Source organism: Nocardia sp. NPDC050412, from assembly GCF_044458825.1.
GTDB lineage: Bacteria > Actinomycetota > Actinomycetes > Mycobacteriales > Mycobacteriaceae > Nocardia.
In genome coordinates, this window is sequence record NZ_JBITIJ010000025.1 from 1 (window position 1) to 56608 (window position 56608).

Consider the following 56608-nt stretch of genomic DNA (forward strand, 5'->3'; position numbering starts at 1 on the left):
GCGACTTCGTTGTATGTGCTTCGGTGGCTCGGTCGCGAGAGGGGCCGCGAACGGGTCGCTCGTAAGGCTCGCTTCGTGGTGGTTGGTGATGGTGGGGCGTTCGGCAGCTGGTGCGCGTGTGCTGGATGGTCGAGTCTCGCGACTTCGTTGTATGTGCTTCGGTGGCTCGGTCGCGAGAGGGGCCGCGAACGGGTCGCTCGTAAGGCTCGCTTCGTGGTGGTTGGTGATGGTGGGGCGTTCGGCACCTGAGGCACGCGTGCTGGAAGGGCGAGTCCCGCGACTTCGTTGCATGTGCTTCGACGGCTCGGATGCCAGACGGCCGCGAATGTCGTTCGTAAGATTCGCTTTGTGGTGGCTGGGAAGGCGTGGATGTCCTAGCTATCTAGCACTTCTGCCGACTGCCCCAGGTTCGCTCGAGCACCTCGCGATGCGTTGGGAGCGCGGCCTCGTAGACCTCGCGGCCCTTTTCGGTCAGGCAGACGAAGATCGCGCGCCGATCCTCGGCACACATACTGCGCGAAACCAGTCCGTCGCGCTCCAGTCGCGCTACCGCGCGCGAGAGGGCGCTCTGGCTCAAGTAGATGTCGTTGGCCAGATCGCTCATCCGATAGTCGCCACATGCCGCGTCGACCAGCCGGTCCAGCGTCTCGAATTCGCTGAGGCCGATATCGTGCTTGCCCTGCAGCTCCTTCTCGAGTGCACAGCTCACGGCGGCGTGCCGGTCGAGCAGCTCACGCCACTCGGCGACCAACCCGGTGGGCGCCACATCGCGCCCGAGTAATTGTGTTGTCGACGGCTTCGACATGGCCTTATCCTAGTGCCCCGGACCGCCCGATGCAAGCGCATTAAATGTGTTGGCATTTAATGTCGACGCATGTAATGTTCCGCCCATGACTTCTGCAGCAACCCTTTCGGCCGCGACGGCGACCGATCCGATCAGATGGTCCACCCGTCTCTGGGGCATGCTGATCACCCTCTGCATTGTGTTGTTCCTCGATGGTCTCGACGTCTCGATGATCGGTGTGGCGCTGCCGTCCATCGGCGCCGAGCTGGATCTGTCAACTTCCACCCTGCAGTGGCTGGTCAGCGGCTACGTGCTCGGCTACGGCGGCCTGCTGCTGCTGGGCGGTCGCACCGCCGACCTGCTCGGTCGGCGCAAGGTCTTCCTGATCGCACTGGCCGTCTTCGCGCTGGCTTCGCTGGCGGGCGGTCTGGTCGCCTCCGGCCCGCTGCTGATCCTGACCCGCTTCATCAAGGGCCTGGCCGCGGCGTTCACCGCCCCGACTGGTCTGTCCATCATCACCACCAACTTCGCCGAGGGTCCGGCCCGCAATAAGGCGCTGTCCATCTACACCGTGTTCGGCGCGGGCGGTTACTCCATGGGTCTGCTGTTCGGCGGCCTGATGACCGGCATCGGCTGGCGCTGGACCTTCCTGCTCCCGGTGCCGATCGCGCTTGTCGCACTGGCCGCGGCCTGGGTGCTGGTCCCCAAGGACGAGGCCGCCGAGGAGGGCGGGCACGACATCCTGGGTGCGCTGCTGTCCACCGCGGGCATGCTGCTGCTGGTCTACACCGTGGTCTCCGCGCCCGAGGCGGGCTGGGGTTCGGCGCGCACCATCGGTTCGTTCGTCGGCGCCGCGGCGCTGTTCGCCGGATTCGTCGCGGTGGAGAAGAAGGTCAAGTACCCGTTGGTGCGCCTCGGCATCCTGCGCAAGGTGACGCTGGTCCGGGCCAGCCTCGCGATCATCGCGGTGGCGGGTTCGTATTTCAGCTGGCAGTTCATCGTGACGCTGTACATGCAGGATTCACTTGGCTGGTCGCCGCTGAAGCTGGCCATGGCGCTGCTTCCGGTCGGTCTGCTGGTGGTCGCCTCGGCGTTCTTCTCCGATAAGCTCGTCGACCGCTTCGGCACCGGGCCGATCATCGCGATCACCATGGTCGTGATGGCCATCGGCTACCTGCTGTTCCTGCGGCTGGATACCGCTCCGTCGTACCTGACGATGATCCTGCCCGCGGTATTGCTGATCGGCATCGGCTGGGTCGGCTTCCCCGCCATCAATATTCAGGCCACCAACGGCATCGAGGACGAAGAGCAGGGCCTGGCGGCCGGTGTGCTGCAGACCTCGATGCAGGTCGGTGCGGCCATCGTGCTCGCGGTGAATACCGCGATCATCTCCTCGGGCGACCACGGCGCGAGCACTGCGTCCGCGATGCTCGACAACTTCCGCCCGGGACTGCAATTCGCCGCGGGTGTCGCCATCGTGGGCGCGCTGATCGCGCTGACGGCCTACTTGCCCAAGCGTGCCAAGGTGCGGGCGCAGGAGCCGGAGTTGGAGCTCGTCGGCTGAATCCCCTCCGCCGACGGTAAGTCGAACGTCACCGCTCCCTCCTCATCGGGGGCGGTGACGTTCGGCGATTACGAGAAGGGCGCAGCGGCAGCGTCTTTCGGTGAACGGATGTACGTCAGCGGCTGACCGTCCAGACCGACCTGGGGCCATTCGATACCGAGCCGCGGATCGAAGGCATCTATATCCCTGTCGAATTCGGGCGTGTATTCGATCGAACACAGATAGGTGACGGTCGAGTGGTCCGCCAGCGACAGGATCGCATGGCCGAGTCCTTCGGACAGGAACATCGAGCGCCGATCGACATCGTCGAGCACCACGCTGTCCCACCGCCCGTAGGTGGGCGACCCGGGCCGCAGATCGACGACGACATCGAGGAACGCACCGCGCACGCAGGTCACATACTTGGCCTGCCCCGGCGGATCTTCGGTGTAGTGGATGCCGCGCAGCACCCCGGCCGCCGAGACCGAACAGTTGACCTGGCGCAGATCGAACGCCCGACCGGTCACCTTCTCGAATTCCGAGGCCTTGAACGATTCGCAGAACATGCCGCGCTCGTCGCCGAATTGGCGCGGGGTGATCACCCACGCCCCCGGCACGGCGAGTTCACGGAACTCCATCGCTCACCAATCCCGTCCGCGCTCGAGCAGATCGAGCAGGTAATTTCCGTAGCCGGAGCGAACCAGTGGTTCGGCCAGCGCGCGCAGCTGTTCGTCGTCGATGTAGCCCTGCCGCCACGCCACCTCTTCCGGCACGCCGATTTTCAGGCCCTGCCGCTGCTCGATGGTGCGCACGTAGTTGGCGGCGTCCAGCAGCGAATCGAAGGTGCCGGTATCCAACCAGGCGGTACCGCGGGCGAGTACATCGACGCGCAGCCGATCCTGTTCCAGATAGGCGCGATTGATATCGGTGATCTCGTATTCGCCGCGCGCCGACGGTCGCAGCCCGCGCGCGATCTCCACGACATCGTTGTCATAGAAATACAGCCCGGGGATGGCGTAGTTGGACCGCGGCACCTTGGGCTTCTCTTCGATCGAGACCGCGCGGCCCGCGGTGAATTCGACGACGCCGTAGGCGGTCGGATCCGAGACCCAGTACGCGAAGACCGCGCCGCCGTCGATCGCGGCGAAGCGCTCGAGGCTGGTGCCGAGGCCGGGGCCATGGAAGATATTGTCGCCGAGCACCAATGCGGCCCTCTCGCCGCCGATATGGTCGGCGCCGAGGACGAATGCCTTGGCGAGTCCGTCCGGTTCCGGCTGCACCACATAGCTGATCGAGACGCCGAACTGCGAGCCGTCGCCGAGTAGCCGGGCGAACGCGTCGGCGTCCTCCGGGGTGGTGATCACCAGGATGTCCCTGATGCCCGCCAGCATGAGCGTGCACAGCGGGTAGTAGACCATCGGTTTGTCGTAGACCGGGACCAGCTGTTTGCTCACCCCGCGCGTGATCGGGTGCAAGCGGGATCCGGTGCCGCCGGCCAAGATGATTCCGCGCATGGTCCCCGAGTCTGCCAGGCGTATCGCGCTCGGCTTCGGCGAGGTTCCGACTGGCCTACAAATTGATCACGAACGTTTAGTGCTTCGGCGCGGCGGGCGATATATGTTACGTAGATCACGCTATGGTGTTCTGAAGCATCAGCGTGTGAGATGTCAGCGTCGACTCTCGCCTGGAGAACCGTTCGGTCGGGTTCGGCGCGCCAGTGTGAGGTAGGTGCGCGATGGTGGCGATCAGCGGGAGTGAATCCGACGCAGGTGATCCGGGTCTGTTGATGAACCCGGACGGTCCGAGCGCATCAGCCCGATTGTTGCTGGCGACCTGCCTCGGTACGGTGCGGCCGGTGCTGCGCATGTTTCCGGTCAGCCGCACGACCATCCCGATCGGTGCTCTCGCGATCGACGGACTGGCGCGCCTGCGGCCGCAGCCGCGCGGTGTCGATCGGGAACAGGTGACGCTGAACGGATTTCGGATGGAGATCCTGCGTCCGTCGGGCGGCTCGCGCGCCCTGCGGCACGGCGCGGTGCTGTATATGCACGGTGGCGGCTTCGCCATCTGCGGTCTCGGCACCCATCGCCCGATCGCGGCCAGTCTGGCCCGGCGCACCGGACTGCCGGTGGTCAATGTCGACTACCGCCAACTGCCGGGGAACAATGTCACCGCCGCGATCGAGGACTGCCTGACCGCCTACCGCTGGCTGCTGCGGCACGGCGCGGACCCGGCCAGGATCATGTTCGCGGGCGATTCGGCGGGCGGCTTCCTCGCCTTCGCCACCGCACTGCGCGCGATCGAGTCCGGGATGCCGTCGCCGGGTGGACTGATCGGGCTGAGCCCACTGCTCGATCTGGACTACGCCGCCAAGCGCGACTATATGAATGTCGCGCGCGATCCCTATCTGCCGCTGGCCGCGCTGGAGGCGGTGGTGCGGATCGGCGCCGAGGTGGATGGAGTGCTGGATCCGCTGGTTTCGCCGGTCAACGGCGCCTTGGCGAGTCTGCCGCCGGTACTGCTGATCACCGCCGAAGACGAGATGCTGCGCTATGACTGCGAGCTCATGGCGCGCAGGCTGACCGTGGCCGGTGTCCCGAACGCGCTGGAGATCTGGCGCGGTCAGGTGCATGCCTTCATGGCAATAGCTCCGAACCTGCCCGAGAGCAGGATGGCACTGGCCCGGGTCTCCCGGTTCGTGCGTGCCCGCCTCGAGCAGCCCCAACAGGCTCGGACGGCTTGACCTGGATCGGCCGGACGAGTCGCGAACCCCGCACCCGGACCTCGCCTTCAGGCGGCGGTCCGGGGCGGGGTTTCTTTGGTTGGGAACCTTGCCGTGAATTCCCCTCGGTTATCCGGAGAATTCTCGCGGGGGGCGCACGAGCGCCATTTCGTTCAACTTGATTTACTTTTTGTTCACCCGGGCGACGGTTGGAATTACTCCGGCGTCGCGCCTATCACGGTCCTATCAAATCCGCAAACGCGCGGCCATTTCGGACACGAGCCGCGATCAACAGCGGAAACCCCGCCTGGTCGATGACCGGGCGGGGTTTCCTGGGCTCTTTTTCAGATGTGCAGAGCGTCGCTCGACTTACTTCGGCGCGTTGAACGGGGCGCTGGTGGTGGCGAAGTACTGGATCGCCGCACCGATCGCGACCGGAGCCGTGATGAAGATCTGACCGGCCAGGGTGCCCAGCGCACCGATGGCGAGGATGCCGGCCACGCAGCCGACGGCAGCGGCGGGGATGAAGGGGCCGAACAGGCCGACGATGGTCGCCGAGGCGATCGTCGCACCGGCGATACCACCGAGGACGCAGCCGAGGGCGCCGCCGCCGAGACCGCCGACCAGGGTGCCGATGGTGGCGCCCATAGCGATGGTGTCCTTCAAGCGGTTGAAGGCGGCCACCTCACGGTCGTACGGGGTCTTGAAGGGAGCCTGGTCCTCGAAGGGCAGCGCGACCGGCTTGTAGGTGGCCTTCGCCATGTCGAGCTGTGGGGTGAGCGTGGCGGTGTGATCGGAGATGTCCGCGGCGATTGGGAACTCGAACTCATCGACGCGGAAGGTGAGCGGGGTGCCCGCAACGGTGGTGCCGTTGGCGGCCTTGATCTTGAGCGCGTTGTCCTCGACAACCAGCGAGCCGGAGTCGATCGAGATGATCGACTGGGTGTCGGTGGCGTTCGCGGTGAAGTTGACCGGGGCATCGGCGGATTCCGCCGGTGCCGCGTTGACAGTGCCCGCGGTGACGCCCATGGCGGCGATCAGCAGTGCCGAAGTCGCGGCGAATTTCCTCATCAGCATTTTGTTTTGGACCTCGATGTGAAGCGTTCGGAGGGGACTAGACGATCGAAATCTAGACCAGCTAACGCGTGGTGAACCGGTTGTGACCGTTAATTCAAATTTTGTTCACCATCGCGACTCGAGGCTTGGTGGGTTCTTGGAAATGTGCGCGCTGACCATGGTTTTTCAGAATTTACTGAACCACGCTTATTTCCTTTCGGATGTCCAGCGTGACGAACATCACAGATTCGAAACCTGGTTGCGCAGGGTGCATACGGCGGAGCGGATCCGGCGCCGGCGGGCCGGGCGGGCGACGTAAGGTCATGGGTGTGCGACTGCTCGTAACCGGCGGAGCCGGATTCATCGGTGCGAATTTCGTCCAACAGACCGTGGCCGAGCGTCCCGACGCCACCGTAACCGTCCTCGACGCTTTGACCTATGCGGGAAACCGGGCCTCGCTCGCGCCGGTGGCCGACCGCATCGACTTCGTGCACGGTGATATCGCCGATCTGGATCTGGTCGACGAACTCGTCTCCGGTGTCGACGTCGTGGTCCATTTCGCCGCCGAATCGCATAACGACAACTCCCTCGCCGAACCCTGGCCGTTCGTGCAGACCAATATCGTCGGCACCTACTCCCTGCTGCAAGCGGTCCGCCGCCACGACGTGCGCTACCACCATGTCTCCACCGACGAGGTCTACGGCGACCTCACACCGGACGGGCCCGCATTCGACGAGAACACCCCCTACAACCCGTCCAGCCCCTACTCGGCCACCAAGGCCTCGAGCGATCTGCTGGTGCGCGCCTGGACCCGCTCGTTCGGCGTCCGCGCGACAATCTCCAACTGCAGCAACAACTATGGGCCATATCAGCATGTGGAGAAGTTCATCCCGCGCCAGATCACCAACCTCATCGACGGGGTGCGGCCGCGGCTCTACGGCGCCGGACATCAGGTGCGCGACTGGATCCACGTCGAGGATCACAACCGCGCGGTGTGGGACATCCTGGAGCGCGGGCGAATCGGGCAGACCTATCTGATCGGCGCGGACGGTGAACTCGACAACAAGTCCGTGGTACGGATGATCCTGCAGGCCTTCGACCGCGATCCGGACGACTTCGATCACGTCACCGACCGGGCAGGCCACGATCAGCGCTACGCTATCGATGCGACGCTGCTGCGCACCGAACTCGGTTGGACGCCACGCTATCGCGACTTCGCCGCCGGACTCGCCGCCACCATCCAGTGGTACCGCGACAACGAATCCTGGTGGCGTCCGGCCAAAGCCGGCACCGAGCGCGCTTACGTCGAGGCCGGCGAAACGACCATCACCGCCTGAGTCAGCCCCAGACGATCGAGTAGTACTTCCACAGCGCCGCGATCAGCGCTACCAGTGTGGCAGCGATGACGGCGACGGCCGGACCCCTGGTCGGGGTCTGGCCACGAACATCGGTGAGTCGCAACGGCATCCAACGCAGCAGCACCACCAGCGCGATGATCGCCAGCGGCACGAAGTACCGGCCCTGGACGCCGTCGATGATGTAGTAGCCGACCGGCGTGAACGACATGTACAGCGTCACGTAGATCATCGCGACGCTCGCGAGCACCGTCAGCGCGACGATCAGCGTGCGCCGGAAGGTGGCGGTCGCGGTATTCATCCGATCCGCGATACCGATGCTGACCGCGAAGGCGAGCAGGCAGGCCAGCACCGACAGCGCGGGGACATCGATGTAGGCGAAGCCGAGTTCACCGAAGAACTGGGTGAACCACCGCTGGTCGCGCAGTGCGATGCTCTCGCCGAAGGTGTTCACGAAATTCACCGGGTCGGTGAGGATTCCGTGCAGCTGATCGCCCGGACGCACCGAATTCCATTGGTGCTGCGGGCGCATCAGGCCCATCCCGTCGCCGGTCGGCGCGGCGATCTTCATCCAGACCGCGAACGTCAGCGCGCCCGATGCCGCGAAACCCCATGGGATGAAACGCTTCCAGCGGGACGCACCGCCGAGGACGAACCGGTTCGTCGGCACCAGCACCACGAGCATGGCGAGCAGCACATAGGTCGGTTTGCTGACCGGCAGCAGCACGGTCGCGGCCAGTAGCGCGGCCGTCTCGGTGCGACCGAGACCGTCGCCGAGGAACAGCGCCTTGACCAGCAGGGCCGAGACCATAATGGCCAGTGCGTTGGTCAAGGTGTCGGCGGTGACGGTGCCCGCTTGGAAGACGGCGATCGGCAGCACGGCGATGGTGAACGCCAGCCACTGCACCCGGTGTGCGCGCAGGGCCCACAGGCCGAATCCGACCAGCGCGAGGTAGGTGGCCAGGCCCGCGAGGCGGGTCAGCAGCATCATCGCGCCGACATTCAGTCCGAACAGCTCGGCGACCCGAATGCCAATGGCCGCAGGGATATACGGCACCGGCGAGTAGGCGGCGGTATTGGTGAACCAGACCGGCTCCTGCGCCTTCGAAACCGCGGCGTCCTCCATCCGGGCGTAGCTGCCGGGATCGGCCACCATCGGATCCGGCTCTTCCGGATTGGTGGTGTAGTCGTGCAGCGCATAGCCCATCAGCTCGGTGATGCTGATCGGCACATCGCCGCCGTAGGAGATGCCACGCTCGTCGTGGATCCGCTGGGGTCCGAAGCCGCCGTGCGCGACCTGATAGGCGCGACCGAACTGGGTGATTTCGTCGTGACCCCAGAACGGCGGGGTGATCCAGGCGAACAGTGCGCCGAAGACCGCGACGACAATAGTGAAGGCGACCGTGGCCGCGCCGAAGCGTTCTACGATCCTGTGTCGGAAAGCGCGTGCCGGACTCGGTCTGCTCGAATCAGGTTCGGCGGCAGCGGATTCGGGTGCCGCGACATCGTTGTCCGTGGTCTGCGATTCCGTATTCGCGGTGGTTGCGGTTCGATCCGCCGAGGTGGTCAACGCTGGGCCCCTCCGGCGTGTGCGTCACCACCACGCGCGTCATCCGCGCCGACGGCCGAGTAGCGCAGGTAGACCAGCCGGGCGGCCTCGTGCCGGGAGCGCCGGATGCCGTCCAGGATCAGACCCGCGGTCCAGGCCAGGCTGCCGAGCAGCAGCAAGGTGAATCCGAGGAACAGTGTCGGGAACCGGGGCACCTCATGGGTGTTGTAGAACTCGACCACTATCGGAATGGTCAGGATGATCGAAACCAGCCAGCTCAGCGTGCCGAACAGCCCGTAGAACGCAACGGGCCGCTCATGTCTGGCCAGGCCGATGATCAGCGCCAGGATCTTGAATCCGTCGTGGTAGGTGCGCAGCTTGCTCTCACTGCCCGCCGGCCTATCGCGGAAGCCGACCGGAACCGCCGTCCGCGGCACCCGCAGATGCAGGGAATGCACGGTCAGCTCGGTTTCGATCTCGAATTCGCGAGAGACGGCCGGGAAGCTCTTCACGAACCGCCGCGAGAACACCCGGAAGCCGCTGAGCATGTCTTCGACGTTCTCGCCGAATACCTTTCCGACCACGCCGTTGAGCACCTTGTTGCCGGCCTCGTGGCCGGAGCGGTACGCCGAGGCGCCCTCGTCCTGTTTGCGGACGCCGAGCACATGGTCGTACGGACCGTCGAGCAGCGTCTTGATCATCAGCGGCGCGGCCGACGCCTCGTAGGTGTCGTCGCCGTCGATCATCAGATAGATATCGGCCTCGATATCGGCGAAGGCGCGGCGCACCACATTGCCCTTGCCCTTGGTGTGTTCGTGGCGCACGATCGCGCCGGCCGCGCGGGCCCGCTCGGCGGTCGCGTCGGTACTGAGGTTGTCATAGACGTAGACGACGATTCCCGGCACGGCGGCCTGCAGGTCGGCGACGACCTTGGCGACCGAAGCCTCCTCGTTGTGGCATGGCACCACTGCGGCAATTCGGAGCTCGGTGGAGTCCACCCGGTCAATCCTCGATGTCGGCGGTGAATGGGGAACACCGGGAGGGTACAGGGCTGTACCTATTGGTGCTCACTCGGTTCACCGAGCCTACTGGGGTACCGTCGCCGAGTGTCTTACCCAGAGCAGCCCGTGTCATTCTCCGAACGGTCCGGCTCACCGCAATCCGCGCCGGTCGCCGAGCCGCTGACCGTGAAGGTGATCGCCGCGCTGCGGCGCGGCGGTGCCTTCTTGGTGGTCGGCGCGATCGGCTTCCTCGTCGACGCGGGCACCTACAACCTGCTGGTGTTCTGGGGTGGTGAGGGCGTGCTCTACCACGCGCCGCTGCCCGCCAAGATCATCGCGATCGCGGTGGCCACGGTGGTGACCTACTTCGGCAACAAGTGGTGGACCTTCGGGCACAAGAAATCCGACAATCCGGCGCGCGAGTACCTGTTGTATGCCATATTCAATGTGGTCGCTATCGGCCTGCAACTGGGTTGTCTCGGGTTCTCTCGCTATGTGCTCGACCTGTCGTCGCCGCTGTCGGACAACATATCCGGCACGCTCATCGGTCAGATCGTTGCGGTGGTATTCCGCTATTGGGCCTACGACAAATTCGTATTCGTCGGTTCAGCGGATAGCCCGGCTAATGACAAGCAACCATAAATAGCGGGACCGTCCCGGTTCCTGGACAGGCAGTCGCCGAGCCCAATTGATATCCTCGGCCCCGCCGCGAAGGCATCCAGGGGCGTGTCTGTCCCGTCGGCACCAAAGGATTTCGAGGACTTCATGGATCAGTCGGCTACCCAGGCCGTTACCGAGACAAATGACCGACCTTCGGCCGCGCCCGCCTCACTGCGCGTCGATCATCAGGCGCCCGATCGGCTGGTGCTGCAGCGTGGCATCTTCACCGGCCCGTCGGCGAAGGTGAGCGATGAGCTGTATGCCGTCGCCAAGGGCCGCGCCCATCGGGAACGCCTGGAGCTGAGACTGGACAAGGGCGCGTCCGCACATACCAACACCTACTTCGGGCGCTTCGCGGCCAGCTACTGGCAGCGCTGGACCACGGTCACCGAGGTGTGGGCGACCATGGTGCTCGATGTGACCAAGCGGGCCCAGGTCCGGCTGGTCGCCTCCGATATCGCCGGGCACCGCCGGATCATCGAGACCGCCGAGATCACCGCGAGCGGCCCCGTGACCCTGACCGCACCGCTGGATCAGTACGTCGACGGTGGCGCGCTGTGGCTCGAATTCGATGCCATCGGCGGCGAACTCGGCATTTCCGCGCAGACCTGGACCGCCATCGCACCCGAACGTGTGCGCCCCGTCGCCATCGCGATCTGCACCTTCAACCGGGCCACCGATTGCGCCGAGACCGTGGCCGCGCTGGCCTCCGACGCCCCGATTCTCGAGGCCATCGACGCGGTCTATGTGGTCGATCAGGGCACCGATCTGGTGGAGAACCAGGCGCGCTTCCAGGACACGCTGCCGATCTTCGGTGACAAGTTGCGGTACATCCGGCAGCCGAATCTGGGTGGTGCGGGCGGCTTCACCCGTGGCCTGTACGAGGTGTCGGCGGTCAACGAGCACGCCGACGTCATCCTGATGGACGACGACATCCTCTGCGAACCGGAAACGGTACTGCGGCTCAATGCCTTCGCCAATCTGACCGTGGAACCGACGCTGGTCGGCGCGCAGATGTTGTTCCTGCTCAACCCGGATTACCTGAATGTCGGCGCCGAGGAAGTGCATCTGCACGAGCTGAAGCACGGCCAGAAGGTGCCGAAGGCATTGCGCAACACCAGCATGCTGAAGAAGAACCAGGAGCGCCGCGTCGACGCCGGCTACAACGCCTGGTGGACCTGCCTGATCCCGGCCGAGGTGGTCGCCAAGATCGGGCTGCCGGTGCCGATCTTCTTCCAGTGGGACGATGTCGAATACGGCATCCGGGCCCGCGAGCACGGGTTCGTCACGGTGACGCTGCCGAATGCCGCGGTGTGGCACGCGGACTTCTACTGGAAGGACTACGACGACTGGGCGCGCTACTTCAGCACGCGCAACTCGTTGATCGTCGGTTCACTGCACACCGATCTCGACGGCAAAGCCATTACCCGCCAACTGTTCCGGAGTCTGGCCGAACATCTGGTCGCCATGCAGTACGGCCTCGTGCACACCACTTTGCAGGGCATCGAGGACTTCCTGCAGGGGCCGAAGGTCTTGCGCGACGGCGGAATCGCCGCACTGGCCGCCGCCCGCACCAGTCGCGCCGATTACCCCGAGACCATCAAGCATCCCGCCGCGACGCCGTCGGTGCGCTCGGCCGATATCCACTTGCGCCGGGCCGGTGGCGAACCGAGTCGGGTCACGGCGGTGCTGATCAAGCGGGCCATCACCCAGTGGACCGGACGCACCCAGCGCGGTCTGATCGGCGTCACCCGCGAGGACGCGCATTGGTGGCATGTCTCGCTGTTCGACCACGTCGTGGTTACCGACGCATCGCAGTCCGGTGTCCGGGTCCGGCAGCGCGATAAGGCGCGAGCTCGCGCCTTGCTCATCCGCACCATCCGCGTGCTGCGTCAGCTGCGCCGTGAACTACCCAAACTCACCCAGCAATACCGCGCCGCAATGCCCGAGCTCACCAGCCGAGAAAACTGGGAGCGCCTCTACGGCATCAAGCCGAACTGAGCCAGCGCCGCGCACGCTTTTGCCCGCCACGCGCGAAATGACCGGGCAAATCCATGCGCGGCGCGCCAAAAGTGCGCGTGACGACCGCGCTCAGCGCAGTGCGGCTTCGAATGCGGCGTGCGCGCGCTCGTCGAAGACGACGAAGTGGGCTTCTTGTACGGATGTTTTCGTGTGGCGCACCGTTTCGGTAGCGATGCGCGCGCCGTCATCCATCGGCCAGCCGTAGATGCCGGTCGAGATGGCAGGAAAGGCGATTGTTCGCGCACCCAATTCGTCTGCGATCCGGAGAGATTCGCGATAGCAGGAGGCGAGGAGGGCGCCGCGGTCGTCGGTCGCGGACCATACGGGGCCGACGGTGTGGATTACCCATCGGGCCCACAGGTCGCCCCCGGTGGTGGCGACCGCCTGACCGGTTGGCAGTCCTTTGCCGTAGCGCGATGCGCGCAGATTGCGGCAGGCGTCGAGAATCGCGGGTCCACCGGCGCGGTGGATCGCGCCATCGACGCCGCCACCGCCGAGCAGGGAAGAGTTGGCCGCATTGACGATCGCGTCGACCCGCTGCTCAGTGATGTCGCCTCGGCGAAGGATGATGGTGGCGGTACCGGGCGCGCCCGAGATCAGCTGCCTGGCGCGCCCCTCCAGTAGCGGCATCAACGCCTGCCGCCAGGCATCGAGGCTGACCATCCCGCTCGACATGCCGCCGTGCGCGAACTCCGGTCGGTGCACGCTGTCGGGTGCGTTTTTCGCGCCGAGACGCGATCCGAGCACCTGCTCGAAGGTGTCGTGCAGCAGTGCGATCAGCTCGGTCGAAGTCGATGGCGGGTCGAGATTTTCGAGCCGCCTCCGCATTTCCTGCCAGACGTAGGGATCACCGCGCGGCCCCCATCCTTCGGGCTCTGGTTCGAAGATCGCGGCCAAGGTGGTTTTACCGGTCACGATAGCGACGGTAGCGGGCTGACGGCCCGAAAGTGGCCGGGCGGGCCACCTCCGGGGGCGGCGTCAGAGGAACAGGTCGGTGGTCAGTTCGGCGTCGCCGGGGACGACGCGGTATTTGTCCAGGTCGGTGATGCCATGTGCGGCGAGGACTTCGTCATCGAGGAAGAAGTTGCCGCTGGTCTCCTTCGATGGCGAGGTGAGGACCAGGTAGGCGGCGTCGGCATAGATGTCGGGGGTGCGGGAGGTGGCGATCATTTCCTCGCCGCCGAGCAGATTCTTCACCGCCGCGGTGGCAATGGTGGTGCGCGGCCACAGTGAGTTGACGGCGATACCGTCGCCCTTGAGCTCCTCGGCCAAACCCAGTGTGGTGAGCGACATTCCGTACTTGGCGATGGTGTAGCCCAGCGCCATGCCCGCCCATTTCGGATCCAGGTTGAGCGGTGGGGACAGGGTCAGGATGTGCGGGTTGCGGCCGGCCGCGGCCGATTCGCGCAGCGCGGGAATGCTGAGCTTGGACAGCAGGAAGCTGCCGCGGCAGTTGATGTCCTGCATCAGGTCGTACTTCTTCATGGAGATGGCGTCGGTGGGGGATAGGTCGATCGCCGAGGCATTGTTGACGACGATATCGATGCCGCCGAACCGCTCGACGGTCTGGCGCACGGCCTCGGCGACCGACTCATCGATGCGCACATCGCCGACGAAAGGCAGTACCGAGCCGCCCGCCGCCTCGAGTTCCGCCGCAGCGGTGTGGATGGTGCCGGGCAGCTTCGGATGCGGCTGGTCGGTCTTCGCGATCAGAGTGATATTCGCGCCATCGGCGGCTGCTCGCTTGGCGATCTCCAGACCGATGCCTCGGCTGCCGCCCGACATGATCATCGTCGCGCCCGCGAGCGGTTTCGATCCCGGTTCCGTCATGACCTGCTCCTGTCGTCCAGGCCGCAGGAGAGTGGGCCCGCGGCCGTGCCGACCCGTTCGAACGACCGGCGAGCAGTCGCCGACGGGTGTTGTGCACGTTAAGCGTAACCCAGGCTTCTATGCAACCAGTTGCATAGGTGCCGCGAAGAAAAGGCGCCGGAGCCCCGACGCCTTTCGACGCTGTCAGATGCTGGACGCGCCAGCGATCAACACGATGTTGAGCAGGATCATCAATGCCACGAAGGCCCAGCTGATGTAGATGAAGATGGCGCCGGGCGTCTTCTGCGGAACCGGGCCGATCGCACCGTTGAGGAAGATGATCGCAGGCGGCTTGTAGTAGAACAGCGCGCCCTGACCTTCCTGGATCGATGCGGTCGCATTCGCTTGGCCCATATCGAACAGCCAGGGCGTGACCACCCGCACGTGGTACTGACCGGGACCGACCGGAATATGGTTCTGGCCCCACCGCGTATTCGGCACCCGCTGACCGTTGATCAGGATCTTCGGCTTGGTGATCGCCAACAGGAACGCGAACCACTCATAGGAAGCGTTGACCGTGATACCCGGCGGGGCCGGAGCCTGCTGCGGAACCGGCTGCCCGTAGGGCGCCTGGCCGTACGGCTGCTGCCCATAGGGCTGAGCAGGCTGACCGTACGGCTGCGGCGGCGCCGGCTGTCCGTACTGCGGCTGCGGAATATGCGGCTGGCTGCCGTACGGCGGTTGCGGCACTTGCGGTTGGCTGATCGGTGGCTGCCCCGCGGGCGGCGCGTATTGCGGTGGCGCACCGTAGGGATTCGGCGCGCCCTGCGGCGCCGGCTGACCATATGCGGGCTGTCCGGGCCATTGCCCGGGCTGGCCCTGTGGCGGATACCCGCCGGGGTAACTCATCGGAACCCTCCCGTTTAGCGATTTGTGCGTGCCGACCCTACCGTGCTGGTGCGACGTTCGCTTTCCCTCACATGGATACGCAAACTGCCGCTCCCCGCGGGAATCAGCGTCGCGAGCCGCGCTCCTGGTAGAACTGCCGCTGCTGCTTGCGGATATCGCGCCACACCTTCGCACGTTCGGCTTGTAGCCGCTTATCCGATCGCGCTGCCATCCAGGCGTTTTCCCGTTCGAGTTTGCGGTAGCTGTCGAAGCGCCGCTGGGTGAGCGCCCCGCTGTCGACGGCTTCCTGCACGGCACAGCCGGGTTCGCCGTTATGCGCGCAGTCGTCGAATCGGCAGTGCGCCGCGAGGGATTCGATATCGCTGAAGGCTTTCTCGATGCCTTCGGCGGCATCCCAGAGGCCGATGCCGCGTAGTCCGGGCGTATCGATCAGCGTGCCGCCGCCGGGCAGCGGCCGCAGTTCCCGATGCACCGTAGTGTGCCTGCCCTTTTTGTCCACCGAGCGAACGGCGTTGGTGGCGAAGACTTCCTGGCCGATCAGGGCATTGGCGAGCGTCGATTTTCCGACACCGGACGGACCGATCAGCGCGACGGTGCCGTCGAGCATCGCGGTGAGCACATCGAGTCCCGATCCGGTATCCGCACTGACCGCGAGGGCGACCGCACCGGGTGCGACGGCCTGTACGTCGTCGAGCGGAATATCCAGCGCCGCATCCGCTTTGGTGAGCACCACGATCGGCTGTGCGCTGCTCTCCCAGGCAAGTGCGAGCATGCGCTCGATGCGCCCGAGGTCGATATCGCCGTCGGCCGCGCTGCAGATCAGCACGGTATCGACATTCGCGGCCAGCACTTGACCCTGTGCGCGTCGGTCGGCGGCCGATCGCGTGATCGCGCCGCGGCGCGGAAGCAGCTGGCGCACATTGAGTTCGGCATCAATGCTTACCCAGTCGCCGGTGCAGAGTCCGCTGATTTCGGAGTCCGCACCCCGCCGCCTGAGCGGGTCAGGCCGGGACGAGGCAGCTTGCGTAACCACGGACGGCCCCCGCTCGGGCCAAATCAAACGCTGACAACGGGCGCGCGCGAGTCCGGTCGGAGTCGCGACATCGCATTCGCTGCGATCCATGCGGATCACCCGCGCGGGGACGCACCCATCGTCGATGAGCGAGTCGTATTCATTGGCAACGGCTTCGGTCCAGCCGTAAGGGACGAGGAGGTCGTAATCGACCATGATGGAAGGAATCCTTCGTCGGGCGCCGAGCCCGAACCGGACTCAGCGAGAGGTATCTGAGGCGGAAATTCGTGCGACAGCGTGCGTTTGCACAGCTGCTCCAGGCACGACAATCCGAACGGTTCGTGTCACGATCTCCACCTCCTCACTCTCGTCTCGACGTTGCTCGCCCACTCTGGCATGGCGGGCAGACCCGCGCAATCTATTTTTCGTCGGTGGTCTTCTGGTCCGGGGTCGGCTTGCCGAACTGCTCGTTGCGGCCCAGGCTGCGCAGGTGGAACCATTCGCGCAGACCGGCCGGATCACGGCGGGTGACCAGGAAGAACCAGGAGAAGCGGATCCACTCCTGGGGCAGCAGTTTGCGCATACCGGGCTGGGACATGAGATAGCCGCGGTTGCGGTAGGTGAAGTAGCGCTTGACCGGGTCGTCCGGGTACTGGGTGTGCATGCGGCCGCCGAGGATCGGCTTGAATTCGGCGGCGCCGTTGGGATGCAGGTAGGCCGTCTGTAGGCAGGTGCCGAACGGCAGACCGGAACGGACCAGCCTGCGATGCACCTCGACCTCATCGCCGCGCACGAATAGCCGTAGGTCCGGAACGCCGATCAGATCGACCGCCTTGGCGGAGATCAGCGCGCCGTTGAACAGCGAGGCGATGCCGGGCAGGAAGTCTTCATCGCCTAGCTCGGAACGTAGCCGCCGCCAGACCACGCCGCGGCGCAGCGGGAAGGCGAGGCGATCCGGTTCGTCGATATCGCAGACCACCGGCGACACCTCGACCAGACCGTGTCGGCCAGCGCAATCGAGCAGGGTGGCAAGGACTTCCGAGCCGTCGGGGCGACCGTCGTCATCGGCCAGCCAGACCCAGTCCGCGCCGAGGGTCAGCGCGTGCAGCATGCCGAGCGCGAAACCGCCCGCGCCGCCGAGATTGTGCGCCGAACCGAGGTAGGTTGCCTCGATCGGCTGCTGGGCGACCAGCTCCGCGACCTCGGATTCATTGGCATTGTCGACCACGATCAGGTGGTCCACCGGGCGGGTCTGGGAGACAAGGATTTTCAGCGATTCGGCGAGCAGTTCGCGGCGTTTGTGGGTGACGACTACGGCGACGATTTTGGCGTCGGGCCCGGTGCCCGCTGGGGTGCGGGCGGCTTCGATTTGTGCTGGGGAAAGGTCGTCGGAATCGTCGGCCAGGTCGTCTCGGGTGTCGTCTGTGGGCTGAGGCGCTGCGTCGCGCGGCACGGGGTCCTTCGCCGGGACGCTCTCGTTCGGTGCGTCGGAATCCGGCACGGAGTCGATCGGGTCCTCGCGCCCCGCGTCGATCGGGGCGTTCTGCCCGGTCGGCTCACTCATGCCTGATTCCGCTCCAATTCTCGCTCGGTTCCCATTTTCCGTTCCGCTTCCATTTCGCGTAGCACGGTGGCGACATGATTGCCCGCGTCCGGGCCCTCATAGGCACGTACCACTTCTTCGATATCACCGCGTAAACGGATCTGGCCGTGGTCGATCCACATGGCGGTATCGCAGAGCTGGGCGAGAAATTCGTTGGAATGGCTGGCGAACACCAGGATGCCCGAGCGGGCCACCAGTGATTGCAACCGGATCCGAGCCTTCTTCATGAATTCGGCATCCACCGCGCCGATACCCTCGTCGAGCAGCAGGATCTCCGGATCGATGGAGGTCACCACACCCATCGCCAGGCGCACCCGCATACCGGTGGAATAGGTGCGCAGCGGCATCGACAGATATTCGCCGAGTTCGGTGAATTCGGCGATCTCATCGATCTTCGACAGCATCTGCTTGCGCGTCTGTCCGAGGAAAAGGCCACGGATGATGATGTTCTCGAAGCCGGAGATCTCCGGATCCATACCGACGCCGAGGTCGAATACCGGCGCCACCCGGCCGCGGATGCGTGCACTGCCGCGCGAGGGCTCATAGATTCCCGAAAGCAGCCGCAGCAGTGTCGATTTGCCCGCGCCGTTATGTCCGACCAGGCCGACCCGGTCGCCCTCTTTCAGCGAGAGGGTGATGTCGCGCAGCGCCTCGACCACCACCACATCGGACTGATTGCGGCCGATAGAACCACCGGCCTTGCCGAGGAATGCCTTTTTCAGCGACCGCGATTTGGCGTCGAAGATCGGGAACTCGACCCACGCCTGGCGGGTTTCGATACTCACATGGTCGGTCATCGGGCCCGATCTCCTATACCCAGTACGGCACGCGCGAACGGTACTGCTTCATGGCGAAGATCGCCACGATCCAGCCGACGACGGTGATGGCGCCGACGATCACCCAGTGATACAGATGCTGATCATCGCCGAGCAGCGGCGCGCGGACGATTTCGAGGTAATGGAAGGTCGGCACGATTTCGGCCAGCTTCGCGCGCTCGCTCACCTGACCGCCCTGTTCTTCCAGGCTTTTGGTATTCCACATGACCGGCGTCAGCACGAACAGCATCAGCGTGAGGCTGCCGAGGATCGGCGCGATATCGCGGTAGCGGGTGCTGAAGATGCCGAACACGATCGAGACCCACATCGAGTTGAGGAACAACAGCCCGAGCGCGGGGATCGCGAAAATGGCCGTCCAGTGCAGTTTCTCCCAGACGCCGAATGCGGCGAGCACCACCAGATAAATCAGCATGTTGTGCGCGAAGAACAGCAACTGCCGCCAGACCATCCGATAGACGTGCACACTCAGCGCCGAGGGCAGCTGTTTGATCAGCCCCTCGTTGGCGATGAAGACATCCGAACCCTCGAGGATGCTGGCCTGGATCACGTTCCAGACGATGATGCCGACGGCCACATACGGCAGATACGACTTGATCGACTGGCCGAGCAGCGCGGAGTACAGAATGCCGATCGCGGCGGCCTGTACACCGGTCGCGATGGTGATCCAGAACGGGCCGAGCACCGAGCGTCGATAGCGCTGCTTGATGTCCTGCCAGCCGAGTGACAGCCACAGCTCACGCTGCGCGAAGCCGCTGCGGAAGTCCTTGAACGCGCGACCGAAGGTCTGCGAGTCCGAGACGATCGCAGTCGTGACCGCATCGTCCGACGGGGGCGTTTCCGCGTCGGCACTCACCGGATGCTCCGGCGCGGTGTTCTCTTCGGGAGGCACGGAGGTCTCATCGGAACTCTCGTCGGTACGCGCTTGGCTGGTATCTGAACGCACTGAACCCTCTTCAGGACGATCCGAGCTCTCATCGGGACGCGCCGTATTCACATCGGAGACCGAGTCGGGGCGGGCGGCAGCGGACGGCACGGTGCTCGACACTACCCTCGCAATTTCCTGCGGCGTGAGCGGCAGGGCCCGGAGGCGGTAGCGAAGCGTAACCACGTAGGGCCCCGCGATCGCCGCAAATCAGACACCGCCGACCCGGCTGGTACTCGTCTCGGATCTACTCAGAGATATTGTCCGGCGCCGCCGATCGGCGGGTTCGACTGGCCTCCGCGCGGGTCGGTCGCGTGGATGCCCGGCGGCAGCGCACCTTGACGCATCTGTTCCAGCTGCGCCCGCGCCGCCATCTGCTGGGCGAACAGCGCCGTCTGGATGCCGTGGAAAAGGCCTTCCAACCAGCCGACGAGCTGGGCCTGAGCGATGCGGAGTTCGGCATCGGTGGGCACTGCGTCATCGGTGAACGGCAGCGTCAGCCGCTCCAGTTCCTCGCGCAATTCCGGTGCCAGACCCTGTTCGAGTTCGCGCACCGAGGATTTGTGGATTTCGCGCAGCCGGGTCCGGCTGGCGTCGTCCAGCGGAGCCGCGCGGACCTCCTCCAGCAATTGTTTGATCATGGTCCCGATGCGCATGACCTTCGCTGGCTGCTCGACCATATCGGCGAGCGATTCTTCGGCGTCGACCTTATTGTCCGCATTGTCGGATTTCTCATCGCCGTCGGTAACGACCTGCGCGGTGAAGGGCGTGTCCGAACCGGACTCCACGGGTATAGCCAGCGGCCTGCCGTCGGGTCCGATCACGACAATGGATTCGGGTGCTCCATCCGATTGCGTCATGGTCCCCATCATGTCGCGTCCGCCGCGAACGCGCTAAGTCGGTCGCCTTCGATCAGGTCACCGGGTCGGTGCAGCGGCGCGGAGGTGGCGTCTATTCTGTTCGGGTCGTGTGGTTCGGATTTGTTGAAAGTCGGTTGCCATGCTGAGTCCCAGTTCACTGCACCCCCGCCCGCCGGTGAGGGGGAACGCGGTTACCCAGGCTCGCCCGCTGCCTTTAGAGTGGCCAACATGACTTACGACGTCGCGAGGGTTCGGGGCCTGATACCGTCCCTGGGCGACGGTTGGATCCATCTCGACCCGCAGGGCGGAATGCTGGTCCCGGATTCGGTATCTCGTGCCGTATCAACAGGTTTCCGAACCTCTTCGTTTTCCCATATCGGCCGCAACGGTGCCGCCGTTCGCAGTGCCGCGATTCTGGATGCGGCGCGCGAGGCCGTCGCGGATCTCGTCGGCGGTGATCCGGCGGGCGTCGTGCTCGGACCGGACCGTGCGGTTTTGTTGGCCTGGTTGGCGGAGTCGCTGAGTTCGCGACTCGGCCTCGGCACCGGGATAGTGCTTTCGCGATTGGATGATGAGGCGAATGTCGCGCCGTGGTTGCGGATCGCGAATCGCTACGGTGCGCATGTGCGCTGGGCCGAGGTCGAGATCGAGACCTGTGAAATGCCGTCGTGGCAGTTCGAGGAATTGATCGGCCCGACCGCCCGGCTGGTCGCGCTGACCGCCGCATCGCCGATCGTCGGTTCGGCCCCCGGAGTGCGCATCGCGGCGGATCGGGTACACGAGGTGGGCGGTCTGCTCGTCGCCGATTGCTTCGGCGCCGCGCCCTATGCCCTCATCGATATCGACGAACTCAATGCCGATGTGGTCGCGTTGAGCGCCCCCGCCTGGGGTGGTCCGCAGATCGGCGCGCTGGTCTTCCGCGATCCGGCCTTCCTGGATCGTATTCCGTCGATGTCGTTGAACCCCTATGCCAAAGGCGCCGAACGTCTCGAGGTCGGCGGCCACCAATACGCACTGCTCGCTGGATTGACGACCTCCATCGACTTCCTCGCGGGTCTCGACGAGCGTGCCCGCGGCACCCGCCGCGAGCGCCTGGAAATCTCGATCACCTCGCTGCAGGACTACCACGACCAGCTCTTCGAGCACCTGATGGACGTGCTCGACAAAATCTCCAACCTCACCGTCATAGGCCGCGCCTCCACCCGCATCCCCACCGTCAGCTTCACCATGGCGGGTATGCAAGCCGAAAAGGTAGCCGCGAAACTCGCCGACGCCCGCATCGGCACCCTCAGCGGCGTCCACGGCGGCAGCCGGCTGTTGGACGCCCTCGGCGTCAACGACGAAGGCGGCGCCGTCACGGTCGGCTTGGCCCCGTACACAACCAAATTCGAGATCGATCAGTTGGGTCGGGCGCTGGCCGCGCTGGAGTGAGCGCGGACGGTACCGCTGGTCAATATCGCTTCGGCTGCCCCCACTGATTGCTCGGTCGCTCCGGCATCGTGTCGCCGCCCTCGCGTGGCGCGACCGCGTCGGCCGACGCGATGAAGTCCAGATAGATCCACTGCCCATTGGTCTCGACCGGCACCTCGATACTGGCCACCCAACGCCCGTCCACGAGTCGATGCCACGCCCGCTGCCTGGCCGCCATCCGCCCGGACAAGACCAGACCGTACTTCTTCACCCGCGCCGATACCTCGCGTGTCGGCGATCCATCCGGCGGAAGCACACGATCGATGTCGACGTAGATCGGCAGGAGCGGTGAATATGGCCGCCAGACGTCTCGATGTCGATTATCGAACATACATTCGAGTATGACATCGATGATGCGTCACGCAATAACCTGGCGCCGCCGCCGACATCTCCGCGCCCGCCAACGGTGGAAAACCCCCGGAGGCCCCGCTGGTTCGGAGCCTTGCATCTGAGTAAGGATCAGAAGGTTAGAGGTTCGAATCCCTTTGGGTGCAGTGAGCCAGTAGCTCGCGTCAGGCGTCCCGAACGCTCAGGACTACCTTGCCGAAGGTTTCGGACGAGTCCAAGAGGCGGTGAGCCTCGGCGGCTTCGGTGATGGGGAGTTCGGCGTGGATTACCGGGGCGATGGTGCCGTCGGCGATCAGCGGCCAGACGTGATGGCGAAGTTCGGCGATGACGGTGGCTTTGCTGTTGGGGCCGGTGGCGGGGCGGTTGCGGACGTTGTTGGCGTGGATGGTTCCCCATTTCGACAGCAGCGCACCGAGATTCAGTTCGGCGGTGACGCCGCCCTGCATGCCGATCACCACGAGGCGGCCGTGTGGTGCCAGCGCCTCGACGTTTCGTGAGAGGTAGGCGGCGCCCATGATGTCGAGGATGATGTCGGCGCCGGGAGCCTCGGCGCGGATCGCGGCAACGAAATCGTCCTCGCGGTAGTTGATCAGCAGGTTCGCGCCCAACTCGCGGCACCGCTTCAGTTTCTCGGCCGAGCCCGCGGTCACCGCTACCCGCGCGCCGCGGCTGACCGCGACTTGGATGGCGTGCGTACCGATTCCGCTGCCGCCGCCGTGAATCAACACCAACTGCCCCGCGTCCAGCCCGGCGGTCATCGCGAGATTCGACCACACCGTCGCAGCCGCCTCGGGCAGTGCGGCCGCCGCACCCAGGTCGAGCCCGTCGGGCACCGGCAGCACCTGCGTCGCGGCAACCACAACCTTCTCCGCATACCCGCCACCGGACAGCAGCGCGCACACCCGATCGCCGACGTGCCAGTCCCGCACCCCATCACCGACTTCGGCGATGACCCCCGAACACTCCAACCCCATGACCTCACTGGCCCCGGGCGGCGGTGGATAGAACCCGCGCCGCTGCAACAGATCCGCGCGATTCACCCCGGCCGCGGCAACCTCGATCAGCACCTCCCCATGCCCAGGCACCGGATCCGCCGCCTCGCCCCACTCCATCACCTCGGGCCCCCCGAACCCGTTCAGCTTGATAGCGCGCATCACCCCATCGTGCCCCACCCCCGACCGGCCCGCTGCTCACCCCTGCACACCCGGGGTAGAGCCTGTTGCCGAATCAGCGCGGATTTCGGTCGTGCCACAGGTCACCTGCCTGGATGGACTGCTGCCACGTGATCATGCTCCGCTGGTAGGTGATTTGGTCCCAGCAGCGACGTCACGGCTCGGTACTGGATGCGGCTCACACATGGAGTGCGGCGTCCACGTCCTCGGGCGGGGAAATATCGTGAGCTGCCTGCGGGCATGAGGGCGTGGGACTAGCGTTCCCGGCGTGAGCAGCTTTGTCGACTTCCAGAACGAGATCTACGCGGGTGGACTGGGGGGCGTGGTGCCCGAATTGCCGTTGACGGCTGCGGGTTTGGAAGAGCGGGCGCGCGAAGTGCTGAGCAAGGAAGCCTTCGCTTATGTGGCGGGGAGTGCGTCGAGCGAGCGGACGGCGGCGGCCAATCGGTCCGCATTCGACCGGTACCGGATTGTGCCGCGGATGCTGCGCGGCACCTCGGGACCGGGGGCGCGCGATCTGTCGGTGGAGGTGCTCGGGACGCGACTGGCCGCGCCGGTGCTGACCGCGCCCGTCGGGGTGCTGGAGTTGCTGCACGAGGGTGGTGAGGTGATCGTCGCGGAGGTTACGAAGGAACTCGGTGTCGGGACCGTGCTCTCGACGGCGGCCTCCTCCACCATCGAGGATGTCGGCGCGGCGGCCGGTAGCTGGTGGTATCAGCTGTACTGGCCCGCCGATAACGAGCTGGCCAGATCCTTCGTCGAGCGCGCGGAGCGGGCGGGTGCGTCGGCGATCCTCGTAACCGTCGACACCCCGGGTCTCGGTTGGCGACCCCGCGATCTCGAGCTCGCACATCTGCCGTTCCTGCACGGCAAGGGCATCGCCAACTATCTATCGGATCCGGTCTTCCGCGCGAAGCTTTCCGCGCCACCGGAACAGAGCGAGGATGCGATGCGAGCCGCGATCCTCACCTGGAGTGGCCTATTCGGCAACCACGCCCTGCGCCCCGCCGACCTCGCGCACCTGCGGGAGTGGACCGATCTGCCGATCGCGGTCAAGGGCGTCCTGCATCCTGACGACGCCCGCCAAGTCGTCGACGCTGGTGCGGACGCGGTGGTCGTCAGCAACCACGGCGGCCGCCAGGTAGATGGCGCCATCGCCGCACTCGATGCCCTCCCCTCCGTGGTCGCCAGCATCGGCGACCGCGCGGACGTCCTGTTCGACTCCGGGATCCGCACCGGCTCGGACATACTCACTGCGCTGGCACTCGGCGCGAAGGCGGTGCTCTACGGTCGCCCATGGGCATACGGTCTCGGCATCGCAGGCCGAGCGGGGGTGCGCCACGCGCTGCGCGTTCTGCTCGCCGACTTCGACTCCGTCATGGGCCTGTCCGGATGCGCGAACCCGGCCGAGCTCGACCGTTCGATGATCGCGACAATCCGCTGAACCGCCCGACCCACATGCCCTGGTTCAGGGCATGATTAGTCGTGTGTCCAGGTCTTTCGCCGGACCGCTGGGTTATGCGTTTGCGCAGTTCAGGCGCGCTTAGAATGGAGCATGTGCAACCAGAACCGAGCAGCTACGCGCCCGCCGAGCCGAGGTGGCTCTCGCCGTCGCAGCAGCGTGCCTGGCGGGCCTATATGGACGGTAATCAGCGCTTGGCGACGGCACTCAACCGTCAACTGCAACGCGACTCCGATCTCACCCTCGCCGAATACCGGATCCTGGTCCTGCTCTCAGAGGCCCCTGACCGTTCGTTGCGCATGAGCGAGCTGGCCGACGGCGTGCTGTCCTCACGCAGTCGACTCACCCATCAGATCCGCCGCTTGGAAACCCAGCGGATGGTCCGCCGCAACACCTGCGTCGAGGACGGCCGCGGTGTACTCGCCGAACTCACCGATGAAGGTATGCGTCGGCTGGAGGCCGCCGCACCCGGTCACGTGGAGGCGGTCCGACGCAACTTCATCGACCTACTGGGTCCCGAACAACTCGACGTCGTCGGCGAGGTCTTCGCCCGCGTCGACAACGAGGTAGGCAACTCCGACTGACCCCTCGGCGGACGACGTACGGCGACGGGTACTCTCGTGGGCCTGGAGACGTGGCAGAGCGGCCGAATGCACTCGCCTTGAAAGCGAGCGTCGCGAGAGCGACCGGGGGTTCAAATCCCTCCGTCTCCGCAACACTTTTCGCCGAACCGTCCCTCGCGATCAACCGGTCGCCGTGACCATCAATTCGGTCAGCAATCGCAGTGCGTGGTCCATCTCCGCTTCGGTCATCCGAGCCATACCGCACGATGTGCTCAGCCCGCCGAATGGACGAGGGTAATACTTCCGCGCCTGCGTCAAGGCCGAGCGGATATGGTCCGCACTCGCCTGCTCGTGCACGATGCCGGCGTAGATGGTCGCGTCGGTGGTGAGCTGCTCCAACGGCTGATAGATATCGGGATTGTCCACGTCGGCGAACGGCAGTATGTCGGCCGCCGCCAGCGGAATATGAATACCCTGCAGCGTCCGGCCCTCGGGCCATGCCGCCACAATGGCATTGACCAAAAGCACAACCGGCTCGAATCCGTTGATCTGCTTCAGCCACGTGCTGTGCTCCCAGTCGCCCCGACACAGATGGATCGTGACACGGGCGCCGTCGGGCATGCGGCGCACGAATGCGGCCAGATCCGACGCCAGCTCAACAGCTTTCGCGGCCCGCTCTTGCGCCGACTCGATCACTTCGATCGTCAACATGCGCCCGGGGCTCTCGAGTTGGAACACCACGTCACCGTCGAACAGCCGATGAATAGCGAAGATCTCCTCCAGCGCCGGTTTCCGGAACGACTCGTAATGCTGCTCGAGTCCGGCCTCACCCAGGGCGAAGTACGCATGATCGTACGGATCGACAATGCACGCCTGATAGCTCTTGCTGCTGCCGCGTTCGGCGATCATGCGCTCCAGAATCGGCTTGGCTGCCTCGGCTTGGTCGAAATACCCGAGCAACACTGGCGGAATCTCGAGCTCGCGCTCGCCGGTGTACTCGTAACCAGGCATCCCCGGATAGGCCAACTCGATGTTTCCGTCCTTCACCTTCCGCATTCCAGGAAGCGCGAAGGTACTGCGCAGCCTCGGCATGATCCAACCGGGAAAGGCCGTGTCACCCTCCGGAAACGATGGCAGGTACTCCCACATCGTGCCGAATTTCTCCATCGCGATCTGTCGTGTCGGCGCGTTGGCGCTTCCGACCAGGTATGTCACGGGAAGTGAAAGAGCCATCGAGTGTCCTCTCCGTACGGATGTGCGGGGACTATAGCGCCCAAGACCTCCGCCCGACTCTCACTACGCGGCATCGATCCGAATCGGATACTGCACGAAATCACCTTTCTCACAGGCAAATTCACCGAATTGACGTCGATGCTCGACCTGCCCCGATCGCCCTCCCGCTACTGGGAACTCGATGTCGGGCGCGGCCAGCCGTCACTCCAGACGTCCTGCCGACAATCGCGTTTGGCCCGCACAGCAGAGCCGTGACCATTGAGCGGGTCGGGTCCGCCTGTGGAAGTGCTCACGAATTGGGCTGTGTCAGGCCAGAATTGACCGATGACTGAGCTCGCGTTGACGGCGGAACGGGGTGGGGGTGGCGTGGTCAGCAAGGGGCCAGAGGCTGGTGATGACGTGCCGGAACCTTCTGGGCCGCCGACGGCCGCCCGAGGGTTGCGGAGCAGCGACGAACTGTCGATCAGTGTGACGCGGGCGGGATGCTCTGCTCGTACTGGAAGACGTTGTGGGGGTCGTACTTCGCCTTGATCCTGCGCAGCCGCTCGAAGCGCTGGCTCCCCCAGTAGGCGGTCTGCCACTCTTGCATTCCGACGTTCGGCACGTTGACGTAGGCGCCGTCCGCGTAGGGCCGAAGCGCCTGGCTGAACTCAGCGGTCCATGCCTGGGCCTGCGAGGTCAGCGGGTCGCCGACGCCTGGTTGTGTTGACCGAGTCCCCCAGGCCGCGCCGATCTCGCCGTAGAAAAGCGCGTCGCGATGCGCGAAAGCCGTGCCGCCGGGGGGCTCCCTCTTGATCGCCCCGCCGAAGGCATCGACGAAGTAGTTGCTCTCCTCTGTGGGAGCGTTTCGCATGAAGTCGCCGATGATGTCGATCGCCTTCTTCGGGAACCGCTCTTTGACGAACTCCGAGAAGAACTTCCAGTTCGCGGGCTCTTGCGCGAGCGGGACCTGGGCTCCCGCAAAGAAGTCGCCCCAGTTACCGACCTGCACCGTGACATCGGGCCTGCCGACCGACAGGATCGGAGCCAGCCTCTCTGTGGCCTGTGCCGCTGCCCCGTCCACCAGCCACGCGGACAGCAGGATCTGGGACTTGTGGATCTCGAGCTCCGATCCCAGACGGCTGTCGGCGGACGGTACCGTACGCTGCCACGCTTCGAAGACCCCGTACAGGTCCCCGAGTCCATCCCATGTCGCCTGCACATAGGCGAGATGCTCGAGCGGATACACCTTATAGGTGAGTTGTGTGACGATCCCGAAGTTGCCGTTTCCGGCCCCGCGAAGCGCCCAGAGCAGGTCCGAGTGGTGCTGCAAGTCCGCGTTGATCACCTCGGCGCAGTCGTGACCCGACGGGACGACGACCTCGGCCGCCATCAGGCTGTCGCAGGCCATGCCGAGCCAGCGGTTGAGGGGCCCGAGGCCACCGCCGAGCGTCGCACCACACAAGCTCACGCTGCCCTCGCTCCCGGTTGTGACCGCAAAGTTCTGCTTCGCGAGCGTCGTCACCGCTTCCAATTGGTTCAGCCCGGCACCGACCGTCGCGATACGAGCGTCAGGGTCGATCTGGACCGACTTCAGCTGGCTGACGTCGATCACGATGCCGTTGTCGAGGTTCGACCAGCCTTCGAGGGCGTGGCGGCCGCTGCGCACCCGCAGCGCGATGTTGTGCTGCCGCGCCCACGTCAGGGCGTTCACCACGTCCTGGGTTTCCTGTGCGAAGGCGATGACCAGCGGATAGTGAGAAAAGAGCTGGTCCCAGCCGAGTCGCGCATCCGTGTACGACGCGTCACCCGGGCGGACGATGTGGCCGGTCAGCGTCGCGGGCGGGCTTCCCGGGCTTTTACTCGGGTGGCCCGCGGCCACACTTCCCGGGGCGCTCGCGTCCGCAATATTCGGCGTGTCCGCGGCCGTAAGGCCCGAGACAACGACTGCTCCGACGCCAGCGGCCGCCGACGTCCTGAGCAGGTCACGGCGAGAAAGATCGCTCAAGGTTGAGATCCTCTCAATCGGTCTACGCCAGTACCGGCTGCCAAGGGAACTCTTATCCGCTGGCCGCCGGGCAGTCCCTTGTGGTCGACCCCGCACGGTAACGGGATGACGTGGTGGTGTGTCCCGACACGCCAACCGAGAACGATGACGACAGCCTGAAGGAGTAATGGACTGAGCACACGCTCTACGCAGCGGGGTTTGACGGCTTTCACGATCGCCGAGTGCATACCGTCGGCCACCGAATGGGTCGGGATGATCTCGACATCACCAAATCCCGCCGCCTCCAGGTGGTTTCGATACTCGGTGAACGACAGGGCTGTCGCGGTGCCGTCGAGCCGCGCGCCGTTATTGCAGTTCCTGATCAGTACCGGCCGTCACCACGAATACGAGTCGCTGGCAGAGGCTCGGCTCCTATTGATGCTGGGCATCGCTGGAGAACTGACCGAGGTGCTGGCTCAACCGCTGAGGTTGCGCTACCTCACGGACGAGGGCGCGGCGAACCATACGCCGGAGTTCTCGGCCTGCACCGAGTCCGGGGATTGGCTGCGCAACGGCGAGTCGCCCCAATCTTCGAGCGCGCGCTTGCCCGCGGCCGTGATGCGGTATCGCTTGGTGTGGCGCGGGCACCGTCCCGGCACGACGGTGTCTCGCAACCGCCTGCAGACTCGAGTGCCGCGAGTTCGCCGTAGACCTGCGAGTGGCTGGTCGACCACATGTACCCGATCGGCAGGTTCATGCGTCGCGTGACGTCATAGCCGGTCATCGGCTTTCGAGCGAGCAGCACGCCGGAGGCCGCTGACGCTACCGCCGAGAACTCCTGCACTAGACAGCAGCGGGCACCGCATTCGGAGTCTTCAGCCGATCACCCGGTGCCCGGCCCTGCGCAGCAGCTCAGACGCCTCGTCCACCCGATCAACGGGGATCAGCACGATGTCGCCGTCGAAGCTGGCCGCGACCCAGACAGGCACATTGCCGGCTGCGAGCGGCGCCACGATCGCAGCCAACATGCCGGTCGCGTCCGGCGGGTGCGCCTCGTCGCCATTCCACAGCGCCACCCAAGCGTCGTCGGCCGCGTCCTGGCGTCGCATGCAAGCTCCGCCGTCAGGGCCGCGCACGACCGCGAGCACCTCGCCATCATGGGCGACCTCGACGTCCGATACCGCGCGCTCCAGCACGTATCGACCCTCCAGCACCCGCAACGTCTGATGATCAGCGACCGACACCAGCGCATCGTCGCACACCGATCGCGTCTGATGTCCAGCGTTATGGACAGTTCGTAAGGAATCACAAACGGGAACGCCACAGACCACCGCGGCCCGGCGATGCACGCATCCCGCAAGACCCGTCCGGTGAATCGTCCGGGAAGCGACGTCGGCCGGAGCAGGAGCCGGCGCCATCGCGACCGCGAAATCGTTTACAGCTACTTGCGGACCGGCGCTGCCTCGGACTGGCCAATCTGTTGGCTCTACGTTCGAGGGCTTCCTATCACCATCTTCGGCCCAATCGAACTCCGGCGGCGGCGGTCCCCATTGCCGCGGATTGGTGAAAACAACTCGGCAGGCACCGAATTGGCCGCGAACCAGTTGGGGCATTCTCGTGAGGGCGTCACGGAGCGGCATTACATCGTCTCGCCGGAGTAGGCACCGGACTCATCGGCCGTGCTGGAGCTGGGACTAGGAACGGCCAGGTGACGAATTTTTGGTGTTTCTTTGGTGGTGGTCCGATATTACGGATTGACCCGACCTCGAAAAGGTCTCGACCTGGTAAATATGGTGCGCCCGAAGGGATTCGAACCCCTGACCTTCTGATCCGTAGTCAGATGCGTCGGGCCGAAGCAGCGTGATGCTCAGCGGTTTTCGTCCGTCTTCGGCGGTGGAGATGTCGCCGTTGTCGTCAGACCTGTCGTTTGCTCCGGAGGGCAGAACCCCCTAACTGGTTAAGAAGCTGAGCACAAGAAAGACCATCGCGGCGGCGGCGGACCACAGCGAGAATTGGATGTACGTGTGTTTTTTCCAGGCGATTTCGCTGACCCGGTGCAACTGCTCTGCCAGGGCGGGAAGAACCTGCTTGCTTTTGAGAATCTTCTCTACAGCCGGAGGATCGCTGTATTTGCGAAGGTTACCGAAATAGATGAAGTTCTCCTCAGTTGGTATGGACCGCAGCTTGGGAATTACGACGGAGACTGCGAACGCAGCCGAGGCCGCCAGCAGCACCAATCCGACGAAATACCAGATACGCGAAAATCCGCCCAGCCCGGCGAAGATACCGCCGTCTTTCGACACAGCAAGGACACCACCGAGCGCAGCGAAATCGAGGGTTAGCGTGATAGACGCCTTGAGGTCGACCTTGCCCATCCAGTCCATGATTGCAGTGTGGATCCGCCATGCCGTTTCCACCGGATCCGCATCGCGGTCGGTTTGAGGTGCAGCACCCAGCGGGTTCAAGTCGTCAGCCATGAGACCGTCTCCTTCTTTGATCGGTGGAGAGTCGTTACAGGTGCGCCCTTGTTGCCCAGCGATAGCTAGAAGCTATGTTCCTCTCGTGGCCAGGCGTGCGCAGGCGATTAGCCACCTCGGCCTCTTGACCAGCCTCTTGCCTCATTTCCGTGTCGAAAACCGCGATCACCACCGGCTTTCGCATGTCTGGGGACTTCCCATCCCCTGCTTCCTCATACTGGCCATCCCTGGGCTGAGGGAGGACGTGTCAAGGGCGTTCTTTCCCTTGACTCGGCCGAGTGAGGTCAGACAATTGGGCCATGAGGAGGCAGGGGTTTACGGCAACCGCGTGCTTCCACCTCGCGAAGGTGCCGAGCCGATTCACAGGGTGTCGTTGAATGACCGGACCACAGCCAGTCACCCCGTCAGGTGCTGGTCGATTTCGTGGGCGGGTTGCGGGAGAGCAAGTCGGGGACGGCTAGCGTCGTGCCCAGCACTGCCTGGTGAACGAAAATGCGGCCAGAGTCGAACAGTCCGCGTGCTACCACGTCGTCAAAGCGGATGCCAGAACACGCAAACAGGGCCAGAATGCGCCCCGGCGGCCGGTGTGCCGCCGACGCGCCGCGGTGACCGCCGTTCAGGGAACCGCGCTGCGCGTCGCAGCGCCGCCGGGGCGCCCTTGATCCTGTATGGCGGAATTCGGCAATGACTTTGGTGCTTTGGTGTACGTGCAGCGCATCGTGCGTGAGGCGCGAACGGAAGCTCCCTGGGTACGGGCGTGGTAGACCGAGGCGACCCGGAGCATGAACGTCCCAACGGTCGTGGGATCGGCGGAAGTGTTCGCCAATTGGGCTGTGTCAGGCCAGAATCGAGGGATGACGGAGCTGGCGCTGACCACGGATCGTCGTGATGAACTGGCTGCGTTGCTTGGGGATGAGGGGAAGCTTCGGGCTGAGTATCCGAAGGTGGCGGAGTACTTGGATACGGCGCCGATGTTGGCGGGGACGGGGGACGATCGGGCCGACGCCGCGTTCGATCTACGGTTCGTGCACTACATGACTGGTGGACGGTCGGTCAGTGCGAATCCGTACTGGGAGATCGTGGCGCCATCGGTGTTCGAGCATGAAGGCCGTCGTGTGGTGAACGGTGGTCGTGAGAAGGGCAGTGTGCGGCTGGGGTTCGCGCAGACGATCTTGCAGGCCGCGTACGCGTGCGCCATCCCTTCTCCCGAGACGATCGAGTGGCTGACTCAATTTGCTGATGGCCGCAAGGTGGTCGAGTTGGGAGCCGGTCGCGGGTATTGGGCGGCGCAGATGACCAAGGTGGGAGTGGACGTCGACGCGTACGACTCTGAGCCACCGAACAAGACGGAGAATGTGTCGTTTTCAGGCGCAGCGGGGCAGTCGGACGTGTGGCACGCGGTCGGTGATCTCGCTGAGTTCGCTGCGCGTCCAAGCGGCGGCCCGAATGATGTGCTGTTCCTCTGCTGGCCGCCTGGCTGGGGTAACACGATGGCGTCTGATGCGCTTGCCGCGTTCGAAGCCAAAGGTGGCGAGCGGCTGGTCTACATCGGAGAGCCGAAAGGCGGAAAGACCGGTGATGAAGCGTTTTTCGATGGCCTCGCTATGCGCTGGGAGCTGAAATCCGAAGATCCGCAGTTCGTTTCGTGGTGGAATCTGGCGGACCGCGCACAGGGTTGGGTTCGTCGCTGATTCCGCCGACGGCTACATGAACCCGGGAGTTCATGCGCCACGCTGCTATTCACGGTGGACGTGGGCTCGGTAAAAATGAGGCGCGTCCTGGATTAACGGCACATTGGCATTGGGTGTTGCCGAGTGCCGAGTGCCGAGTCGGCGGCGCAGGATTGTGCGATGGCTGACTGGGGCACGTATTCGTCCTGGGGCGCTGCGGGCATCTCGGCTGGCGTGCTTGGGGTCTCAGTGTGGCGAGACTGGTGGCATCGTCCACTCGCGGACTGGTCGGTGAGTGGACGGATGGTCTCGGTATCTCAAATGCCTTCTGTGTCCGGGGCATTTCGACCGAACGATTCGTACTACGTGTTCGGGATGGCATCGGTCGTCAACTTCGGGGATGGGGATGCACATCGGGTTTCCGTCAACCTGCGTGATCGTCCGGGGGCCGATGTTCGTATTATCGGGGCGGCTTCATTGCTTCGGCCAGGAGAAAGGCTGGACGTCCACTTCGCTATCGAGGTGAGTGACTGGACGGCGAGTTTGAGCGAGATGTGGGTGACGTGGACACCACCCCCGATTCGTCGTCGACGTGTCCAGACGTCCCACGCGTTTCGCCTCAGCCTGCGTCTGGAACGCGACTCGGACGTGGACGAAGAGATCGAGAAGGTCCAGCGCAAGAAGAAAAAGAAGGCTGAGTGAACATGACAGCTTCGCGGCGACTGCGCAAATGATCTGCGCACAGTTCGACCACTGACAACAAGCAGCCGGTATTGAAGGGCCGTCCGGGGGCGAGGCCCTACTCACTGAACCCGGCTCAATTTCACTGAAAGATGTCGTTAACGTGTCGCTGGTCAATTGACCTTAGCCCTTGCCCGCCAGTGATTTTCGCGCAGTGAGGGACCGACGACGGCTCATCCACGCCCAGATTCGACCCCTAACCGGCCCTACCACCCCTCCCGCTACCGGACCGCTGACTTGCTCGTCCTGAATACGGATTCCCAGGGGGCAAGTTCAACGCTGGGGACTTTTGCGCTTCTGCGCTACCCGCCCCGGTATCGACTTTCTCGTTCCCGTTCGGCTTCGCGTTCGCGTTCCCTGGCAGCTTCTCGCGCTCGGTGCTCGTTATGGTCGCGTTCATGTTCGAGTGTTCTGGGTTTCTCTCCGGGCTGTATTCGGCCGACTTCCAACACGTGTATGACTTCGCGCGGAATACCTTCCCGTGTGGCACGTTCACGGACTTCGCGCACTTGTTCGCGTTGTTTCTCGACAACTTCCTGCTCCGCCCGCTCTGTGTCTTCACGTGCGAGGGTAGAACCGATGTTTCCGAGCTCATGCGTTACGTCTCGGCGTTTGTCTTCGTGGTTCTGTTCGATGAGTCGTTCCGTTTCTTGGGCGTGTTCGCGTCCTAGTCCGGCGTTTCGAACCATCTCCCGAGCCTTCGCGCGTTCTATTTCGCGGATATCCGCGAGGTCTTTGGTTAATCGCATGTGCGATTCCCGTAGCTTATCGATTTCTAGTGTCCGGCCTTTTTCACGTGGTTGGGCGATCTTCCGCGCCTCGGCCATGCGTTTGCGTAACTGCTCGCGTTTCTCGTTCAACTCTCGCGGGCCGACGCTACGCGCTAATTCCTTGTCGCGTTCTCGCTGCTCGCGCTCTTTCTCCTGAGCATGCTGCTCGCGTATCCGCTCGTCCCGTGCTTCTCGTGCAGCCTGTTGGCGTGCCTTATGCTGTTCCCGCAACTGGGCGATATCAAACAATTCTAGCTGCGGTGCTTCTCGTTCGAGCTGTCTGCCTAGTTCTATGGCCTTCAACCGCTCGGTCTTCGTGACTACTATGATTTGGAACCGTTCCGGAAATTCTCTCGCCAACTTTTCCAGGGGGTCCCGAATTTCTCTATCGAACCGTTCTCCAGCGACCGTCACCCATTGCCCCGACCATCCCTCTTCCCGAACTAGATAGATGTCTTTATCTACCTGTTCACGGCTCGTCTTGCCCGAGACCTGACCAGATTTATATTCGGTGAATCGTCTATCATCCTTGTCGACTACTCGTGACGAATCCATACGTCGATAGCCGTCCGGCGTCCAGACTTCCCGCTCGTGCCGCCAACCCTTCTCCGGTGTCTCGCCCCTTTGATGAGCCATTCCGTGATGGAAAAGTCTGGCATTTTCTCGGCGTTGGTCGTCGTAGTCGGACAAAGATCAACCCACCCCCGTATGTCGAGATTATCGAACAAACCTGAGGTCAGCCGAGCGCATGCCTCACATACGCGAGGTCATCGTGAGCGGCCCACTCCAATATTTCGATCACGAATGTTGTCTCGGCTTCGTTGCTGGGTTCCCGCACTGCCGGACCGAATCCCTGATACAGCCCACCAGAGGCGTGAGGATGGTTGTACCACTGCATACCGCGACGATGTACGTAGCATTCACCGATCCAACGGATGAATTGGTCTGCGATATCAGCCTTTTGAGGGTCCGTAACGGAATCCTCATTGGGGAAGAACTCGCCGAATACCGCTGCAACCCGATCTATTGCAGCGTCCGACCATATCGGCTGCGGCAGACCAGGAACCGTCTTGGTGGTGAATTTCTCCAGTTGTGCGTCCATCTGCCGGAACCATCGAACCCATTCCGGCGGTCCAGGTGGCGGTGTCTTGACCTGTGTCGGGTCGACCTCGCCGAAATCCAGACCGATCTGTCCGTCACTCCCCACGATGATCCCTCCGCTTCCGTCGCTGCTCGGCCTCGGCCAGTGTCTCACTTCACGCTGACAGGTCGCGGCGCTCACAACTGCCTTACCGTTCGACACGTGTGCTTGGTCGGAGCACCCCCGCGTCGATCAAAGTCCAGACGGCCTCGTGCTTTGCGCCGCATGAGTCGGCGTCGCAGTTGATGCGCTGACGGAATACGCGGCGCGCTTCATCGATGCTGTACGGATAGTCCGGTGCACGGTGGCACTGGTCGCGAGCGAGGCGAGCGAGAATTTCCGTGCTGGGGCGCTCCCCGTCGACGTGCACCGGGCGGTCGACAAGGTAGGGCAGTACGTAGAAGACCACGACGCCCAACGTCACAACCCCTGCGACGGCGGCGCATACAAGTCCGGTCGTCGACACAGCTAATCGACCTCCGTGCCGTCGATCGAGATCGGCTCGATGGTGATCACGGTGTGTTCGTCGAATTTGTGGCGGTCATCCGATGCGAAGGCGAATGTCCGGCCGATAAATCCGTGATCGTCAACAGGTGCCCAAGATCCGTCGTCGCGCTGCAACCACCCCGCCTGGCAATCGGTTCTGGCGTTGGTGTCGCGTAGCGCGAGGACGATTGCGCCGCTTGCACATTCAATATCGGCCGTGCAGTTGTGGCAAATGCCGGTGTCCGGCTCGGCGTCCTCGTAGGTGCAACGGGGGCAGAGCTTCGCTTTCGGCTCACTGAGCACCATTTGGCACCCCCGTGCGTGGTTCGTAGTCACCGGTGCCGGAGGACTCGACACCCCGGCACCGGGACGATTCGTTCGACGCTGGACCAGTTCCCCACTCCCGGACCGCTTCCGCGAAGAGTTCAACTTTTTCGGCCGGTGCTCCTGTGTACCTGCGGGGCGGCCCTACGAACGGGTCGCGTTGTTGAAGCTCGTTGTTCGGCATCTGCCGACCTCCGGTGCGTCGACTGCGGCTTAGGTGCGCTCGGTCCTGAATGGCGGCGTGCCGACTCGGGGCACAGGAATCGGCCGACATCGGGACGACGGGCGCAGTGCACGGCGTCGGGCTTCTTGATGAAACGTCGCTGACGTGCACTGAGTAGTAGTCTCGTGTGAGAAGGCTTGACACAGAACAAGTTCAGCGTCCACCAGCGTCCACAGATCGGTACCGCAGATCCATGGATAAGCCCGGCTCACTGCTTCGGCTGGCCCGCGAATCACAAGGCGTCAGCCTGTCGGCTGTCGCGGCCAAGACCCACTTCTCCAAGTCGATGCTTGGGATGTTGGAGAATGATCAGCGGGACGTGAAGCAGGAACACATCGTCGCGTACTCGCGGGCGTTGAACATCCCCATATCAGCTTTGATGGCACCGCCGGATGACCCGATCCGGCTGGCTCATGAGTGGCTGGTGTCCGACTCCGCTCCGGTCACTCATTCGGCGGTAGGGCACCGGGTTGGGCGTTCACTCGCGGACAGTGTTGAGCAGCGCGTTATTGACCTCCGCCATCTCGATGACACAGTCGGCGGCAAGGACCTATTTCCGCTCGTCGTCAAGGAACTCGAAGACCTCCGAACGGTCATCAACGAATGCAGCTACGCCGAGAACATCGGTCGTCGCCTCCTGACGGCGGCTGGCGAGCTTTCACAGCTCGTCGGATGGGTCGCGAGCGATGCCGGGTACTACGGGCGCGCCCAATACGCCTACCTGGACGGCGCGAAAGCGGCCAGTCAGGCTGGGGATCGTGTCCTCACCGGCCAACTGCTCTCGAGCTTGAGCTACCAGATCGCGAACGTCGGCCAGCCGGATGAGGCAGTCCTTCTCGCCCGGACTGCGGTCAAAGGGGCGCACGGGGCCACACCCGTGGTTGTCGCACTACTGACCGAGCGAGTGGCGTGGGCCGCAGCGCGCGCCCGTGACCGTGACGGGGCGATGCGCGCTCTAGATACTGTGGACGACACCTATGAGCGCCGGACAGCCGGTCTCGAAGAACCTGAATGGGTCTATTGGGTAGATCGGTCCGAAATCGATGTGATGGCAGGGCGATGCTTCGTGGAACTCGGCGATCCGTCGCGCGCCCGGCCTTTGCTGCATCAGGCGATCGACAACTATCCAAAGGATCGGGCACGAGAGGTTGCGCTCTATCAAACCTGGTTGGCGGAGTCGTATGCGCGGAACCGGGATTTCGACGCGGCACAGGAGACCATCAGGGCAGCTCGGAAGGCTGCGGACGCTATCCCTTCGGCGCGGTTGGAACGGCGGGTTGTTGAAGTTGAGCTGATCCTCAGCGGGCGCGGTAGCTGGTAGACCCCAACCGGCCCGGCGCTTGTGTTCCCCCCGGCTCAGTGGGCGGCGTGAACGACGGCGGGTTCAATCGTTCCTGATCGTGTAGCGCAAAAGCCCCACACCGCCGAACCGCTTGGCATGGGGCTTTCCTGGTGGGTAAGGGTGTCCATTTGGAGACGCTGTCCAACTGGACCCCTGTCGGGCAACGCCCGCGTCGCCAAGCACGATAAACCGGTCGATGATTTCGAATTCACGTCGGACGGCGTTGCCGAGGTCGAGGTATTGCTCGCAGGTAATGGGCTGATGCTGTGATCCATGCCAGTTGACGGTCAGCGATTCCCAAAGGCTGAGTGGCGCTGAATAAGAAGCCCGCCCGATGGGAGCCGAACCGAACCCGCTGCCGAATCCACCCGGGGGCGAAGCCCTCCGGCCAGACAGGGGGTCCGGGGGCGAAGCCCTCCGGGGTGGGGGGTGGGGGTTCCACCCCCACAAAACACGACGAAACGAGCAACGGCTCACGCTCTTCGTGAGCATGAGCCGCTGGCGAGTGAAGTGCGCCCGAAGGGATTCGAACCCCTAACCTTCTGATCCGTAGTCAGATGCTCTATCCGTTGAGCTACGGGCGCATGCTTGTGTTCAGTTATATAGCCCGGCGAACCGGGGTGTGGCGGAGGCGAGAGGATTTGAACCTCCGGTCCCCGTGAAGGGACAACTCATTAGCAGTGAGTCCCATTCGGCCGCTCTGGCACGCCTCCTGGAGCCTTCTCTTCGAGGGCACCGGTCCTTTCGAACCGCCGAACAGGAAGGTTACAGTAGCCGACGTCCAGATCGCAAAACGCCAGGTAATCACCGAAGATTGCTGTCGAACCAGTCGAAAATCCGGGTCTGGGAATCGATGAGATCGAAGTCGTCGTCGTCGCCGGGTCGGTCGGCGCGGTGGTGCAGGCCCGGATAGGTCACGACGAGGCTGGCGACTGCGGCGCGGGCGGTGGCGTCGCGGAGTTGATCAACTTGGCTGGGTGGGGTGTCCGGGTCGTCGGAGCCGAAGAGCCCGAGCCATGGCGCCTGCAGATCGGGGGCCGCGCGGATGAGGGCATTGGCCTCGTCGGTGAGCGGTTCGACGATGCCGGCTGCGGCGACGCTGACCGCGGCACCGACGGGGCGATTGGTCGCCACCAGGAAGGCCGCGGTGCCCGCATGGTCGAAGCCGAGCACGCCGATGCAGTCCGGGAAGACACCGCGGCGGGTGAGCCAGTCGAAGCAGGCGTCGAAATCGTCGAAGAGCTCGTCGCCGAAAACCTCGTTCGCCGGCTCGCCGTCGATGCGATGGAACAGATCGGGCGCGACTACCGTCCAACCCTCGGTCGCCAGGGCTTTCATGAGTTCCAGCAATGGCCCGGTGAACTCCCGGGCTTCGTGCAGCATCACGATGCCGCCGCGCGCATTGCCTTCCGGCTCGGCGACCGTGATGGGTACCTGTGCGCTGGCGGTCCGAGGCCGATCGTCGGTCGATTGTTGTGGGTGCGAACCGGAAATGATCTCGTCGCGACTACGTAGCGGCGCAATATCGTCGTAAATGCCCGACATGAAACAAGGGTAGGTGGATCTGCTGATCTTCGCGAGAAATTGCACGTGAGCGGCCCTGACGCGCAGATTTTCCGGTACCCGGCATATGGTTGAACGGTGACAGCGCACATCCGGCCGGACCTCGATTCGATCCCGGCGTACGTCCCCGGCCGCAACCATCCCGGCGCGGTCAAGCTCGCCAGCAACGAGACCACCTTCGGTCCGCTCCCGTCCGCCGCGAAGGCCATTGCCGAGGCCGCGGAACTGGCGAACCGCTATCCGGATAATCAGGTCACCGAGCTGCGCGCGGCCCTCGCGGACTTCCTCGGCGTCTCCTCGGCGAACGTCGCGGTCGGGTGCGGCAGCGTCGCGCTGTGTCAGGAACTGGTGCAGATCACCTGTGACGCACCGACCGACGAGGTGCTGTTCGCTTGGCGCTCCTTCGAGGCGTATCCGATCGTCACCCAGGTCGGAAATGCGACCTCCGTGCAGGTGCCGCTCACCCCGGAGCATGTGCACGATCTGGATGCGATGGTCGCCGCGGTCACCGAGCGCACCAAGCTGATCTTCGTCTGCAACCCGAACAACCCGACCGGCACCGCGGTCGGCGAGGCCGAGCTGGTCCGCTTCCTGGACGCGGTCCCGCGGCACGTGCTGATCGTGTTGGACGAGGCCTACTTCGAATATATGCGGCTCACCCCGGAGCAGCGCCCGAATGGTGTCGAGTTGGGCCGGAATCGGCCGAATGTCGTTGTGCTGCGGACCTTCTCCAAGGCGTACGGTCTGGCGGGGCTGCGCGCGGGTTATGCGGTCAGCGATCCGGCGGTGATCACCGCGCTGATGAAGGTACACATCCCGTTCAGCGTTAACCGGGTCGTGCAGGCCGCCGCGATCGCCTCGCTGGAGGCGCGGCACGAACTGCTCGACCGCACCGACGGTCTCGTCGTCGAACGCGATCGGATCCGCGACGCACTGCTCGCCGCGGGCTACGAGGTGCCGCCGAGTGAGTCGAACTTCCTGTGGCTGCCGCTGGGCGAGCGCAGCGCTGAATACGGCGAGGTGAGCGCGGAGGCAGGGGTGCTGTTGCGGCCGTACGGCACCGATGGCGTACGGGTGACCGCCGGTGAGCCGCACGAGAACGAGCAGTTCCTGCGGTTCGCGACCGATCCGGATGTGTTGGCGCGCTTCGGAATCGGCTAAAGACCCAACGCCCGCGATATCGTCGGCCACGACAAACCCAACTCATCGGCCCAGTACGGCCACGAATGCGTCCCGGTCGCCCGGAAGTTCGCGGTCACCGGAATCGCGAGCGCGGTGAGCCGATCGGCCAGCCTGCGGGTGCAGGCATTTGTCGCGGCCTCCAGCGGACCGCCGAATCCGATGGTGCTGACCACATCCGGGTTGTTCGGGGTGTCATATTTACCGGGCAGTCCGCTGCCGACCGACAGATAGATCGCCTTGCCGCGCAACGCTTCCGCGTGCAGCAGTACATCATGGTCCAGCCAGGCGGGATCGTGCTGATCGCCGAACATATTGTCCGGCCCGCCACGATAGGTCGCGATCACCGCGCGAGCCTGTGCCTGCCCGAGATCGGTTCCCATGGAGAAACACCCGCTGTGCGCCGCTATCGCCGTGTACAGCTTCGGCTGCCGGAAGGCCAGCATCATCGCGGCCTCGGCGCCCATGGAGACGCCCATGACGGCATTGCGCCCGTTGCCGTTGAATTTCGCGTCGATAAGCGGCGGCAGTTCCTTCGTCAGGAAGGTTTCCCACATATTGGTGCCGAGCACCGGGTCCGGGCGCTGCCAGTCGGTGTAGAAGCTGGCTGGTCCGCCGACCGTCAGCACCACGTTCACGTCTTTGTCTTCGAAGAATTTGTCCGCGTGTCCGAGCTCGGTCCAGTTGTTGCTCTCCGCCTCGGCGCTGCGCCCGTCGAGCATGTAGACGGTCGGGCGCGGATGGTTCTGCTCACGTGGCAGCAACACCTGCACCTCGACGGCGCGACTCATCGCGGGTGAGTTCACCCACACCCGCAGCCACCGGTCGTTGACGGGCACGATCCGATCGATCGAAGCGTGCGTCACGCCGGGGACGATGGGCTCCGCGGGGGAGGGACCATCCGCCGAACCGGTATTCGGGCGGGGCTGATCGCCCGGCGCTGCTAGCACCTGGGGTGGGCCGAACATCGCCGCACCGGCAATCAGTGCGACGCTAACTATGGCGCTGGATACCCAACGCCGCACCTCGCGCCGAGACAGCATGCCGCCCATCCTGCCAGAAATGCGAAAGTGGGCGCGCCAGGAGGAGGCACTGGTGCCTGGCGGATTCCGAACAGGCATTACGGCGAATTCAGGCACACGGCCAGCACACCGGTCTTAGGCTGCTGTGCGGGCGTTTTCAGGCGTCGATTGGGACGAGCATGATCGTGCACAGCAAACGGCAGCACTCAGGTCATGCTGCTGTGCGCGTGCTCGGCAAACCGACAGCCTGCGCGACCCCGCTTCCTGAACCGTCTGTCGCATGCGGGTTCTCCGCAACGCGGAGGCTACCGCGCGGACCTCCGGCGTAGCCCGGTGTCAGCTGCGCCCTGTGCGCGAAATTCTCTGCTCGATCAATGCCTGTCTGTTTAGCCGCAGTACCTCGTGCCCGACCGGAGAACACCGTGAATCAAGCGTTACCTGTCATGCCGCTCGAAAGCACCGCTGACACAAAACCTTTCGGACTCGATCTGAAAAGGCGGATGCGGGAGTGCGATGAGTTCTTCCGACTGCCCGAACTCGCGCATCTATCCGCGCAGCGCCGCCGCGCCGCATTGGAGCAACTCCAACAAACCGGCAGCTACGTGCAGACCGCCGAGGAAATCCTCATCGGCGCCAAGCTCGCATGGCGCAACCACGCCCGCTGCGTCGGGCGAAAACACTGGCGATCACTGAAATTGCTCGACGCACGGCGAGTGCGTTCGGCCCGCGACTTGGCCGAGGTGTGCTGGCAGCACCTGCATATGGCGACCAACGGCGGCGCCATCCAATCGATGATCACCGTCGGACCACCGCGCTAGGCCGACGGCCGCGAATTCCGCATCGTCAGCCCACAACTCATCCGCTACGCCGGCTATCGCAACGGCGACGGCACGGTAACCGGCGATCCGGCCAATATCGCGATCACCGAATTCGCCATGAAGCTCGGCTGGCGCGGCGCGGGCACGCCCTTCGACATCCTGCCGGTGCTCATCAGCACACCGGACGAGCCGATCCGCTGGTTCGACGTCCCGCCCGAACTGGCCCGCGAGGTCGAACTCGAGCACCCCGAATTCGACTGGTTCGCCGGACTCGACCTGAAGTGGCATGCGCTGCCAGCTGTTTCGAATATGAACCTGGAAGTCGGCGGTATCACCTATCCGTTCGCACCGTTCAACGGCTGGTACATGGGAGCCGAAATCGGCGCACGCAATCTCAGTGACACGACCCGCTACAACATGCTGCCGCTCATCGCCGAAATGATGTGCCTGGATACCCGACACGAGCGTTCACTGTGGCGCGATCAGGCGCTGGTCGAATTGAATCGCGCTGTGCTGCACAGCTTTCGGAAGGCCGGAGTGTATATCGTCGACCATCACACGGTCGCCAAGCAGTTCTGCGACCATGTCAGTCGCGAGCAGGCCGCGGGTCGCAAATGTCCGACCGATTGGAGCTGGATCAATCCGCCGATTTCATCGGGTGTGACCCCGACCTTCCACCGCTACTACGACGAACCCGAGCCGGAGCTGCGCCCGAATTTCGTGCGGCGGGACTTCGGCGGGGAAGGCGAGATCTGATCTTCGTTCGGCAGCGGTGGTGAGGTTGATGGACAAGAATGAGGCCATGGCACGGCGTTCCATGGGCTCGCAATGGGAAGAATTCGGCGCGCATCTGGAAGGTGCGCCAGGGCGGCTGCCGGTCGAGGTGCGGCGGTCGATTCGGGCGCGGGCTTCGGGGGAAGATGGGGCGGCCGGGGTCCCCGATGATCTCGTCGACTTCGTCGAGCTGGTTGCCGAACGCTCGTATCGGCTCACCGAAAAGAACATCACGATGCTGGCCGAGGCGGGTCGCAGCGACGACGAGATCTTCGAGGCGGCCGTGGTCGCGGCCTATGGTGCCGCCGATCGACTGCTGCGTGCCGCCCGCCGTTCGTGGGAGGGTCGGTAGAAATGTGGCTCGACGCAGTCGAATCCGGCCAAGAACTCCCGGCCCGAATCATGTTCGCGACCATGCAGCGGTTGGGCCGTACCGAGGTTCCCGCGGTCATGAAGGTCATCTGCTATCGCCACCGCTACTTCGGCACCCCGCTATCCGACCTCATCCAGGACGCCATGCGCGGACCGTCCTGCTGGACCGTCGCCGAACGCGAAATCTTCGCGACCAGGGTCTCGCAGTCCAATGAATGCCCCTTCTGCCAGTCCGCCCACCGCGGTATCGCGGGCGCTTACATCGCCGAAAACCTGGTCGATGAAGCACTGGCAGACGGCGACAACTCACCCCTGCGCCCCGAAGCCCACGCCATGCTCGAATTCGTCGGAAAGATGGTCCGCGACCCCGACGGCCTCACCCCCGGCGACGCCGATAAAGTCCGCGAGGCCGGAGTCACCGCCGAAGCTTTCGACGAAGCCGTCTGGGTAGCAACCCTTTTCAACGTCATCAACCGAGTTATGAATACCGTGGGGGCCGAAGCGCTCGAAGCCGGCCAAGCCCGAGTCGGCGCCCGCTTCATCAAGGCCTTCGGCTACCGAACCCCACCCCCGGTGCGCTACCTTTCCCGCGGCGCTCGAGAACCAAGCGGTTTCGAGCATGCTTGACCGTCACTCGGGAGATGTGCCGGGTTGGGCCTGCGGCCCTGAAATAGCTTCGGCACTTCGGCTCAGGCCGACGCTGCGGTGATCAGCGCACGCACCGCCTCGCCCGTTAACGCTTGGTCGGCCGAATGCCGAACGCTGTGCCGTAGCGCCCGATCCCACGCGGCTGGCCACCGTCAGTCGAGGGTGTTATCGAGTCGCGGGGGCAACTGACTCGCTGCTGGTGCGTGTGTGGGCGGCGCGCTGAATGGACCCGCAGCGCAGTCCGGGATCGTGACGAAAGTCTGACGGCGTGGGCGGGTTGCGGCGAATATCGAGGTGTTGGCAGCAGAATCAGCGGCATGACCTCACTAAACGACGGAGTGGGTAGCGGGCGGGTCGGGCACTGCGATCTGGGGTGGTGGTGACATGCGTGTGCTACTGACGGGGGCTGCGGGGTTTATCGGGGCCCGGGTGCATCGGGAGCTGGTGCGGGCGGGGCATGAGGTGGTGGCGGCTGATTTGATGTTGCCTGCGGCGCACGGGGTTGGCGCGGTTGTTCCGGAGGACGTGCGGTTGGTCGATGTGCGGGATGCGGCTGCGCTGGATTCGGTGTTGCGGGGGATTGATGTGGTTTGTCATCAGGCGGCGGTCGTGGGTGCAGGGGTGAGTGCGCAGGATGCGCCCGCTTACGCGAGCCATAACGACCTGGGGACCGCGGTTTTATTGGCGGCGATGGATCGGGCTGGGTGTCGGCGGCTGGTGTTGGCTTCGTCGATGGTGGTTTATGGGGAGGGGCGGTATCGCGGGGCTCGGGCCGTCGAGGTCGGGGTGCGCCGACGCGGGGATCTCGAGAACGGGATGTTCGAACATCGGGATCCGGATTCGGATGAGGCTTTGAATTGGGTGCCGGTGCCGGAGCATGCGCCGTTGCGGCCGCGGAGCCTCTATGCGGCGGCGAAAGTGGCGCAGGAGCACTACGCGTCCGCGTGGGCGGCGGTAACCGAATCCGGGGTCACCGCGTTGCGTTATCACAATGTTTATGGCCCCGATATGCCAAGGGATACACCGTATTCCGGAGTCGCCGCGATCTTCCGATCCGCGCTGGAAGCGGGCGAGCCGCCGCAGGTTTTCGAAGATGGCAGGCAGGCGAGGGATTTCGTACACGTCAGCGATATCGCGGCGGCGAATCTCGCGGCGGTCGAATATGCGCATACCGGGTTCGTTCCGCTCAATATCGCCTCGGGACGTCCGATCACCATCGGCGCGGTCGCCAGCGCCTTGGCCGCGACGCGCGGTGGCCCTGAACCGGTGATCACCGGACGCTATCGCCCCGGCGATGTGCGGCATATCGTCGCGAGCCCCGAACAGGCACAACGCATTCTGGGATTCACCGCGCAGGTGGATCCACTCGACGGCCTTGCCGAGTTCGCGTTCGCACCGCTGCGCGCGGTTGCGGGGGCGGGCGCGCCGGTGGCGTAATTCAGTTTCCGCTGAGCGGTAGTCGAACTTCGAAGCGGCAGCCCTGCTCTCGGTTCTCGGCGCTGATATCACCGTGGTGGGCTTCGACCAGACCCGCAGCGATCGCGAGCCCCATACCGCTCCCGGAGGACACACCGTCGGAGGCGACAGGGGAGCGAGCGGCGGTACCGCGGTAGGCGACTTCGAATATTCGTGGCAGATCGGCCTCGGAGATGCCGGGGCCGGTGTCGTCGACGCGTGCCCAAGCCTGACCGTTGGAGGTACCTGCGGATATCGCGACCTGGCCACCGGGTGGGGTGTGGGCGATCGCGTTGGAGACGAGGTTGGTCAGCACACGGCCGAGGGCGCGATCACTCGCCGCGACAACGATTTCGGAGTCGGGTTGTTCGGCATGCAGGAGGACTTCGGCACGTTCGGCATTCGGTCGGTTGGCGGCCAGTACCTCATCGATCAACTCGCGCAGATCGACCGGCTCCAGCTCCAAACGCAACGCACCCGCATTGATCTTCGACATTTCGAACAGGTCATCGACCATGACCGACAGCCGATCCGTTTCGCGCACAATCTGTTCCGCGTAACGTGCCACGTCGTCGGTGCCGGTGACTACGCCGTCGGACAGGCCCTCGGCCATCGCGCGGATACCGGCCAGCGGGGTCCGCAGGTCGTGGCTCACCCAAGCGACGAGTTCGCGGCGTGAGTGTTCCGCCATCCGCTCCTGTTCGCGGATCTGCTTCTCCCAGACCGTCTTTCGGGCCTGCTCTCGGCCGAGTAGCAGGGCGGCGGGCACGGTGACCGCCGCGACGACCGCGAGCACGACCGCCGTGCGCTCGAGTTCATCGGTGAACATCAATCCGCTGACCCCGATAATGCCTGCCAGCGTGGACAGCGTCGGGATCAGCACCAGCACCGCCATGCTCGCGGTCATGGAGCGATTGCTGGTGGTGCGCAGGATCGTCGCGCCGATGGCGACGATCGGAAGCGAACACGCCAGCGCGTAGCCGATCAACTGGAGGGTGTTCTCAGGCACTGGATTCTCCATTCCGGCCCCAGATATAGCCGCGGCCCCAGACTGTCTCGATTCGGTGCCGGGCACCGAGTTTCGCCCGCAGACGCTTGATATGCACGGTGACGGTGGACAGGTCACCGAAATCCCAGCCCCACACCTTGGCCAGCAGTTCCTCCCTGCTGAACACCTGGTGCGGATGACGCAGCAGGAAGACGAGCAGATCGTATTCGCGCGCGGTCAGGTCGACCGGCCTGCCGTCCACCAGCACCGACTGCGAACCCGGTCGCACCTCGACCGCACCGTCGCGCAGGACCTCCGTACTCGGCTGCCTCGGCGCCTGCGAACGCCGCAGCACCGAGGCGACCCGCAGCGCGAGCTCGCGGGCGCTGAACGGCTTGGTGACGTAATCGTCGGCGCCCGCTTCCAGCCCGAGCACACGATCGTCCTCGTCGCCGAGCGCGGTGAGCAGGATGATCGGGGTGTCCGGGCGTGGGCCGGAACGCACCGCGCGGCAGATTTCGATGCCGTCGGGGGCGGGCATCATCACGTCCAGGACGGCCAGCTCGATGGGGTCGCCGGTGGGTTCGGTGAGTTGTGCCAGGGTCGAGATGCCATCCGAGGTTTCCACGACGGTGAGCCCGTCGCGTTCGAGGTAGCGTCGCACCACATCACGAACCAGCGGGTCATCGTCGGCGATCAGAATGCACATGGATTACCAATTCGTCAGGATCGTGTGGGCGAGTACGAGGGTGCCCAGCGCTTGCAGAAATAGCCAGACGCGGGTGCTGGACCGTGGCAGAAACGCGGTCGCGGCGAGTAGCCAGAGGTCGAACGGCAGCCAGATGCGCTCGGTCTCCGCCTTGCTCAGGCCACTGAGGTCTGCCACCAATATCGCGCACAATGCCGCCGCCACCAAGAGCGCGGTCGCATCGAATGGTCTGCGCAGCGCGCTCGGTAGACCGGCGGCGGTGGCCAGGCCGACCGCGCAGACGGTGGCGGCGAGATTCGCCCAGACCCAGTACGCGTACGGACGCTCGGCGGCGATGCCCTGGTAGTACCGCTCGACCACCAGGTGATAGCCATCCAGCCACCAGAAGCCGGCCAACGTGAAGGCTGACACGACGATCAGCGCGCCGAGCGCGGCAGGCAGCAGCGGCCGGAGGGTTCGGCCCGCGATCAGGACCGCGAGGGCGGGAACGACCATGATCACGAGGCCGTAGCTGAGATAGCTGCCGAGCCCGAACAGCACACCAGAGCCAACGGCGACCAACGGCCGTCGGACCGCGATAGCCAGCAGTGCCACCGCCCATGCTGTGACACCCGCGAACATGGCGTCCGCCGAAACCGCGATCCACACCGCAGCGGGCGCTATCGTCAAGAACGGCAATGCCTGTCGTGCTCGATCCTCGGCACCGAGCGCGCGCAGGGTGACCGCGACCGCGACGATCGCACTGGATCCGATTAGTAGACAAGCCAGTCCCGCCCATGCGCCGCCGCGCAGGCCGATGCGATCGAGTAGGACGAAGAACAGCAGCGCGCCGGGTGGATGCCCGGAGACGTGGGTCGTCCAGGAATCCGGTTGGAAATCCAGAATGCGGTCGGAGAACCCGCGCAGCATGGCCGGAATATCGCGGACGGCGGGGACCTCGTACAGATATTCGTGGCCGTCGGTGAGTCTTGCGGCGAATCCGCGCTGCCAGCCGTCGATCATGGCCAAGGCGAAAGCCCATGCCATAGCAGCCACCCAAGACACCGTGAGCAGTCGCCGCCAAGGCAGCCACTGCGCCATTGCTGGACCGAATCGGATAACCAGTATCGCGATCGCGATGGCCGGTACCGAACCCCAGCCGACGTGCGGCAACCAGTTGCCGAAGATGGGGGCTGATCCCGCGTAAAGTTTGCTCCGCCACTGTTCGCTGGCAATTCGCGGGACCAGGAATGCTGCCAGAGTGAGCACTGCGGCAATACCTGCTCCCAGATACTCGCCACGTATCCGGCCGCGTGGGGATGTCGGGGCCTCCGTCACGTCATGCACGAACCTCACGATAAGGCCGCATCACGCGGAAAACCTGTGCTCGAGCGGTTCTGAACATGGATGTCACTGTTTCGTCACCAGTTTTTCGGCCTCGATTCGGCCGGGCTGACATAGCGTCGGAAAGGTGACCGAGACCCTCCACAACCCGGACGGCGTGACCGTTGTCATCCCGTGCCGAGACGAAGCTGAGGCGTTGCCAGATGTGCTCGCGGCCATCCCGGCAGGGTTCCATGTGCTGGTCGTGGACAATGGCTCGACCGACGCGACGGCCGAAGTGGCCCGCCGATGCGGCGCCGCTGTCGTATCCGAGGTGCGGCCCGGGTACGGGGCTGCCGTGCAAGCCGGGATTGCCTCGACCAGAACGGATTTGGTCGCCTTTCTCGATGGTGACGGATCGATGGACCCGAGCGAGTTGCCGCCGCTGGTCGAATTGGTGCGTGCGGGTGCCGATTTGGCGGTCGGACGGCGTAAGCCGGTGCGTCGGGGGGTATGGCCGTGGCATGCGCGGCTCGGCAATCTGGTTATCGCCGGGCGGTTGCGTCGCCGATACGGACTGCCCGTGCACGATATCGGTGCCATGCGCGTGGCCCGCCGCACCGCTTTGCTTTCCCTCGGACCGCTGCACACGCGCTCCGGCTATCCGCTGCAATTGTTGATCGGCGCGGCAGGCGCGGGGTGGCGCGTGGTCGAGCGTGATATCGCTTATCGGCCACGGGCGGGCGGTGTTTCGAAGGTATCGGGATCGTGGCTCGGCACCCTGCGCGCGACCCGCGACTTCCTGGCGGTGCTGCGATGAACTACTTTCGACCCTCGCCCGTCGCCGCGACACTGCTCGTGCTTGCCAAGGCTCCGATTGCTGGGCTCGCCAAAACTCGTCTGACACCGCCGCTTTCGCCCCGTGACGCCGCCCGAGTCGCTGCGGCATCGCTGCTGGATACCTTGGAATCGATGTCGCGGAGTCCGGTCGCACACCACATCGTCGCGTTCACCGGTGAACTCGCGGATGCCGAGTGTGCGGATGAAGTAGCAAGGGCACTAACTGGTTTCGAGGTGATCCCGCAGCGCGGCGCATCTTTTGGTGAGCGCCTGGCCAATGCACACGCCGATGCCGCGCGGTACGGGCTGCCGGTTTTGCAGATCGGCATGGACACACCGCAGATCGGTCCGGAGGTGCTGAGCTGGGCCGCCCGCGAGCTGGTATTGCGCGGCGACGCACTGCTCGGCCCCGCTGACGATGGCGGCTGGTGGGCGCTCGGGCTGCCGACACCACAGGCCGCGCGCACACTCGTCGACGTTCCCATGTCGACTGATCGAACCGGCGAGCTCACCCGAGATGCCGTGCGGCACTGCGAGCTTCGCGTGCGCTCGCTGCCGCGCTACAACGATGTCGACACCTTCGCCGACGCACTCCAGGTGGCACGCGAATCCGACGGGCGGTTCGCGCGCCTGATTCAGCAGCTGCACCACGCCCTGCTGGCACACCGATGAGCGATATCTTCGATCTCGCGCTGGCGGGTGAGGACTGCTGGGTGCGCGATGCGGACGGACGGCGTCATCCGCTGCGCACCCGGCGCTGGCTGGGCTTCGACGATGCCGACCGTCCGGCCGATGTAGCGCTGACCTGCTGCTGTGATGGACCGACGCTGGATCTTGGGTGTGGTCCGGGGCGGTTGGTGGCAGCATTGCTGCGCCGCGGGATCATCGCACTGGGGGTCGATATCTCGCCGATGGCCGTGGCTACCACCAGATTTCGCGGTGCGCCCGCATTGCAGCGGGACCTGTTCGGGCCATTGCCCGGCTCTGGCCGTTGGTCTTACGCGATTCTCGCGGACGGCAATATCGGGATCGGTGGTGACCCGGTCCGCCTGCTGACCCGAGCGGGCGAGCTCCTTGCCCGCGATGGCATCGCGGTGGTCGAATTCGCTCGTCCCGGTGTCGGTGTAGTGACGAATCCGATTCGGCTGGAGACGAGAAACCGAGTGGGGGAATGGTTTCCGTGGGCGCGCGTGGGGATAGATCGGGCCGAAGAATTGGCTGCGGCGGCCGGGTTCCGCATGGTGGCGGCAATGGAGGTGTCCGGTCGGCATATTGCCTGGTTGAGATCGGGAAGTAGTAGGTGGGCGTCATGACGACCGCGCGTGGACCCGAGGTCGCGAGTCGAATAGGGATGGCTCTGGGCAGCGCGATACTGCTCTGTTTCATCACCGGTTTGCTGAGTCACTGGATTCAGCATCCGCCGAGCTGGTTCTGGTGGCCTGCCCATCCCGCGTGGATGTATCGGGTCACCCAAGGCACCCATGTGATCTCGGGTGTCGTAGCGATCCCGCTGCTGCTGGTGAAGCTCTGGGCGGTGTACCCCAGACTGTTTCAGCGTCCGATCATCGGTTCACCGTTGCGGATCCTCGAACGTGGTTCCATCGCGATCCTGGTCGGCGCTGTCATCTTCCAACTGTCGACCGGCCTCCTCAATATCGCCCAGTACTACCCGTGGAAGTTCTTCTTCCCCACCGCGCACTACGCTATGGCCTATCTTGCCGCCGGTGCGCTAGCGGTGCATTTGGCCGTCAAACTGCCTGTCATTCGTGACGCGCTGCAACGTCCGCTGACGGAATCCGAGGTCGGGTCTCCCACCAGACCGCGCACTGGGCTGCGGACCGGAGCGGTTGCGGTGTCCGAGACGAAGGTCGGGAGCGGTAGGGCCGACGAAACCGATTCCCGGCCGCATATTTCACGGCGCGCGGTGTTGACCGGCACGGGCATTGCCGCTGTCGCAGCGGGTTTGGCCGTTGCCGGGCAGACGATCCCATTCCTGCGCTGGGCCGCCGTGCTCGCACCGCGCAGTGGGCGTGGGCCGCAGGGGGTTCCGGTCAATCGATCCGCTGCGGCCGCGGGGATCGGTGAGCGGGCGAGCGACCCCGGATACCGGTTGACGGTGACGATAGGTGATCGGAAGCGCCAGTTCACCAGAAACGAACTGCTTTCCCTGCCGCAAACTCGGGCCAGTCTGCCGATTGCGTGCGTCGAAGGATGGAGTGCCGGAGCAGACTGGTCCGGCGTGCGCCTGTTGGATCTGCTCACGGCGGCCGGGGGCTATTCCGGTGGCGATATCCGATTCCGCTCGCTGGAGCAGACCGGCATCTACGGCAGTTCGATTCTCCCGCAACGTCATGCGGTCGACGACAGCACGCTGGTCGCCCTGACCATCAATGGTGAAACCCTCGATCTCGACCATGGCTACCCCTGCCGTCTAATCGCCGCCAACCGGCCCGGCGTCCTGCAAACGAAATGGCTGTCCGAAATCGAGGTGCTGCCATGATCGCGGCCCGCATTGTGCTGCTGCTCGTCGGCATCTGGCTCGGCTGGTTTGGCATCAGCGCGTTATTCCACCTGCCCCCAACAGATCTCACTTCTGCCGTGATCTGGTTCGCGGGCGGAATCCTGCTCCACGATGCGGTATTCGCCCCGATCTGCGCCGCAATCGGACTTACGGCACGCCATCTCCTACCGCGCACGTGGTGGGCCGTCACCGCCTGCGGTGCGATCTGCTCGGTCGCCCTGGTGCTGATCGCCCTCCCGGTCCTGGATCGTCGCAACGCCATGCCGAGTAACCCGACGGTCCTCGACCGCAACTACACCCTCGGACTGGTAGCCGCCTTGATCCTCGTTTGGTTGCTGGTCTTCATCGCACACGCCGTGTCGAACCGATCCGGTCGAGGGCATGCGCCCAACCAGAAACCAGGCCTGCAACAGGCGAAGATCAGGCGTGGAGGCGCATCGTAGCCGGGGGCTTCTCTACAGGCTCCGTGCAACAGCGACATCTGCTTGGGCGACAGCTTCACCGAACCGCGTGCACTGCCGGTCCCGTCGCAGCACGCGAGAAGACTGCAGTGCGGAGCTGCGCACCTCGCGATGCTATTTCCACGAGGGAAGAGTAGGCAGCGCGCCGCTCAGCTCCGCACCTTCGGAACGGCCGAGCAGCCACGCGAGCACGGCGGAAGCGGGCCCGCTGACGGCGTGGTCAGCAGACCCACCCCCAACAGTCGCCGTGAAGCCCGTATCAGTGGTTCGGACCTCGAAAGCAGCCGCAGGATCAGCCTCAGCAGCAATCCCTTTCGTCAGATCCGCAACGGCGCGCGGAAGTAACCGAGCAACGAAATCAGCTGGCCAGTCACCAGGTTGGTAGCCAGCCGCCAAATCGACATGGTGGATCTCCACCTCTTGTAGCCGCATCCAAATGACCTCGGTCGCCGGAATAGGCCGCCCCTGCCTGGTCCGAACGGTCGCGGTCCACGCATCCTCGGGAATTGCCTCGGCGAGCGCCAGCCAGCGATCAGCCGCCGCTTCGTTATCGGCCAACTGCTCGGCAAGCGGCCGCGGCGCACCCGCCTCGATATCGGCATCCCGGATGAACATGCTCGCGTACTGCGGTGTTTCGATCCCGGTCCGCGCCCAGAGCAACAAATTGACCAGGCTGTCGGCGTTGCGCGCAAGGTGTGCGAGCAGATGTCCCCGCGTCCACCCGGGCAGCAGCGACGGCACTGTCACGTCATCGTCCAGCCCACGGATGGTGTCGAGCAGACGTTTCGTCGCCGCGGCGACAGTTTCGAGCTGAACGGTGGTCTCCGGCGCGTCGCTGGTCACCCGATCGACATTAGCGATCCGAGCCCGGAACCGTCGCACAAATTGCGTCGGCCTCGATCTCCACCAGCAGTGCGGGGGTGATCAGCGCCTTGATCTCGTACATCGACGCGGCCGGGCGGATATCGCCGAATACCTCGGCGTGCGCCTTCGCGACCTCGGGCCAGCGCGCGATATCGGTGACGAAGATCCGCGTCCGAACAACATCGGCAAAGCTCGCACCCGCCTCGGTGAGCGCAGTGCCGATGCGGCGCAATGCTTCTCGGGCCTGCTCACCGATATCGTCACCGCCGACGGCGTTCCCGCCGGGCAGCGAGGCCGTGGTGCCGCTGACGGCGACCGTATTGCCGACCCGAACCGCCCGCGAGTAGCCGACGATATCCTCGAACTCCGATCCCGACGCGATATTCATCCGATCACCCATGGCGAAAGCATGACATCAACTGGTCATTTGGACGTAGGGCTTTTGTCGGAGATGTGCGGTAGGCAGACATCGTGAAAGCGCACCCTCGTATCACCGCGGTCGCCGTCCTCTGTGTGGGCGTGCTGGCCGCAGGCTGCTCGTCCTCGGACACCAAGGCCGACTTCACCGTGGCCAAGGACCAGCCGCTGGTGATCTCCCTGGACGACCTGCTGGCCGCCACCGGTGGCACCGCCGCCGTGACGATCGCCGATCCGGAACACGGCACACTGACCCGCCGCCTCGACGGCGCGCTGGTCTACCAGCCGAAGCCGGGTTATAGCGGCACCGACGAGCTGAAGGTCACCACCACCGACGCGGTTCGCCTTTACACCACCGACATTCCATCGCTCGGCGAATTCGGTGGCACTACCGTGCAGGCCAGCGGTTACGGCTCCGCATGGACGCCGGTACCGGGCACACCGGGCGAGTTCTACGGACTCACCGACCGCGGCCCCAACGTGGACGGTCCCGGCAAGAACGAGAAGCTGACCCCGACACCGGGTTTCGTACCCAGGATCGGTCGATTCAAGCTGATCGGCAATCGCGCGGTCCTGCAATCGACGATCGATCTGCACACCGCCAGCGGCACCCCGTTCAACGGCCAGGTCGACATCGCCGCGAGCACCGGCGAAACCATCAGGGACCTCGCCGGAAATATCCTGCCGCCCACCGACCATGGCCTCGACCCCGAGGGACTGGTCGCCCTGCCGGACGGCACCTTCTGGATCAGCGACGAATACGGCCCATTCCTGGTGCATTTCGACGCCAAGGGTTCCGAAATCGAGCGATTCGCGCCGGGATCAGTTCTGCCCAAAGAACTTTCGCTGCGCACCCCGAACCAGGGTATGGAGGGCCTGACCATCACACCCGACGGTGGCACCCTCGTCGGCGTCGTACAGAGCGCCCTGAAAACCCCCGGTCTCGACGGTTCGGCCAAGGACGTGCCGATGACCCGCATCGTCGCCGTCGACCTGAAGACCAAGGCGGTCAAGGAATTCATACTCCCGCTGCAGGATCCCAAGCGCACCAAAGTCGCAGACTCCGAGATCACCGCGCTGAGCGCCACCACCTTCCTGGTCGACGAACGCGACGGCGAGTTGCCCCCGAAGGCCGACAAGAAACTGTGGACAATCGATATCTCCGCTGCCACCGACGTCGGTCCGGATTCGAAGGTCCCCGGCGCACAATACGATCCGGAACGAGGCGGCCTCCAGGTCGAGGGCAAGCCGCTGGAAACCCTGGTCGGCCCCGTTTCGACGAATGACGCAACCGCGGCACTGAAGAAGGTGGGCATCACCCCGGCCGCCAAGACCGCGAACCTGGATTTCGCCGCCCTGGTCACCAGCTTGAACGCCGACGGCAAGTTTTTCGGTCACGATAAGATCGAGGGCGTCGCCACGCTCGACGGCGGCAAAACCCTCTACATCGCCAATGACAGCGATTTCGGCCTCGCCGCCGGCAAGGGCGACCAGCCACCCTTCGGCCTGAAGCCCAAGACGCTGCCCAACGGTCTGCCGGACACCGGCGAAATCCTCGAGATCGACACCACCGAACTGCCCGCGAAACTCGACACCCACACGGTCGAGATCGAAGTCGACTAACCCGAATCGCTCTCGACCCATTCGCGGCCTTCCAGAATCACCGCGGCCGCCAATGTGATCAGCCACAGCGACATCGATCCGACCTGGATCCGCTGGGCGATGCCGAGCGCGTAATTGCCGGTCAGGTTGTCGGCGACCAACATCCACACGGTCGCCGCCGACCCGATCACCAGCACCACCACACCGGCCTCGCGCAGAATCCGCCAGCGGTGATACCGGAAGGCGGCCACGCTGAACGCGAAGGTCGCGACGGCGATAGCGGTGACCGCGATGGTGCTGGTCAGCGCGTGCGGCTGATGCAATTGCGGGAACAGTTCGCTGCCACCGCCGCCGCATTCGGCTTTGTCCTGCGGGGTGCAATCATGCAGTGGGAGCAGCACATCGCCGATGGTCGCGGCGCCGAAGCAGAACAGCGCGATCCAGCCGATGGTGGTGAATCTGCGACGCGGAAATAACAGCAGCCCGGCGATCGCGGCGGGCATCAGCAATACTCCGACGATCTTGTCGGCGGTCGCGAACAACTCGCGATGTGGTTTGCCCTCGGCATCGAGCTCACTGAGGAACGAGTTGACCGGATCGACGTCGATCTTCAGTACGAACTCCAGCAACCACGACGAATAGCAGAGTCCGGCGATCGCGATCGCGACCGCGATGAGCCCGCAGGCCACCCGGACGTGGCGTTCGGCGAGCGTCCGGCTATCAGTCACTGGATCATTCTCCGCCTCCTGGTTGGTCCGGTGTTCAACAGTAGGTGCGGGTGTCCGCACCGACAGGTCTTCCACACACCTCATTACCAACTCGAACACAGGCTTCTGTCAGGTCCGTCGGCGATGGTTGGTAGAACTGAGGAGGTCCCCATGATCGGAATCACAACGGCCATCGCCGGAATGCTGGTGCTGACGGTAATGGCGGTGTCGGGCTATCTGGCCGCACACGCGCCTCGCACGCTGGTTCGGGTGCGAGAGCGCCGCTAGCGACTGCTTGCAGGTCGCTCGAAAGGGTCGGCTAGCGACTGCTTGCA

The 56608-nt window shown here is 64.6% G+C and carries 52 protein-coding genes, 3 tRNA genes and 1 pseudogene; 23 read left to right on the top strand and 33 right to left on the bottom strand.

Annotated elements, in window-relative coordinates; translation table 11 throughout:
* Positions 1 to 382: 382 nt before the first annotated feature.
* Positions 383 to 805 carry a MarR family transcriptional regulator gene (locus tag ACIBI6_RS38955; RefSeq protein ID WP_364357099.1) on the bottom strand — a complete coding sequence of 141 codons (423 nt, stop codon included), beginning with the start codon at positions 803 to 805 and terminating at the stop codon, positions 383 to 385.
* Positions 806 to 890: 85 nt separating this feature from the next.
* On the opposite strand from ACIBI6_RS38955, the gene ACIBI6_RS38960 reads away from it, so the two are divergent.
* Positions 891 to 2348, top strand: coding sequence for an MFS transporter (locus ACIBI6_RS38960; RefSeq protein WP_396960065.1), 1458 nt, complete (start codon positions 891 to 893; stop codon positions 2346 to 2348).
* Positions 2349 to 2416: 68 nt separating this feature from the next.
* Here ACIBI6_RS38960 and ACIBI6_RS38965 read toward each other — a convergent pair whose 3' ends face one another.
* A complete protein-coding gene (locus tag ACIBI6_RS38965; RefSeq protein WP_364357093.1) occupies positions 2417 to 2965 on the bottom strand; it encodes a dTDP-4-dehydrorhamnose 3,5-epimerase in 549 nt (182 codons plus the stop codon).
* A gap of 3 nt (positions 2966 to 2968) precedes the next feature.
* Complete coding sequence (gene rfbA, locus ACIBI6_RS38970) at positions 2969 to 3841, bottom strand: glucose-1-phosphate thymidylyltransferase RfbA (protein WP_364357090.1); 873 nt, start codon at positions 3839 to 3841, stop codon at positions 2969 to 2971.
* 221 nt (positions 3842 to 4062) lie between these two features.
* Between rfbA and ACIBI6_RS38975 the strand changes: the two genes are divergently transcribed.
* The gene (locus ACIBI6_RS38975; RefSeq protein ID WP_364357087.1) at positions 4063 to 5070 is read left to right on the top strand and encodes an alpha/beta hydrolase; all 1008 of its coding nucleotides are present in this window, start codon (positions 4063 to 4065) and stop codon (positions 5068 to 5070) included.
* 348 nt (positions 5071 to 5418) lie between these two features.
* On the opposite strand, the gene ACIBI6_RS38980 is transcribed toward ACIBI6_RS38975, so the two are convergent.
* A complete protein-coding gene (locus ACIBI6_RS38980) occupies positions 5419 to 6126 on the bottom strand; it encodes a hypothetical protein (RefSeq protein WP_364357084.1) in 708 nt (235 codons plus the stop codon).
* Between the two features lie 308 nt (positions 6127 to 6434).
* Here ACIBI6_RS38980 and rfbB point away from each other — a divergent pair, with 308 nt between their 5' ends.
* A complete protein-coding gene (rfbB, locus tag ACIBI6_RS38985) occupies positions 6435 to 7442 on the top strand; it encodes a dTDP-glucose 4,6-dehydratase (RefSeq protein ID WP_364357081.1) in 1008 nt (335 codons plus the stop codon).
* A gap of 1 nt (position 7443) precedes the next feature.
* On the opposite strand, the gene ACIBI6_RS38990 is transcribed toward rfbB, so the two are convergent.
* Entirely contained in the window at positions 7444 to 9030 is a 1587-nt protein-coding gene (locus ACIBI6_RS38990) for a DUF2142 domain-containing protein (RefSeq protein ID WP_364357078.1), read from the bottom strand.
* Entirely contained in the window at positions 9027 to 10007 is a 981-nt protein-coding gene (locus ACIBI6_RS38995; protein WP_364357075.1) for a glycosyltransferase, read from the bottom strand. The genes ACIBI6_RS38990 and ACIBI6_RS38995 overlap by 4 nt, the downstream gene beginning before the upstream one ends.
* Before the next feature lie 108 nt (positions 10008 to 10115).
* Here ACIBI6_RS38995 and ACIBI6_RS39000 point away from each other — a divergent pair, with 108 nt between their 5' ends.
* Positions 10116 to 10652 (top strand): GtrA family protein, encoded by a 537-nt coding sequence (locus ACIBI6_RS39000; protein WP_364357072.1) that lies wholly within the window; start codon positions 10116 to 10118, stop codon positions 10650 to 10652.
* A gap of 123 nt (positions 10653 to 10775) precedes the next feature.
* Positions 10776 to 12671, top strand: a complete 1896-nt coding sequence (locus ACIBI6_RS39005; RefSeq protein WP_364357069.1) for a glycosyltransferase — start codon at positions 10776 to 10778, stop codon at positions 12669 to 12671.
* 90 nt (positions 12672 to 12761) lie between these two features.
* Here the strand turns inward: ACIBI6_RS39005 and ACIBI6_RS39010 are convergent, their stop codons facing one another.
* The 8 genes from ACIBI6_RS39010 to ACIBI6_RS39045 all read right to left on the bottom strand — a co-directional run bounded on the left by ACIBI6_RS39010 (position 12762) and on the right by ACIBI6_RS39045 (position 20643).
* Positions 12762 to 13322, bottom strand: coding sequence for an O-acetyl-ADP-ribose deacetylase (locus ACIBI6_RS39010; protein WP_364357120.1), 561 nt, complete (start codon positions 13320 to 13322; stop codon positions 12762 to 12764).
* Between the two features lie 348 nt (positions 13323 to 13670).
* Positions 13671 to 14522 carry an NAD(P)-dependent oxidoreductase gene (locus ACIBI6_RS39015; protein ID WP_364357066.1) on the bottom strand — a complete coding sequence of 284 codons (852 nt, stop codon included), beginning with the start codon at positions 14520 to 14522 and terminating at the stop codon, positions 13671 to 13673.
* 183 nt (positions 14523 to 14705) lie between these two features.
* Entirely contained in the window at positions 14706 to 15410 is a 705-nt protein-coding gene (locus tag ACIBI6_RS39020; RefSeq protein ID WP_364357063.1) for a hypothetical protein, read from the bottom strand.
* Between the two features lie 103 nt (positions 15411 to 15513).
* Positions 15514 to 16638: a ribosome small subunit-dependent GTPase A gene (rsgA, locus tag ACIBI6_RS39025; RefSeq protein ID WP_364357060.1), complete on the bottom strand. Its 1125-nt coding sequence runs from the start codon at positions 16636 to 16638 to the stop codon at positions 15514 to 15516.
* 202 nt (positions 16639 to 16840) lie between these two features.
* Positions 16841 to 17791 carry a glycosyltransferase family 2 protein gene (locus tag ACIBI6_RS39030; protein ID WP_364357117.1) on the bottom strand — a complete coding sequence of 317 codons (951 nt, stop codon included), beginning with the start codon at positions 17789 to 17791 and terminating at the stop codon, positions 16841 to 16843.
* Positions 17792 to 17982: 191 nt separating this feature from the next.
* On the bottom strand, positions 17983 to 18822 hold the full coding sequence (locus ACIBI6_RS39035; protein WP_364357057.1) for an ABC transporter ATP-binding protein: 840 nt from the start codon (positions 18820 to 18822) through the stop codon (positions 17983 to 17985).
* A 13-nt stretch (positions 18823 to 18835) separates the two neighbouring features.
* Complete coding sequence (locus tag ACIBI6_RS39040) at positions 18836 to 19714, bottom strand: ABC transporter permease (RefSeq protein WP_364357114.1); 879 nt, start codon at positions 19712 to 19714, stop codon at positions 18836 to 18838.
* A gap of 320 nt (positions 19715 to 20034) precedes the next feature.
* Positions 20035 to 20643 (bottom strand): bacterial proteasome activator family protein, encoded by a 609-nt coding sequence (locus tag ACIBI6_RS39045; RefSeq protein ID WP_364357054.1) that lies wholly within the window; start codon positions 20641 to 20643, stop codon positions 20035 to 20037.
* Between the two features lie 228 nt (positions 20644 to 20871).
* Between ACIBI6_RS39045 and ACIBI6_RS39050 the strand changes: the two genes are divergently transcribed.
* On the top strand, positions 20872 to 22074 hold the full coding sequence (locus ACIBI6_RS39050; RefSeq protein WP_364357051.1) for a cysteine desulfurase-like protein: 1203 nt from the start codon (positions 20872 to 20874) through the stop codon (positions 22072 to 22074).
* Positions 22075 to 22093: 19 nt separating this feature from the next.
* On the opposite strand, the gene ACIBI6_RS39055 is transcribed toward ACIBI6_RS39050, so the two are convergent.
* Positions 22094 to 22444, bottom strand: coding sequence for a hypothetical protein (locus ACIBI6_RS39055; protein WP_364357048.1), 351 nt, complete (start codon positions 22442 to 22444; stop codon positions 22094 to 22096).
* A 181-nt stretch (positions 22445 to 22625) separates the two neighbouring features.
* Positions 22626 to 23615, bottom strand: a complete 990-nt coding sequence (locus tag ACIBI6_RS39060; protein ID WP_364357045.1) for an NAD(P)H-quinone oxidoreductase — start codon at positions 23613 to 23615, stop codon at positions 22626 to 22628.
* Positions 23616 to 23901: 286 nt separating this feature from the next.
* Between ACIBI6_RS39060 and ACIBI6_RS39065 the strand changes: the two genes are divergently transcribed.
* From ACIBI6_RS39065 to ACIBI6_RS39075, 3 genes are all read left to right on the top strand, one after another.
* Positions 23902 to 25077, top strand: a complete 1176-nt coding sequence (locus ACIBI6_RS39065) for a lactate 2-monooxygenase (protein ID WP_396960074.1) — start codon at positions 23902 to 23904, stop codon at positions 25075 to 25077.
* Between the two features lie 104 nt (positions 25078 to 25181).
* Positions 25182 to 25679 (top strand): MarR family winged helix-turn-helix transcriptional regulator, encoded by a 498-nt coding sequence (locus tag ACIBI6_RS39070; RefSeq protein WP_396960076.1) that lies wholly within the window; start codon positions 25182 to 25184, stop codon positions 25677 to 25679.
* Positions 25680 to 25723: 44 nt separating this feature from the next.
* Positions 25724 to 25808 (top strand) — tRNA-Ser (locus ACIBI6_RS39075).
* Between the two features lie 30 nt (positions 25809 to 25838).
* Here ACIBI6_RS39075 and ACIBI6_RS39080 read toward each other — a convergent pair.
* The 4 genes from ACIBI6_RS39080 to ACIBI6_RS39095 all read right to left on the bottom strand — a co-directional run bounded on the left by ACIBI6_RS39080 (position 25839) and on the right by ACIBI6_RS39095 (position 31334).
* Entirely contained in the window at positions 25839 to 26891 is a 1053-nt protein-coding gene (locus tag ACIBI6_RS39080) for a hypothetical protein (RefSeq protein WP_396960078.1), read from the bottom strand.
* Positions 26892 to 27354: 463 nt separating this feature from the next.
* A complete protein-coding gene (locus tag ACIBI6_RS39085) occupies positions 27355 to 28878 on the bottom strand; it encodes an FAD-binding oxidoreductase (RefSeq protein ID WP_396960080.1) in 1524 nt (507 codons plus the stop codon).
* An 854-nt stretch (positions 28879 to 29732) separates the two neighbouring features.
* On the bottom strand, positions 29733 to 30101 hold the full coding sequence (locus tag ACIBI6_RS39090) for an ACT domain-containing protein (RefSeq protein ID WP_396960082.1): 369 nt from the start codon (positions 30099 to 30101) through the stop codon (positions 29733 to 29735).
* A 705-nt stretch (positions 30102 to 30806) separates the two neighbouring features.
* Positions 30807 to 31334, bottom strand: coding sequence for a Pycsar system effector family protein (locus ACIBI6_RS39095; protein WP_396960084.1), 528 nt, complete (start codon positions 31332 to 31334; stop codon positions 30807 to 30809).
* An 854-nt stretch (positions 31335 to 32188) separates the two neighbouring features.
* Here ACIBI6_RS39095 and ACIBI6_RS39100 point away from each other — a divergent pair.
* A complete protein-coding gene (locus ACIBI6_RS39100; protein WP_396960086.1) occupies positions 32189 to 33025 on the top strand; it encodes a hypothetical protein in 837 nt (278 codons plus the stop codon).
* A gap of 159 nt (positions 33026 to 33184) precedes the next feature.
* On the top strand, positions 33185 to 33706 hold the full coding sequence (locus ACIBI6_RS39105; protein ID WP_396960088.1) for a hypothetical protein: 522 nt from the start codon (positions 33185 to 33187) through the stop codon (positions 33704 to 33706).
* A gap of 341 nt (positions 33707 to 34047) precedes the next feature.
* Here the strand turns inward: ACIBI6_RS39105 and ACIBI6_RS39110 are convergent, their stop codons facing one another.
* The 3 genes from ACIBI6_RS39110 to ACIBI6_RS39120 all read right to left on the bottom strand — a co-directional run bounded on the left by ACIBI6_RS39110 (position 34048) and on the right by ACIBI6_RS39120 (position 36448).
* Positions 34048 to 35205 (bottom strand): hypothetical protein, encoded by a 1158-nt coding sequence (locus ACIBI6_RS39110; RefSeq protein WP_396960090.1) that lies wholly within the window; start codon positions 35203 to 35205, stop codon positions 34048 to 34050.
* A 46-nt stretch (positions 35206 to 35251) separates the two neighbouring features.
* Positions 35252 to 35617, bottom strand: a complete 366-nt coding sequence (locus ACIBI6_RS39115; protein WP_396960092.1) for a hypothetical protein — start codon at positions 35615 to 35617, stop codon at positions 35252 to 35254.
* Positions 35618 to 36124: 507 nt separating this feature from the next.
* Positions 36125 to 36448, bottom strand: coding sequence for a hypothetical protein (locus tag ACIBI6_RS39120; RefSeq protein WP_396960094.1), 324 nt, complete (start codon positions 36446 to 36448; stop codon positions 36125 to 36127).
* Between the two features lie 434 nt (positions 36449 to 36882).
* Between ACIBI6_RS39120 and ACIBI6_RS39125 the strand changes: the two genes are divergently transcribed.
* Positions 36883 to 38010, top strand: coding sequence for a helix-turn-helix domain-containing protein (locus ACIBI6_RS39125; RefSeq protein ID WP_396960096.1), 1128 nt, complete (start codon positions 36883 to 36885; stop codon positions 38008 to 38010).
* Positions 38011 to 38542: 532 nt separating this feature from the next.
* On the opposite strand, the gene ACIBI6_RS39130 is transcribed toward ACIBI6_RS39125, so the two are convergent.
* From ACIBI6_RS39130 to ACIBI6_RS39140, 3 genes are all read right to left on the bottom strand, one after another.
* A tRNA-Arg gene (locus tag ACIBI6_RS39130) sits at positions 38543 to 38615 on the bottom strand.
* Between the two features lie 39 nt (positions 38616 to 38654).
* A tRNA-Ser gene (locus ACIBI6_RS39135) sits at positions 38655 to 38744 on the bottom strand.
* A 91-nt stretch (positions 38745 to 38835) separates the two neighbouring features.
* Positions 38836 to 39576 (bottom strand): dienelactone hydrolase family protein, encoded by a 741-nt coding sequence (locus tag ACIBI6_RS39140; protein ID WP_396960098.1) that lies wholly within the window; start codon positions 39574 to 39576, stop codon positions 38836 to 38838.
* A 96-nt stretch (positions 39577 to 39672) separates the two neighbouring features.
* Between ACIBI6_RS39140 and hisC the strand changes: the two genes are divergently transcribed.
* Entirely contained in the window at positions 39673 to 40755 is a 1083-nt protein-coding gene (gene hisC / locus ACIBI6_RS39145) for a histidinol-phosphate transaminase (protein WP_396960100.1), read from the top strand.
* Here the strand turns inward: hisC and ACIBI6_RS39150 are convergent.
* Complete coding sequence (locus ACIBI6_RS39150) at positions 40752 to 41816, bottom strand: alpha/beta hydrolase family protein (RefSeq protein WP_364357024.1); 1065 nt, start codon at positions 41814 to 41816, stop codon at positions 40752 to 40754. The two genes, hisC and ACIBI6_RS39150, sit on opposite strands and share 4 nt — an antisense overlap.
* Positions 41817 to 42238: 422 nt before the next feature.
* Between ACIBI6_RS39150 and ACIBI6_RS39155 the strand changes: the two are divergent.
* The 4 genes and pseudogenes from ACIBI6_RS39155 (at position 42239) to ACIBI6_RS39170 (ending at position 45844) form a co-directional block, all read left to right on the top strand.
* Positions 42239 to 43369, top strand: a pseudogene (locus tag ACIBI6_RS39155) (nitric oxide synthase oxygenase).
* 28 nt (positions 43370 to 43397) lie between these two features.
* Positions 43398 to 43739 (top strand): hypothetical protein, encoded by a 342-nt coding sequence (locus tag ACIBI6_RS39160; protein ID WP_396960103.1) that lies wholly within the window; start codon positions 43398 to 43400, stop codon positions 43737 to 43739.
* Between the two features lie 2 nt (positions 43740 to 43741).
* Entirely contained in the window at positions 43742 to 44386 is a 645-nt protein-coding gene (locus tag ACIBI6_RS39165; protein ID WP_396960105.1) for a carboxymuconolactone decarboxylase family protein, read from the top strand.
* A 405-nt stretch (positions 44387 to 44791) separates the two neighbouring features.
* Positions 44792 to 45844, top strand: a complete 1053-nt coding sequence (locus ACIBI6_RS39170) for an NAD-dependent epimerase/dehydratase family protein (protein ID WP_396960107.1) — start codon at positions 44792 to 44794, stop codon at positions 45842 to 45844.
* Between the two features lies 1 nt (position 45845).
* On the opposite strand, the gene ACIBI6_RS39175 is transcribed toward ACIBI6_RS39170, so the two are convergent.
* Genes ACIBI6_RS39175 through ACIBI6_RS39185 form a run of 3 tightly spaced genes read right to left on the bottom strand, consistent with a single transcriptional unit; the run spans position 45846 to position 48885 of the window.
* On the bottom strand, positions 45846 to 46871 hold the full coding sequence (locus ACIBI6_RS39175; protein WP_364357009.1) for a HAMP domain-containing sensor histidine kinase: 1026 nt from the start codon (positions 46869 to 46871) through the stop codon (positions 45846 to 45848).
* Positions 46864 to 47559 (bottom strand): response regulator transcription factor, encoded by a 696-nt coding sequence (locus tag ACIBI6_RS39180; protein WP_396960109.1) that lies wholly within the window; start codon positions 47557 to 47559, stop codon positions 46864 to 46866. The genes ACIBI6_RS39175 and ACIBI6_RS39180 overlap by 8 nt, the downstream gene beginning before the upstream one ends.
* Before the next feature lie 3 nt (positions 47560 to 47562).
* Positions 47563 to 48885, bottom strand: coding sequence for a hypothetical protein (locus tag ACIBI6_RS39185; protein WP_396960111.1), 1323 nt, complete (start codon positions 48883 to 48885; stop codon positions 47563 to 47565).
* A gap of 124 nt (positions 48886 to 49009) precedes the next feature.
* Between ACIBI6_RS39185 and ACIBI6_RS39190 the strand changes: the two genes are divergently transcribed.
* Genes ACIBI6_RS39190 through ACIBI6_RS39210 form a run of 5 tightly spaced genes read left to right on the top strand, consistent with a single transcriptional unit; the run spans position 49010 to position 52665 of the window.
* Positions 49010 to 49681: a glycosyltransferase family 2 protein gene (locus ACIBI6_RS39190; RefSeq protein WP_364357003.1), complete on the top strand. Its 672-nt coding sequence runs from the start codon at positions 49010 to 49012 to the stop codon at positions 49679 to 49681.
* Positions 49678 to 50373 (top strand): DUF2064 domain-containing protein, encoded by a 696-nt coding sequence (locus ACIBI6_RS39195; RefSeq protein ID WP_396960114.1) that lies wholly within the window; start codon positions 49678 to 49680, stop codon positions 50371 to 50373. The genes ACIBI6_RS39190 and ACIBI6_RS39195 overlap by 4 nt, the downstream gene beginning before the upstream one ends.
* Positions 50370 to 51014 (top strand): class I SAM-dependent methyltransferase, encoded by a 645-nt coding sequence (locus ACIBI6_RS39200; protein WP_364356997.1) that lies wholly within the window; start codon positions 50370 to 50372, stop codon positions 51012 to 51014. Before ACIBI6_RS39195 ends, ACIBI6_RS39200 begins: the two co-directional genes overlap by 4 nt.
* A complete protein-coding gene (locus tag ACIBI6_RS39205; RefSeq protein WP_396960116.1) occupies positions 51011 to 52201 on the top strand; it encodes a molybdopterin-dependent oxidoreductase in 1191 nt (396 codons plus the stop codon). Before ACIBI6_RS39200 ends, ACIBI6_RS39205 begins: the two co-directional genes overlap by 4 nt.
* On the top strand, positions 52198 to 52665 hold the full coding sequence (locus tag ACIBI6_RS39210) for a hypothetical protein (protein WP_364356991.1): 468 nt from the start codon (positions 52198 to 52200) through the stop codon (positions 52663 to 52665). The genes ACIBI6_RS39205 and ACIBI6_RS39210 overlap by 4 nt, the downstream gene beginning before the upstream one ends.
* 132 nt (positions 52666 to 52797) lie before the next feature.
* Here ACIBI6_RS39210 and ACIBI6_RS39215 read toward each other — a convergent pair whose 3' ends face one another.
* A complete protein-coding gene (locus ACIBI6_RS39215) occupies positions 52798 to 53526 on the bottom strand; it encodes a maleylpyruvate isomerase family mycothiol-dependent enzyme (RefSeq protein ID WP_364356988.1) in 729 nt (242 codons plus the stop codon).
* A 10-nt stretch (positions 53527 to 53536) separates the two neighbouring features.
* On the bottom strand, positions 53537 to 53947 hold the full coding sequence (locus ACIBI6_RS39220; RefSeq protein ID WP_364356985.1) for a RidA family protein: 411 nt from the start codon (positions 53945 to 53947) through the stop codon (positions 53537 to 53539).
* A 71-nt stretch (positions 53948 to 54018) separates the two neighbouring features.
* Here ACIBI6_RS39220 and ACIBI6_RS39225 point away from each other — a divergent pair, with 71 nt between their 5' ends.
* On the top strand, positions 54019 to 55587 hold the full coding sequence (locus tag ACIBI6_RS39225) for an esterase-like activity of phytase family protein (protein ID WP_396960120.1): 1569 nt from the start codon (positions 54019 to 54021) through the stop codon (positions 55585 to 55587).
* Here ACIBI6_RS39225 and ACIBI6_RS39230 read toward each other — a convergent pair.
* A complete protein-coding gene (locus ACIBI6_RS39230) occupies positions 55584 to 56294 on the bottom strand; it encodes a DUF998 domain-containing protein (RefSeq protein ID WP_364356979.1) in 711 nt (236 codons plus the stop codon). The genes ACIBI6_RS39225 and ACIBI6_RS39230 overlap by 4 nt on opposite strands.
* Positions 56295 to 56608 lie beyond the last annotated feature (314 nt).

Excerpts from the sequence above, each read along its gene's own strand:
- ACIBI6_RS39115 (WP_396960092.1), bottom strand. The coding sequence starts at position 35,617 with ATGGACGCACAACTGGAGAAATTCACCACCAAGACGGTTCCTGGTCTG.
- ACIBI6_RS39055 (WP_364357048.1), bottom strand. The coding sequence starts at position 22,444 with ATGTTCGATAATCGACATCGAGACGTCTGGCGGCCATATTCACCGCTC.
- rsgA (WP_364357060.1), bottom strand. The coding sequence starts at position 16,638 with ATGGTCGATTACGACCTCCTCGTCCCTTACGGCTGGACCGAAGCCGTT.
- ACIBI6_RS38980 (WP_364357084.1), bottom strand. The coding sequence starts at position 6,126 with ATGCTGATGAGGAAATTCGCCGCGACTTCGGCACTGCTGATCGCCGCC.
- ACIBI6_RS39035 (WP_364357057.1), bottom strand. The coding sequence starts at position 18,822 with ATGACCGACCATGTGAGTATCGAAACCCGCCAGGCGTGGGTCGAGTTC.
- ACIBI6_RS39160 (WP_396960103.1), top strand. The coding sequence starts at position 43,398 with ATGGACAAGAATGAGGCCATGGCACGGCGTTCCATGGGCTCGCAATGG.
- ACIBI6_RS39045 (WP_364357054.1), bottom strand. The coding sequence starts at position 20,643 with ATGACGCAATCGGATGGAGCACCCGAATCCATTGTCGTGATCGGACCC.
- ACIBI6_RS39205 (WP_396960116.1), top strand. The coding sequence starts at position 51,011 with ATGACGACCGCGCGTGGACCCGAGGTCGCGAGTCGAATAGGGATGGCT.
- ACIBI6_RS39140 (WP_396960098.1), bottom strand. The coding sequence starts at position 39,576 with ATGTCGGGCATTTACGACGATATTGCGCCGCTACGTAGTCGCGACGAG.
- ACIBI6_RS39170 (WP_396960107.1), top strand. The coding sequence starts at position 44,792 with ATGCGTGTGCTACTGACGGGGGCTGCGGGGTTTATCGGGGCCCGGGTG.
- ACIBI6_RS38960 (WP_396960065.1), top strand. The coding sequence starts at position 891 with ATGACTTCTGCAGCAACCCTTTCGGCCGCGACGGCGACCGATCCGATC.
- ACIBI6_RS39200 (WP_364356997.1), top strand. The coding sequence starts at position 50,370 with ATGAGCGATATCTTCGATCTCGCGCTGGCGGGTGAGGACTGCTGGGTG.
- ACIBI6_RS39150 (WP_364357024.1), bottom strand. The coding sequence starts at position 41,816 with ATGCTGTCTCGGCGCGAGGTGCGGCGTTGGGTATCCAGCGCCATAGTT.
- ACIBI6_RS39070 (WP_396960076.1), top strand. The coding sequence starts at position 25,182 with ATGGAGCATGTGCAACCAGAACCGAGCAGCTACGCGCCCGCCGAGCCG.
- ACIBI6_RS39220 (WP_364356985.1), bottom strand. The coding sequence starts at position 53,947 with ATGGGTGATCGGATGAATATCGCGTCGGGATCGGAGTTCGAGGATATC.
- ACIBI6_RS39080 (WP_396960078.1), bottom strand. The coding sequence starts at position 26,891 with ATGGCTCTTTCACTTCCCGTGACATACCTGGTCGGAAGCGCCAACGCG.
- ACIBI6_RS39180 (WP_396960109.1), bottom strand. The coding sequence starts at position 47,559 with ATGTGCATTCTGATCGCCGACGATGACCCGCTGGTTCGTGATGTGGTG.
- ACIBI6_RS39120 (WP_396960094.1), bottom strand. The coding sequence starts at position 36,448 with ATGGTGCTCAGTGAGCCGAAAGCGAAGCTCTGCCCCCGTTGCACCTAC.
- ACIBI6_RS39095 (WP_396960084.1), bottom strand. The coding sequence starts at position 31,334 with ATGGCTGACGACTTGAACCCGCTGGGTGCTGCACCTCAAACCGACCGC.
- ACIBI6_RS38975 (WP_364357087.1), top strand. The coding sequence starts at position 4,063 with ATGGTGGCGATCAGCGGGAGTGAATCCGACGCAGGTGATCCGGGTCTG.
- ACIBI6_RS39210 (WP_364356991.1), top strand. The coding sequence starts at position 52,198 with ATGATCGCGGCCCGCATTGTGCTGCTGCTCGTCGGCATCTGGCTCGGC.
- ACIBI6_RS39195 (WP_396960114.1), top strand. The coding sequence starts at position 49,678 with ATGAACTACTTTCGACCCTCGCCCGTCGCCGCGACACTGCTCGTGCTT.
- ACIBI6_RS39105 (WP_396960088.1), top strand. The coding sequence starts at position 33,185 with ATGGCTGACTGGGGCACGTATTCGTCCTGGGGCGCTGCGGGCATCTCG.
- ACIBI6_RS39060 (WP_364357045.1), bottom strand. The coding sequence starts at position 23,615 with ATGCGCGCTATCAAGCTGAACGGGTTCGGGGGGCCCGAGGTGATGGAG.
- ACIBI6_RS39005 (WP_364357069.1), top strand. The coding sequence starts at position 10,776 with ATGGATCAGTCGGCTACCCAGGCCGTTACCGAGACAAATGACCGACCT.
- ACIBI6_RS39050 (WP_364357051.1), top strand. The coding sequence starts at position 20,872 with ATGACTTACGACGTCGCGAGGGTTCGGGGCCTGATACCGTCCCTGGGC.
- ACIBI6_RS39020 (WP_364357063.1), bottom strand. The coding sequence starts at position 15,410 with ATGAGTTACCCCGGCGGGTATCCGCCACAGGGCCAGCCCGGGCAATGG.
- ACIBI6_RS39125 (WP_396960096.1), top strand. The coding sequence starts at position 36,883 with ATGGATAAGCCCGGCTCACTGCTTCGGCTGGCCCGCGAATCACAAGGC.
- rfbA (WP_364357090.1), bottom strand. The coding sequence starts at position 3,841 with ATGCGCGGAATCATCTTGGCCGGCGGCACCGGATCCCGCTTGCACCCG.
- ACIBI6_RS38955 (WP_364357099.1), bottom strand. The coding sequence starts at position 805 with ATGTCGAAGCCGTCGACAACACAATTACTCGGGCGCGATGTGGCGCCC.
- ACIBI6_RS38965 (WP_364357093.1), bottom strand. The coding sequence starts at position 2,965 with ATGGAGTTCCGTGAACTCGCCGTGCCGGGGGCGTGGGTGATCACCCCG.
- ACIBI6_RS39165 (WP_396960105.1), top strand. The coding sequence starts at position 43,742 with ATGTGGCTCGACGCAGTCGAATCCGGCCAAGAACTCCCGGCCCGAATC.
- ACIBI6_RS39100 (WP_396960086.1), top strand. The coding sequence starts at position 32,189 with ATGACGGAGCTGGCGCTGACCACGGATCGTCGTGATGAACTGGCTGCG.
- ACIBI6_RS39015 (WP_364357066.1), bottom strand. The coding sequence starts at position 14,522 with ATGACGGAACCGGGATCGAAACCGCTCGCGGGCGCGACGATGATCATG.
- ACIBI6_RS39010 (WP_364357120.1), bottom strand. The coding sequence starts at position 13,322 with ATGCCGCTACTGGAGGGGCGCGCCAGGCAGCTGATCTCGGGCGCGCCC.